The sequence below is a fragment of the Gammaproteobacteria bacterium genome (assembly GCA_029882975.1).
Taxonomy (GTDB): domain Bacteria; phylum Pseudomonadota; class Gammaproteobacteria; order SZUA-152; family SZUA-152; genus JAJDNG01.
The window spans coordinates 1-57671 of sequence record JAOUJW010000029.1; the positions used below are offsets into that span (position 1 = coordinate 1).

The following is a 57671-nucleotide window of genomic DNA, read 5'->3' on the forward strand; positions in this document are numbered from 1 at the left end:
CGGCATGGGCTGCGGCGGAAGGGGCGGCGGCGGAATGGGCGGCGGCGGCATGGGCGGCGGCGGCGGTGGCATGGGCGGCGGAATGTAAGCACCTTGCGTTACCGCTTCGGTGCTTCACCGGAGCCTATCAGCACACGCTGAACACATCGGGCACCTCAGGGTGCCCGATTTGCTTTTTGGCTTTACTAATCTTTTTATTCAACAAGGGGACCTTTTACGATACTTGTACTCCAGTAAGTCGTCCCTGGCCTGCGCGGCATTAATCCAATCGCGATATCTGTGCATCCACGCACTTCGTCCTTACCAAGAGCGTAACTGTATTTAACTACAAATCGGTCCTAAAATTATTCGTATAGTCACGCAATAGTGGGAGGACACCTTGCAGCACATCGTCTGGTTTGAGCAGCTTGGGATCAACGATGTTGATCAAGTCGGTGGTAAAAACGCGTCGCTGGGAGAAATGGTCTGCAATCTCAACAAAGCCGGTGTTCAAGTCCCGGGGGGGTTTGCCACCACCGCCAATGCCTACCGTGAGTTTCTGCAACAATCCGGTCTGACAGACAAAATCAACAGCCAACTTTCGCAACTCAACACCGATGATGTGGATGCATTGGCACGAGCTGGAAAAACCATACGCCAATGGGTATTGGAAGCCTCCTTCCCTACAGAATTAGAAAGCCAAATAAGAACTGCCTACCGGCAACTACAGAAACGGGGCACTGAATCGGTGGCCGTGCGCTCTTCGGCAACGGCCGAAGATTTGCCGGATGCGTCTTTTGCCGGTCAACAGGAAACCTTTTTAAACGTAAGCGGCATTGATGCGGTTTTGTCCGCCATCAAGGAAGTGTTCGCGTCTTTGTATAATGACCGTGCAATCTCTTACCGGGTACACCACGGTTTCGACCATGCACAAGTGGCCCTATCTGCGGGTGTACAGCAAATGGTCCGTAGTGATATTGGCTGTAGCGGTGTCATGTTCACGCTGGACACGGAATCCGGCTTTCCCGATGCGGTCTTTATCACCGCAGCCTACGGGCTGGGAGAAACGGTAGTCCAGGGGGCCGTTAACCCGGACGAATACTACGTGTACAAACCCACCCTGGCCCAAGGCAAACCGGCGCTGTTACGCCGCACGCTGGGCAGCAAGCTCATCAAAATGGTATACGCGCAGGGGCAGGAACACCAAACCGCCACCGAAACCGTACTTGTACCGGAACAGGATCAAAAACGTTTTTGTATCAGTGATGCTCACATCGAGGAACTGGCACGCCAAGCGGTCATTATTGAACAGCACTATGGCCGCCCTATGGACATAGAGTGGGCTTTGGATGGCAACAATCAGCAATTGTATATTGTTCAAGCACGCCCCGAGACCGTTAAAAGCCGGGATGGCGGTCATTGCATCGAACGGTTTCAGTTACGACAAGACACCCAAACAGCGGAGACACTCATCAGCGGCCGCGCCATCGGCCAACGCATCGGTGCCGGGCCGGCAAAAATCATAAATGATGTGAAGCAGATGTCCAGCGTACAAGCCGGCGATGTGTTGGTCACGGATATGACCGACCCGGATTGGGAGCCTATTATGAAACGGGCTGCAGCCATCGTCACCAATCGAGGCGGACGTACCTGTCACGCGGCCATTATTGCCCGTGAACTGGGTATCCCAGCAGTCGTCGGTTGCGGCAATGCCACCGATGTTTTGGCCACGGAAACAGAGCTGACGGTCTCCTGCGCCTCCGGTGATACCGGTCTGGTATATCGCGGCCAATTGGAATTTGAGGTGATTCGCACCCAAACCGGGGACATGCCGCCCTTACCCCTAAAAATCATGATGAATGTGGGCAACCCGGAGCGGGCCTTTCATTTTGCCGCAATTCCTAATGCGGGGGTAGGCTTGGCGCGGGTGGAGTTTATTATCAATAATATGATCGGCATACACCCCAAGGCCCTGCTGCAATTTGAATCGCAAAACGATGCGCTCAAAGCACAAATTCAAGACCGCATCAGCGGTTATCCAGGACCGGTGGAGTTCTATGTACAAAAACTGGCAGAGGGCGTGGCCACTCTGGGGGCTGCATTTTTTCCCGAACCGGTAATTATTCGCTTGTCCGACTTTAAGTCCAATGAGTACGCCAATTTATTGGGCGGTGAACACTTTGAGCCTCACGAAGAAAATCCCATGATCGGTTTCCGGGGAGCCTCACGCTATATCGCTGAATCCTTCCGGGATTGCTTTGAATTGGAATGTCGTGCCCTGAAATACGTGCGAGACGAAATGGGACTCAATAACATTCAAATCATGGTGCCCTTCACTCGTACTGTTGACGAAGCGCGACAGGTTGTGGAACTGTTGGCACAAAACGGCCTCAAACGGGATGAAAATGGCTTAAAACTCATCATGATGTGTGAAATCCCGTCCAATGCTCTACTGGCCGACGAGTTTTTGCAATATTTCGATGGATTTTCTATCGGTTCCAACGATTTGACCCAACTGACCTTGGGCCTGGACCGGGACTCCGGCCTGGTGGCGGGTCTGTTCGATGAGCGCAACGCCGCCGTCAAGAAAATGCTGCACATGGCTATAGATGCCTGTCGGCGCAACAACAAATATATCGGCATTTGCGGCCAAGGACCGTCAGATCACCCGGACCTGGCCCAATGGCTGCTGGATGAAGGTATAGGCAGTCTGTCCCTCAATCCGGACACCGTGGTTGAAACTTGGCTTTATTTGGCACAAGCTGCCAGTGCGTCCAAATAGAGGCGCCGGGAGTTGAATCATCGCAAAGTATATTTTATTTCAGACCGCACCGGGATTACGGCAGCCACCCTGGCCAATTGTCTGCTGACCCAATTTGACAATGTACAGTTTGATCGCATCAATGCCCCTTTCGTCGATACGGTAGAAAAAGCCGAACAGCTCCGGCAGCAAATCAATGGCACGACTCACTCGGACCGCCCGCTGATTTTCTGCACCGTGGTAGACCCGGATGTACGTGCTGTTTTTGACCGCTGTAATGGTTTTCTAGTGGATTTCTTTGACACTTTCGTCAATCCACTGGAAACCGAACTGGGAACACCTTCCACGCGTGTAGCGGGTAAAACCCATGGTTTGAGCGATTACGAACACTATAAGACCCGTATTGATGCTATCAATTACGCCTTAACTAACGATGACGGTGGCAGTACCCGACAGTATGAAAACGCAGACATTGTCATCATTGGGGTATCTCGTTGCGGCAAAACACCCACCAGTTTGTTCCTGGCAGTAAACCACGGCATATTCGCAGCCAATTACCCTCTCACAGATGAAGACCTGGATACGGACCGCTTACCGGCCGCGCTTTTAGCTTACAAACACAAGCTGTTCGGTCTAACCATAGAAGCCAGTCGCTTACAACAAATCCGTCACGAACGTAAACCCAACAGCCGCTACGCCAAACCGGCCCAATGCAATCATGAAGTCCAAAGTGCATTACGAATTTATAAGAAAAACGCCATTCCCTATGCGGACAGCAGCCACAAATCGATTGAAGAGATCGCCGCATTTATCCTACATCAAACGTCCATAACGCCCCGGCTATAATTTTGACTGGATAAGTGTTAAAAATAGTTGACGGATTTCCGATATAGAATACTGGGTGGTCAGCTCAGGTATTGTTGACAATCATTGCACACTGCGCTTTTTTAGTAGGAATATCTAAGCTGAAGGCCCTAATCCATTGAAAAACAAGACACTCCACTTCCCTCAACAACAGGACTATTACCATCGATTTGTGCATCTCAGCCAAGAATGGTATTGGGAATTGGACTCAATGGCACGTATCGTCCATAGCTCGCCCCAGGTCAAGGGGATTCTCGCCTACGAACCGGAGGAACTGGTGGGCCGCAAGTTTGTCTCCCTGATGTCCCATGCTGATGACTCGCCACAGGATGCAGCCGTTTTTGCCCAGCAGCGCATTCAGCAAAAGGAAACGATTGAAAACCTGGTTTGCAGCTTTTATGACCGTAAACAACGGATTCACTACCTGGAATTAAATGCCGAACCTTACTTCGACGATCAAGGCAACTACCTGGGCTATCACGGCGTTGCCCGCAACCTACCTGCACACGCCAACTTGGAATCCACACTGCACAATCTTGCCGATGGTTTTTCCGCCCAAACCGGACGCAAATTCTTTCGCTCTCTGGTAACCCATCTTGCCGATTTATTTCATGTGGACTATGCCTTAGTAGGCGAATTTACCGGTGAAAGACAGGACATGGTAAATATTATTGTGGTCCAATCCCGTGGCGAGATCTCAGAGAATTTTTGCTATCCCATCAAGGGTACGCCCTGCGAGGAAGTATATAACGGACAACTCAGTTGCTATGACCGCAATGTGCAAAATCGTTTCCCCAATGACCCCATGCTACCGGAAATGCATGCTACCTCCTATTTAGGTGCCCCCCTGTATGACAGCAACGGTAAAATCATCGGCTTAATGGCTGTAATTCACAGCAAACCATTTGCTCATATTACCTATATCCAATCCATATTTCGTCTCTATGTTGCCCGAGCCGCATCGGAACTGGAGCGTCAGCAAATGGTTCAAAACCTTGAACGTTTGGCTCATCAGGACGATTTGACCGGCTTATATAACCGCAATTTGTTTTTGAGTCTGCTGGAACAATCCATCGCCCGTGCCCGGAGAAACAAGGAACAAATCGGGTTGATATTCCTCGACTTGGACCACTTTAAGGATATTAACGATACCCTGGGTCACGAAGCGGGAGACCGCGTACTGACATTGATTGCCAAGAGACTAAAAGACACGGTGCGAGAGGAAGATGCGGTGGCTCGAATCGGTGGTGATGAATTCATGGTTTTGCTGGAGCAACTCAAAGATGAGGGTGATTGTCGACGTGTTGCTGAAAAAATTATTACTGCCATGAGCCAACCCATCAGAGTGGACCTGCACGATTTGCATGTTACGACGAGTCTCGGTATCAGCGTGCACCCCAATGACGGAAATGATGCCTCTACATTGATGAAAAACGCTGACATTGCCCTCTATCGCGCCAAATCCAATGGCCGCAATACGTATCAGCTCTACAGTGCGGATATGGGTAAATCACTGCAAAAAAAATTGAATTTGGAAAGCGAATTGAGACGGGCTGTTTCTGAAGGTGAGTTCGAGTTGTTCTATCAAACCAAATTCGATCTTAGCCGCAACCGGACTTACGGCGTCGAAGCTTTGCTGCGTTGGAACCACCCACACAAAGGCCGGATCAGCCCCGATAAATTCATCTATCTGTTAGAAGAAACCGGCGCCATTGTCAGCGTTGGAGATTGGGTGCTGCAGACTGCTCTGACACAAATTCAGTCCTATAATAGCAATGTTGCTCAGTCTCTTAACCTATCCGTCAACATTTCGGCCAAACAACTGCGCGAACCGGATTTTCTTACCAAATTGGATCTGGCCTTGAGTAATAGCGGCTTTGACCCAAACCGGCTGGAGCTGGAAATAACCGAAAGCGTCTTAATAGAAGAAGGCGACCATATTACCGAACTCCTGAACCAAATCAAAGAACGCGGCATACGCCTGGCATTGGATGATTTTGGTACCGGCTATTCCTCATTGCTTTATCTGCGTCGCTTTCCCATAGACTCCATCAAAATCGACAAGTCTTTCATCCGTTGCATCAAAGACAGTGATGACGACCAAGTGGTTGTAAAAACCCTCATTGAGCTGGCGCGTGCCCTGAGGCTGGGCGTGGTGGCGGAAGGGGTGGAAACCCAGGCGCAATTGGATACACTGAAACAAATCGGTTGTTTGCATATCCAGGGCTATTATTTCTCCAAACCTGTTCCCTTCCCGGAGCTACCTGTCTGAACTCTTTGCAGACACCTCTACCACTTTCCTGATAAAGACTACTGACACCATGCTGTCAGTAGGCCTGCTTTATACTGCTCCTCAGTCGGAAAACACACCGGCAAACCACTTTTCAGGACTTAGTTAAATGGAGAAAACAATGGGAAACCCTTTTTGTCATATCGAGTTAATGTCACAAGATCGTAGCGGTTCAGCTGAATTTTACGGACGCCTGTTCGACTGGGAACTGGTCAACATGCCTATGCAAAATACCGATCAACCCTATACCATGATCAATGTGGGCGAAGGTACCGGCGGCGGTATGATGCAACATCCCGAAGCCGACCAACCGTCTGCGTGGTATCCCTATGTGGGTGTAAGCGATGTAGCGGCCACAATCAAGCAAGCACTGGCACTGGGCGCCACCGTGATCAAGGACAAAAGTGAAGTCCCCGAGCACGGCTGGTATGGTGTCATTGCCGACCCCAACGGCGCAGTTATAGGACTGTGGGAAAATCGCGAATAACACCTGATTCAGTCGCAGTCCGGCGCCCCTTGGTTTCCACCAGCAACTGTGGTACAAACAAGGGGTGCCATACTGACTGAATAACATCTGACGAGTAGCAAAACCATGCGCCGAGCCGACCGGCTATTTCAAATCATTCAATTGTTGCGTGGTCGCCGCCTGAGCACTGCCAAGTGGTTGGCACAAGAGCTGGAGATCTCTGAGCGCACCGTCTATCGGGATATACAGGACTTGATGGCTTCCGGTGTGCCCATTGAAGGTGAAGCGGGCGTGGGCTATGTCATGCGCCGCGGCTTCGACCTGCCACCGCTGATGTTCACGCGGGAAGAGTTAACGGCCCTGACCCTGGGCGCACGTATTGTTCAAAGCTGGGCCGACCAACGCCTGGCCAAGTCTGCAGAACAGGTTCTGGAAAAAGTGGAAGCGGTGTTACCGGACAAACTCAAACAGGCCGAGGAAATCCCCTTATTCTCACCTATGACCCGTTTACCCCCTCCCGTGGCCGACACCTTTGCCCATTTACGCTTTGCCATTGAACATCGGGAAAAACTGCAAATCGGCTATATGCGCAAAGACGGCAAAACCTCGCAACGCATCGTCTGGCCCTTGGGTTTGTTTTTTTGGGGGCAGGTGTGGACGTTAACCGGTTGGTGTGAATTGCGTGACAACTATCGCAACTTCCGGGTAGACCGCATACAAGAAACCAATGCCACCGGCGAACAATATCCACAAAACCAGGAACGCAGCTTACAAGCTTATTTAGCGGAAATGAAAGCCTGTTATCCGGAAGTTATGGAGCGTTGGACTTAAGGAAAGGTGGGATTGAGTAGCGGCTTTATCGCGTATTCCACCATCTATGAGCACATTGTTTTTCGTAAGCAAGAAGGGTTGTAAGAAAGGAGCTTGGTGATCAAAGCTTTTATGGGACAACGTAAAGTCTGCCTGGTGGAATACGCAAAAAACGCTATTCGCGCACCAATAGTAGGGTGGAATAGCGGCTTTATCGCGTATTCCACCGAGCAGTGTTGCTATTAGCACATTGTTTTTCGTAGGCAAGAAGGGTTGCAAGAAAGGAGCTTGGTGATCAAAGCTTTTATGGGACAACGTAAAGTCTGCCTGGTGGAATACGCAAAAAACGCTATTCCACCCTACGGGTTAAGAGCAACGACTAACGCGCACAAATAGTTGGAATAGCGGCTTTATCGCGTATTCCACCGAGCAGTGTTGCTATTTGTGCTTTGCTTATTCCGTGCAAGAAGGGCGGTGACTACCCCACAAAATCTAATCTACAATTTCAATAGACGTCCAACTTATGTTGGTTCCCAAGGTACCGCGTATTTCCACAATATTGCCTAAACCCAATTCGGCGAAAAAATCCGTTTTTGACACGACAAGGCCCTGCTTTTTGAACTCCGTGACAGCACTGACATCGGCGGCCAGGCCCAATATTTCCACAATGGTTTCCGCAGTAAAACCGGTAACCGGACCTTGCAAGGACACTTGACTGCCCGCATTGCGAACCTCCACCCGGGTAATCACGACACTGTTCGCGGTTTCCAGAAGATTCCCACGCAGCCTTACTGTATCACCCACGCCTAATGTCGCCAAATCTCCATCGGTTAAGGCATCCGTATTAAACGTGTAAGTGGTGCCCATACCGTTAAAGCTCAAGGTCCCAATCTTACTAACGGCATCGATACTCACACCATCCAAAGGCGCTTCAATCCTCACCTTGTCTTCAAATTCCACCTCATCCGCTATGAGCACGCCATCCAGCATTCGGCCTTCGGCTTCCAACTTCATACCCACGTCAATTTCATCGGTGGTTCCACCGCTAAATACGGTGGCATTATCCACCGTGACAGGAACATTGTTAATGTAAAAACTGATGCCTCCACCTGAACCTATACCGGTAACATAGCCTTCCAATTCCAAACTATTGGAATCACCCGCCAACGGGGTTTCTTTACTGACTTTGGTAGCGCTCAGGGTATGGCTTGCCAAATCATAACTACCTTGTACTTCCAATACTGAAAATAGGCTCAACTGAGATTTAGACAACCCCGTAAATTCGGCAAGGGAATAATCCACTGATAAGGAACCAAAGGTAAAACGTTCCGTTGCCGGCGTCAGTGTATTCACCATGCCATGTACTTTGGAAGTAACAATAGCGCTCAAAACCTCGATCCGAGTCGCTGTAACTACACCACTGGATTTAATAAATCCACTCACTTCCACTAAAACTCCGGCGTTGATACCACTGAGATTAGCGACATTGTCGAAACGGGTCGTGGCCGGTACTTCCACGATTTGATCCAACACGGTCAAGCGGTTCACACTATCATTAGCCACCACCAAACCGCGAATGACTTCGTCCACCACTACGGTATCGGCCCGTCCGGTAACGCCATCGGTATTAATGCGACCGCTCACCACCACTTGCATTCCCAAACGCAAATCCGTTTCCGTCGCTGCCTGTCCGTCAATTTGAATATTGGCCGTCGCGGTATCGTATTCCACACCATTGACAAAAATACTGCCAAACTGGGTAATTCCACCCATGGCCTTATCCGGTGCCGCTCCGGTCCCGCCTTCGCCGCCGCTGCAGGATAAAATTACACCCAAAGGCAGTAACAGCAAACTCATAAACATGTGTGTTTTCAATTTCATAAACAACATATCGGCTTTCATGACTAATCCTTAACCGGGTCAATGGACCCCGGGTTTTCAAAATAAAAAATACCGATACCGCAGGCGGAGCGACCCTCACCTGCGGCTTCAGATCCACCCTGCAAGTCCGGATTGGCATCGCGGTCGTGCGCTGCCATATCGAGGTCTATTTTTTCCAGCAAGGCTTGAGCATCCTCTGCAATGAGTTGCTTGAGTTTGGGCACATAGGAACTTACTAGATTGTCGTAATAGACTTTTCGTTGGAAAAACGGTGCCTCAGCACCATTGCGGTAGATGTTGTGATCGATAGTGGCAATCAGGCCCGCCACATCCGTGCCTAGAATACTGAGCTTTTCCCCCTCCAATGATTCGGGAATATACACCCGCTTAATCAGTTGGATATCTCCATTAGTAAGCTTTTCGATGACTTGGGCTTCCATCAGTTCATCCAGAATGGTTTTGGCAGGAACGTCACCGCTGAAGGCCGCCACCAACTCCACAAAAGAAGGGCTTTGTTTGTTGTATGACAAGACCCGGGGTTGCTTCTGTTTGTCCAGAAAACGCTCATCACGCACCCAACCCGTGACCACGCGCGCAGCGCGGTTGTAACGCTCAAAAGCCCAAATATCATCCACCTCTCCCGCCTCTTTGACCCGCTGCACTTCTTTACGGGAAAGACCGGTGACGGTGGCAATATGGGAGTTCGTCTCTTTTTTGCCTTTGGCGCCTATTTCTTGCGCTGCCACTTCGATATAAATGGGTTTGATCAGATCGACGAAGGCTTTGTAAGGAATACCATTCTGCAGCAACAGTCGCACCAGCGGGCGCAACAGTTTTCTCAATGCGGCAAAAAGAACTCCTTGATGGCTCATAATTGTTCTCAACAATCGTGGGTATTTTTTCCCATTATAGATCCAATTCTCAAAAACCGATGCTCTGGAATATAAGAAATAATTATTTTTTCCCAATGTTTACCTATTATTGTGAACCGGTTCACATTTTGGAAACACTTTCCGGGCATCTCCTATACTGGGATTATTTTCCCACTATACTCAAATCATATCGAAATTGTATCCGGGCATAGCCTGTGCAACCCGATCCGAGTTAACAAACTTAAGAGGCTTATGAGATGAAAAAATTTGCAGCGAAAAAATTGATGGTATTAATACCCGCGAGCACCTTGTTTTTGACGGGTTGTTTGGAGGAAGTGACCTCGGAATTGTTTAGAATTGATGCCAATAATGCGCAGGACGTGATCAAAGCGGCTTTGGATGCGAAAGACGCTATAAGCCATGCATTTGATGCGGCTGAGGTGATGCTTAATGACACCACCACATATCCCTCGGGTACTTCGTACACCAATATCACATACAACGTCAGTTGTAACGACCCGGCATTGAACGCAACTACGATTCCAAGTAATGGTGATCTAACGATAGGGGGCAATTACTCACCAAGCGGTACATCCAATCTTACACTTTCCTTCAACAACTGTGTAATTCAAAATTCCACTCTGAATGGCTCACTGAGCATGAGTCATATTGAAAATGCCGGCGGAGTAGCTGACTACGACGAAAGTAGTCTGAGTGGCAGCCTAAGCGCGGATGTTACCTCGGACAGCGGTACACTTAGCTTGAATTTGAGTAATATCGTATATGACTATACACGAAATAAGGCCAATGCAAATGGCGCTATCTCCACCCCAGCCACCGAACCCTACACAGAATTTTTCCAACTGTCCTTATCTGTTCCATTGATGGGTTCGCTCAGCATTGATACACCGGTGATACTAGAGGGTGACAAAAAAGACACCGCTTCTAACAAACCCAGTATCGGCCAAATGACCGTAACGGCCGGCGGTAACACCGGTGCCCAACTGGATGCAAATAATGGTGTTGCCACTAGCTATGATGTTGCTGCCGATACCGATGGTGATGGTGTTTACGAAACCGCTGTCAATACAGTCAACTGGTAAGTTCTCCTAAATCCATCAAAAAAGGGAGCCTCGCGGCTCCCTTTCTTTTTGGACGTCACCTCAATACCACAATTAAGCCACTTCCTCCACCTTAGATTCAATCAGGCGGTCGTTGGATTCAATCTCGATAGTCCGCGGTTTCATGGCTTCGGGAATTTCCCGTACCAGGTCGATGTGCAATAAGCCGTCTTCCATTGCCGCAGACACCACTTTGACATGGTCTTCCAGCTGAAACTTGCGCTCAAAACTGCGGGCGGCAATGCCTTGGTGCAGGTATTTCTTTTTGTCATCGGCGCTTTGTTTACCGGTGACGGTCAGGTTGTTTTGCTCGGAAACGATGTTGACATCGGTTTTCTTAAAACCGGCAACGGCCATGGTAATGCGGTATTTGTCCTCACCGGTCATTTCAATGTTGTAGGGAGGATAAGTGTTCTTGTTACCGTCCAAACGGTTGGCGTTATCCAGTAAGGAAAACAAGTGGTCGAAACCGATGGAGGAACGATACAAAGGGCTTAAATCGAAAGTTGTCATAATATTCTCCTTAGAAGCAATATATTGGTTTACATCAGCCGGTACCAAGACCCGGCTTTTTGTCGGCTAACCTCATAGAGCGATAGCCTTAGTCAGTGTCGTCCGTGGCTTTCAAGGCCTTATGCCATCCATGGCACAAGCCTGCTTAATAGGTAGAGTCAGAAACTTTTTTTTCAAGAGGAATTTTTCTAAAAAACACATCCTATTGTTTTTATTGATCTTTTATTTGGCCGTAAAAAACCTTCCATTAAAGATTCCAAGACAGACAGCCGTTGAATAGGCAGGAGTTTAACTTTTCGGGACCTGCCTTTCATGAGCTTCAAATCCCTGCGCTTGATTCTTGTCATACTGTTGATTGGGCCGCCATCCGGCTTCGCTGTGGGCGAAACCGATGACATGCTCATCGATAAAAACCTGGTGGCAAAAGCCTTGATGATGTACCAACGAGATCCCCTGGACGAGGAAGGTCAATCAGCCGGAGCTATTATTTTCATGTATGCCTCCAAAGCTGACGATATAAAAATTGCACTGCGCGAGGAACTGGTCCCCTGGATTCGCACCGCCGACCCCGATGATCCGGTGTCGCAACAACTGCTCGTGGCTTATATTGCCGGTAACGTGCATTCACAGCTGACCCGTGGTGAGGCTGTGGATGACCCCAACAGTGGCGTGCGCATGGTGTTAAAGGTTTACGGCTTGTTAAAAAGCCGGCTCGAAGGGGTGGATATTCCGGAACTGGAACAGTTTGTTGCGCTGCAGAAACAAGGCAAACTGGAAGAACATTTGCTCAAGCTAAGCACCAACGCCTATCTGTCCGAAAAACAACGCGAACCCCTGGAAGGCCGAGTGGATTTCCCCAACCGCATTGGCGCTTTTCAATACGTCGGCACCCAAACCTACGGCAGCCCGGAACTGGGTATTTCTTTGCGCTATGGCCGCGGTGCCGGTCAACAGCATTACTTTGATCTTTATATCTACCCCATTCCCAATCAGGCTTTGAACTACAATGCCAATACCTTGATCAAAAGCCATTACCGCAATGCCAAAAGCGATATCTATTTCGCCCAACGCAAAGGTCTGATTCAAGACGTAAAGCTCAACGAAGAAAAATGGCTATCCGCCGACAAATACAAATTCCCCGCCGCACGCGGCATATTCGAACTGCAACGGGATCACATGTTGTTGTTCTCCACCGTTTACATCACCGTAAAAAACGACCACTACATCAAACTACGAGCCACTTACCCTAAAAATGACGCTACCGCCAAAGGCGAGCATATGATGCAGATCTTTCAGGACATGGTGGAACAGGTGTTGATTCGCTAAGACGAATCCATCCCGTAGACTGGATTAGCGCAGCGTAATCCGGTAAGCAGTGTTGATGACACCGCGGTGGTTGGTAAACTGACACGCTGTTCGGCGGAATAAGCAAGATAACGATAGAAAAACCATTGTCGCTTTGATGTAACGTTCGCAAACTATCTCTTTCACACAGCTGGTTAAATTCCAACCACAATCAAGGCTTCACCCTCGGGGCATTCATGGAGTATGATGACCCTAAGTCTTAACCTATTCGCAGATAAATGCTTAGTAGATAATGCTGGACTCTGAATTAACACCGGTAACGCAATTAACGGAATTCGACAAACACCGGTTCTATGATTTGCTGTGCCGATACTTCGCCCAAACCTCGTATGAGCAGTTCACTAAGGATTTGCAGGAAAAACACTGGGTGGTGATTATGCGGGATCAACAGCAAGTGATCCGTGGCTTCAGCACCTTAGTGATTATGGATTTTGAGCACAAGGGCAAAAAGAACCAAGCCATTTTCTCCGGTGACACCATCATTCATCACAAATTCTGGGGCACCCAGGCCTTACCCTTGATCTGGTGCCGCCTGGCCGGGCAAATCAAACGGAGCCACCCCAGCGTGCCACTGTATTGGTTCTTGATCGTCAAGGGCTATCGCACCTATCGTTATTTAAAAGTCTTTTCCAAGCAATACTACCCTCACTGGCAATATCCTACGCCGTCGTCAATCCAAGTCATTATGGATCAACTGGCCCGGAATAAATTTGCTGCGGCATATGACGCGGACAAAGGCATTGTGCGGTTTCCCCAATCGCAGGGACAATTGCACTCGAGCTGGGCGGACATTCCGGCACATGTACAACACAAACCGGAAATCGCGTTTTTTATGCAGGCCAACCCCCATTACGACAAGGGCGATGAATTGGTTTGCCTCACAGAGCTGTGCGCAAGCAACTTAAAATCTCATGCCCGGCGAGCCTTTTTGTTGGGCTTAAACGAAGAGCATCCATCTCGGTCAAACCATTCGCCCCCGGACAAGCGGCAAGCTATTTGTGAAATTGGATAAAATCACCTTTATTCGCCCCAATATGGGCGACTTTCGCGCCACTGACGCCATGGAACCCCTGGTGTTTGCCATACTGGCAGCACGCACCCCAAAGCATATTCAAATTGCCTTTTACGATGAACGTCTGGAACCTTTACCGCTGAATGAAGCCACGGATTTGGTGGCCATTACGGTTGAAACCTTTACCGCTCGCCGGGCCTATCAGATTGCGGATCATTACCGTTCCCAAGGCATAGCCGTGATTATGGGAGGCTACCACCCCACGCTGCTACCACAGGAATGCGCTCCCCACGCAGACGCACTGGTTTGTGGTGATGCCGAAGGGCTGTGGGAACAAATCATCAGTGATGTGCAAAACAACCGGCTCAAACCCATGTACCGTCACCATGGTGAGACTCCCATGGACGGTCCCTTACCGGATCGCACACTGTTTCAAAACAAAAAATATGCACCCATCGCCCTGGTACAATTCGGCAGAGGTTGTCGCTTTAACTGTGACTTTTGCTCCATCCACGCCTTTTACGGCAAACGTGTGTTTCAGCGGCCCCTGGATCTTTTAGTCGAAGAAATCCGCTCCTTGAATACCCGTCATGTTTTCTTTGTGGACGACAATCTGTTCTCCAATGTGGAAAAAGCCAGCGCATTTTGTCGCGCCATTATGCCTTTAAAGATTCGTTGGGTTTGTCAGGTGAGCATTGATGTCGCCCGTCACGAGCCGTTATTGGAGCTCATGCAACAAAGCGGTTGCTTTCTAGCCTTAATCGGATTTGAGTCGTTGCAGGAAAAAAACCTCAAACAAATGCACAAAAAATGGAATATCAAGCGCGACTACAGTGATGCCATCAATAAACTGCAACAACACAATATAATGGTCTACGGCACATTCATTTTTGGATATGACTATGATGCTCCGGACGCGTTTGACGCCACACTGGACTTTGCCTTAACGCATCGCCTATTCCTTGCCAATTTTAATCCACTCATGCCCACACCGGGCACAGAACTGTATGAACGCTTGCAACAGGAAGGCCGTTTGCGTTACCCGAACTGGTGGATCGACCCCAACTACCGCTACGGTAACGCAATGATTGAACCCAAAAATATGAGCTGCGACGAGTTGAGCCGGGGTTGTTTGCGTATACGTCGTCGTTTTTACGCGACTCATTCTATTCTCAAGCGCAGCACAAAAATGCCCAGAGCATTTTACAAGCCTTTTAGTTTAGGATTATATTTTCTATCCAACTTTGTCTCCCGCCGCGAAATCAATAACAAACAAAATAAAGCCTTGGGAGGGCAAGTTCAGGTCAAACTTCCGGCAGCCGTCAACGGACACCAAAGCCAATGAAACTAACACTGATTAAACCGAATATTGGTCGCATGATAGACGGTCCCTATGTAGACGAAGGCAGGATGGAGCCACTACAACTGGGTGTGCTGGCCGCATTAACACCTGCAGATGTGGAAGTGGTATTGCATGACGACCGTATGGAAAGGATCCCCTATGATGAACCCACCGATTTAGTCGCCATCACCGTGGAAACCTACACCGCCAAACGCGCGTATGAGATTTGTGCCGAATACCGCAAACGCGGCGTTCCTATTATCCTGGGAGGTTTTCAACCCACCTTAATCCCCGAGGAATGTGCACCACACGCGGATTCCCTGTTTATCGGCGATGCAGAACTGCTCTGGGAAACGGTTATCGAAGATGCCCGTAAAGGTCGACTGAAGCCTCGCTACGAATCCAAGCCCGGCCCGCCTCAACCGAGAGTCATTACCCGACGAGACATTTTCGAAGGCAAGGGTTACCTTCCCATGACTTTGTTACAATTCAGTCGCGGTTGCCGCTTCACTTGCGACTTCTGCGCCATCAGCGTGTTCTTTGACAAAACCCAGTACCTGCGTAATATCGATGAAGTGGTACAGGAAATACAAAGTCAAAACCGCAAATTGCTGTTCTTTGTTGACGATAATATTTGCTCCAACCATGAAGCCCTGAAACAGCTGTGCCGCGCCCTGATTCCTTTAAAAGTACGCTGGGTCAGTCAGGGCAGCATAGACATGACCAAGGACCGCGAGCTAATGCGATTAATGGTTCAAAGTGGCTGCCTGGGTAACGTCATCGGCTTCGAGTCCCTGGATCCGGACAACCTCAAAACCATGAAAAAGGCACCCAATATAAAACACTTTTCCCGCTACCGGGAGCAAATCCAAATCCTGCGCGATTACGGCTTACAGACCTGGGCCGCATTCACTCTGGGCCATGACGGCGACACCCTAAGCTCCATTGAGGATACCCTGGATTTTGCCTTAAGCAATAAATTCACCTTTGCGGCCTTTAACATTCTGGTACCCTACCCCAATACCCCACTGTACCGAAAACTGGAATCTGAGAATCGCTTGCTGTATAACGGCAAATGGTGGTTGCACCCGGATTATCGCTTTAATTATGCCACCTTTGAACCCAAGCATATGAGCCCCGATGAGCTTACCCACGCTTGTCATGACGCTCGCAGCCGATTCAACAGTGTCGGCTCTATTGTTACCAGAGCACTGGATTTTAAAACCAATTTGCGCTCCATCTACCGTTTCGGTACTTATTTACAGTTCAATCCTATTTTCCGAAAAGAGGTTTTTAAGAAACACGGTATGCTGTTTGGAGAGTGCTAGTTTGAAGTCCGTTCTTTTGAAAAGTGGATTGCATCGGCTTAGAGCATGAACCTGTGAAACTTTTGTCACTGCAAAGAATTCAAGAACTGGCGCAAACGCAGTCCTGTTGCACCCAGAAAATCTCACTGGGACTGGTGGACTTTTCCAAACCCTTTATTCACGAACACCTAACCCAATTGTATTTCACCCCTGCATACAAAACCTTGAGTTTTGAGTTAAAACTCCGCTATAACCAATTATACGCACTGCGTGTTAATGAACAGTTTATGATGTTTGAAAAGGATTTCATCAACCGCGTGATTGATAGACTGGGGCAATCCTCCTTCATTCTCAAACAAGAAGTATTGTGTCAAAACTTACGCACAATGATGCAAGAGGAAATGTTGCATCACGAAAGCTTTGCGCGTTTAAACCGTCATTGTCGTCCGAATTTATATCAGAACAGTGAGCGCTATTTTAATCGTTTCGGATTCTGGGAAGACCGCTTATTCAGAATCCTAACGCACTTCCCCGGCTTGCTGGTCTTTTTATTGTGGTATATTGTTGCGATGGAAGAATATTCCCTGGTGTTATCGCGCGCCATGTTTGAAAACACCAGCAGTTCTTTGGGTGAGATTGAACCCCATTTTGTCACGCTGCACAAAGAACACTTTAAGGACGAGGCCCGCCATATTCATCTGGACCTGCACTTACTGCATCAATGCCACCCAAAATCAAAAGCTTTGCGCACCATTAATGCCCGGTTATTCATGATGTTTGTCAAAGACATGATGACGCCTAAACGCTCCGGCCTGAACTTACTGCGCCACTTCATCCAAGAATGCCCTGAACTGTCACCCAAACAGGATGAATTGATTCAGCAATTACTGGCATTGAAGCATAATAGAGAATATCTTTGCAGTATGTTCAGCCGAGATAACATGCCCCATAGCTTTGCCTTTTTTGACACTATCCCGGAGCTCAAAAACCTGGCTAAGATTTTACCGGGTGCTGCAGCATGACGCCCGACATAGACCCAACATTAAAGCTGACCCGCTTTATGATACTGGCAGGATATTTCACCCCCGCGTATTTAGTTACCGCCGCGGTTCTGCTGTTTTATCCCGGTGTTCTTACTTCCTGGGCAGCCAAAATCAGCTTTATCCTGATTTGGATTTATGGTGTTCCTCCCCTATTATGCAGAGTCACATTAATACTTCGCCCCATACCCTTACCCTTGCGCGCCCTGCATACGGAACGACATTACAACACCTGGTGGTTGCTGACCCAATACCAAATGCTGTTTAATCGATTGGGGTTTCTCGAAGAATTACTGCGTTTACTACCGGGCATTTATGCCCTATGGCTCATTACCTGGGGTTCCAAAGTCAGCGCTTTTGCTTATTGGTCGCCGGGCATATATGTCACCGACCGTTATTTGCTCAACATCGCTCACGGTTGCGTGATTGGCTCACGCAGTATGATTTGCGCCCATTTACTCAGCAAAAGCGCCGAAGGCTACGAATTAACACTGGCGCCCATCACTTTGGAACAGCAATGCATCTGTGGTTTCAATACGGTATTGGGTCCGGGCTGCCGCATTGGCGCAGGAGAAGTCTTTCCCGCACAGCGGGTCTTACCTCCTTTTACCACTTGGGAACAAGGTAAACGCATACCCGAAACAAAGGCAACGGATCAACCGAATCAGGATGCTAACGCGGAAAAAACATGTCAATAACCTCAACACACGCATACCGATTTCCCATTCCTGCTGTTTTAAACCTGAGCATTGCTCTATCGACCTATGCTTTGGCGATAGCTTGTCTATGGCTGGTCAGCGCAGCAATCAATGTTTGGAGTGTCGTCCTGGGCATATTGTTGTTTTCCTACCTTGGCAACACAATTTTCTCCTTGTTACACGAATCGGTACACGGTGTATTCCACCCGAATCCTCGTATCAATTATGTGTTCGGCTGTATGTCAGCGGTATTTTTTCCCACCTCGTTTAGTTTTCATCGAGTTTGCCATCTCGGACATCATCGACGTAACCGCAGCGACGTCGAGCTATTTGATTACTACACCGACCCCGGTAAGAAATTTGTGGCATATTATCGCCTGTATTGCCTGCTGAGCGGTTTCTACTGGCTATCCATACCTGTGGGCTGCTTATTGCTTTTGCTGGCATCACCGTTTTTTCATTCGGCTTTTTTTCGAAACAAAGTGGTTCACGTCATGGGGCTGAAGCCTATGGTGGAAGATCTGGTGCAGGCTGATCCGGGTCTGTTACGACGGGAAATCGGCTTCACCTTGCTGTTCCAGTGTCTGCTGATTTGGTCTCTGGACTTGACGCTAACAGGCTGGTTGTTGTGCTATGTCGCTTTCGCTTTGAACTGGTGTGCGCTGCAATACGCTGACCATGCCTGGAGTGTTCGCGATGTGAAAGAAGGCTCCTGGAATTTGAAAATACATCCGGTGGTTCGTTGGATTTTTTTAAATTACCATTTCCATCTGGTGCACCACCGCCATCCCAAAGTACCTTGGTTGTATCTACCCCGCTTGGTAGACCCTAATGACCCCCAACCTTCGTTTTGGTCCATTTACTGGCGACTGTGGAAAGGCCCTCGCCTCACCAGCGAGCCCGCTCCGGTACAGCCGGATGCGGAGTTGATGGACCAGGTCAAATAAAACGCAGGCTTACGATTCTTGCGACTTGGAAAGATGGCAGGGTAGCTGACCGCTTATGGTTAGTATTGGGGATTAATCTCAAAGCTGCCGCTGTAAGAATTTTCCGCAAAGTCGGTAAAACTGAAGGTTCCTACATAGCGTCCCAAGTCCGCTTCGGTAACGTCTATAGTAGCGGTAGCGGGGTTAACGGATCCCATGTAATTACCAAAATAAAAACTCGTGATTTCGCTTCTTATGCTATTGGAATCGTATTGGTAGGTATTTACGCTCAAACCGTTGACAGTAGAGATAGCCCAGGAAACGTAGTCATCAATGTAAGGAATGGAGAGCGCCAAATTTTCAGCGTCAGATAAACTATCGTAGCGACGATCCAAACAGACATGATTGGTTTCATTTACCGACATTACGCCGTTAACAATAAGCTCACCATGATCCAAAACAATGTCCGAAGAAATACGAATTAACCTTTCTACACGAACCGTCTCCTGGGTATCGTTGTACTGATTGGCTTGGCGAGGGAACTGTCGTTGCAGCGAACCGTCACCCTGCAATTCATAACCATCTTCAACGACATTGTGATAGTAATGGGTATCGGTTTTTACGCCGATCGTGGGTAGTGATCCATAATAGATACAGCGATAAAAGTTAACTCGCCGGCCTTCATCATCGATGATCACCGAACTTTCAATGAACTCAGAATACAAATAGTCGCCAGTCGCTTTGTTGTAAAACTGTTCTTCATTTAACAATAACCAGGTTCCGCTCAGATCCTGCGCCAATAAACTCGCATCCTGCACAACGTCATCGTTGGAGCAACCATTGAGAAACAGAACCAAAACAAACGGCAATAGGAGACGATACAGCGCAGACATGGATTTACCCCGGAAGAATAAAACCGAATTATATTATGGAACCACACCCAAACCCAGCATATCGAGTAAGCAACCTTGTGCCAAATACGCTGATAAGATCACAGGCTTTAGCAAACTAAAACAGATTTTGCGCGGCAAATATTAAACGACACATAAAGACTCCAACATCATTTCCACTACATCGTCTTCTTCACCTTCGTGTTTTAACTCACAGGCGTAAGAGACATACAGCAATAACGGGCCTCGGCGTAAATACCATTCGCGCCAGTATTCACCTTTGGATTCATAATCAAGGAACAAACCATCAAATTGCCCCAGATCCACGTCCTCCGCATCGGCACCTGATTGAATATGATCACCCGCCATATCCTGCAAGGTCTGATCATCAACATCCTGATCCATGTGCACCGCACTAATATGCAACTCGCCCGGGCCATCCTGCTGATACAATATCTCGCAATCGGGGTCGGACTCCACTTGCCAGTCATCAGGGATTTTGATTTGCCAGTATCGAGTTTTATGGGTTTTCATGCAGGTCACTACTGAATTACGCAGCTGCGGCAATGAGTGGCACAGCTGCTATTTGGTTGTATTTATTAATTTATTCCGTACGATTGGTAATTTCGATTAAATGATAACCAAACTGGGTTTTGACGGGCCCCTGTACTGTATTCACATCGGCGGAAAACACCACTTCATCAAACTCACGCACCATTTGTCCGGGAGAAAATTCACCCAGATCGCCACCTTGAGTTTCGGAGGGACAGCTGGAAAATTCTTTTGCCATTTGAGCAAAATCCGCACCACCACTAATTTTATCTTTAATTTCGCGACACTGGTCCTCTGTTTCCACCAATATGTGTCTTGCCGAAGCTTTAGCCATCATTAATCTCCTGTGTAGGAAATCCGCAAAAAGCCCGACTTTGGTGGCTGGTTCCTTAGCGCCACTCCAAACCCAGACTCTCCCCAAATTTCACGTTAAAGCAGTTAAGTATAGCATGGAGTGATTAATAAACGTTAAACTAACAATAATTTGCCGTGTTTTTTAGATAGATTCTAATTATCAGACGGAACTGTACAAAAGTACGGTTTCGAGATAACAAGGACGGATGTAACATTTTATGTAGATAAAAGGGAATAAAAACCATGAACATTTGTACTATAAATAAAAACGTCAAACTCAAATAAAGCGATTTGACAAAGGAAGCTTAGATCCAGTCTAGCTTACCGGTACATATAATAAGAGGGACCCCATTTTGAATACAGCCAATAACGCTCAACAGGTACTGGACGCAGCACCTATGCTGATACGGTACGCCCATGCCCTGTGCACTGAGGAAAATAAGATTCAACAGACACTTAGCGAAGCCTTACAGCACGCTCTGGCGAAATTACACCGCCGCGATCCGGAAATAAAACTTCGTACCTGGCTTTTTGCAATCGCACATAAATTACTGAGCAGTGATTCTATTGAGCCGAAACGCCCGAAAGGCGTGTATCATATTTGCGGCTCTCCCGCCAGGAAGCCCCTGAGCGAAGTTGATATCTTTTATGATTCGTTTTCAATGGAACAGCGTGCAGTTATCTATCTGACTCAAGTGGAAGAATTCAATTTGGAGGAAACAGCATACATTCTGCACTTGCCCACTTATATGGTGAATACCCTGTTGGATGAAGCCAGAGACGCGCTAGGAGAAAACTTGGCTACGATTACTGAGGAACTTGTGCATACCCCACCAAAAAACCGCAACATACTTCAGTTCTGAATCAAACCGGCAGTCGTAAGCTTCCGACGACAAACCGCATCAGAGATTTACGCTGCAGTTTTTTTTAACAACTCGCCAATCCGTTGCACTAAACCGCCTCCATCCACCGGTTTTTGCATATAGCAAATATCCTGGTTTTCGGCTTCTTGAGGATTCACCTTATCACTATAGCCGCTGCACAAGATAGCAGGCAACGACGGTGTGATTTCCCGCATCTGCTGAATCAATTGCAAACCCGTCAATTTCGGCATGGTTTGATCAGTTACCACTATGGGAAACCGGGATGGGTTTTCTTTGTACGTCGCCAACGCTCTTTCGCTATCGGTGACCACATGCGGAACGTAACCGTGGTGGCTGATTAACTCTCCCACAAACCCGGCCAGACTCTCTTCATCATCCACTATCAATACTTCCTCTCCCGCGCCACTAATGTGACGGGTTTTAAGATTATTAGAATCCATCGGCTTAGCAGGCACATCCAAAGGTGGAAACAACATACGAAATGTACTGCCTTTACCTTCCGCTGAATCTACCAATATGTGGCCATTGCAACCTTTCATGATTCCGTATATCACCGCCAAACCCATGCCGGTACCCTTTCCCACCATTTTGCTGGTATAAAACGGAGTGAATATATCATCGAAGGTACTCGCATCGATGCCGCAACCCGTATCTGTCACTGCCAACTCCACCCAATCTCCGGAAATAGGCTGATGTGACACAGAGGACTCTGTGTGTAAATCTCGCACCCATCCCAGACGCACGGTCATCAGCCCCGCCCCATCCATAGCATCCCTGGCATTAACCGCCAAATTCATCAGAATCTGATTCAGCTGTGTGGCATTCATTAAGACGCCGGGTAAGTCCTCATCAATCTGAGTTTCTATTTGCATACTGGCCGGCAATGTGGCTCTGAGCATTTTAATGTCTTCTTTCACCAAGAGACTCAAGTCTACAGGCTCCAGGTCCGCCGGATCATTTCGACTGAATGCCAACATTTGTGCGACCAGACTGGTGGCTCGCTCACTGGCCGTGTGAATATGCTCCAGGTAAGTAAGGAGTTTAGTCTCGTTTTTGTTCTTACAATATTCATGACCCAAACTGGTATAGCCGGTAATGATACCCAGCAGATTATTGAAATCATGGGCAATACCCCCCGTCAGATTACCAATGGACTCCATTTTATGAACCTGCTGCAACTCTCGCTGTAACCGCTGGCGTTCTGCATCGGCTTTTTTATGCTCAGTAATATCGTCGGAAACACCCAACAAATATTTGGGTTCTCCATCCTTACCGTAGATTGCCACTTTGCGGGTATGCAAGCTGCGAGTACCCTGAGGAGTATCGATCGGCTCGTCTGGAATGTCCTCCAACTCACCAGAGGCCAAAACCACGCGATCACGCCCGGTAAAAAAGTCGGCCTGTTCTTTGGGGAAAAAATCATAGTCATTTTTGCCAATGATTTGTTCCCGAGATATGCCTGTCAATCTTTCGCCGGCTCGATTAAACCGCGCATAACGCAATTCCTTTGCTTCTTTGAGAAAAATCATACTTGGCAGGTGGTCAATAATGTCCACCAGTTCTTTTTCCTGCTCAGAAAGCGCATCTTCGATTTTCTTACGCCCGGTAATATCGTATAGGATAACCAGATGTTCACCTTTATAGGTGTCACACAGGGGCGCCGCACTGGCCAGCACCGTGCGTATCGAGCCGTCCTTGCAGCAAATTTGTAATTCCAAGGGCTCAAACGGGGCCCCCGTACGTGCCGCGGTGTCCAAGTGTTCTCGCCAGCTGTCAATAACCCATTGACGATAGCTCTCATCGGGGTAAGCCTTGGGCCACCAATGCTCCAGGGTAGGTATATCCTCCAGGGTGTAGCCAAAAACCGCAATAAATGCCGGGTTCAAATAGGTAATGTCACCATCATCATCGTTTAGTGCGTATGGTACCGGGGAAGCGTCAATGACGTTATGAAATTTGGCTTGCTCCAGGTCCAGGAGCCTCTTTTCCAATCCGGCAATTTTTGTGTTGGCCTGTTCCAATGCCAGACGCAATGCTTCCTTTGTTTGTTCCTTCTCAGTCATTCGACTACCTTGGTGTTTACATTGCCTCAACAGATAAATTCTAGCAGCTCTATGAAAAAGCTCCTGCCAATAATTTCTAAAGCCGTCATTTTCCACTAAGCCGTCTTAGTAAAATCGGCTTGACACTTTTGGATCTGAACATTACAACTCCCCAAGTTTACAATGTTGCCAACATCGCAAAGCTACAACATAATGTTTTCATAAGGATCTGCCTTAAACCAGTCAGCTAAAAATCGCATCAGTGCACGTATACGACTGTTGTATTGCACATCACTGTGGCAAACAATCCAAAACTCCAAAACGGGCAATGGAACCCATTGCATCACCGGTACCAGTTCAGGCCAGAGTTTGGCCAAAGCCACATGCCCCCCCACAATCCCAGCTCCGGCCCTGGCCAAGTTAATTTGGGCCAGCAGATGGTCTGTACGTAAAGCAAAATTCTGACGCACCAGCGGAAAACCCAATTTTGCAGCCTCTTCGATGTACTCCGTACTTTCATCATATCCAATCATTGTGTGGCTCTGTAATTCTGCAATGGATTTTGGTTCTCCCAAGCGTTTGACATAGTCACGATGCGCGTAAAAGCCCAAAGGCATATCCGCTAAGCGCTGTGCCACCAAATCTGGCTGTGTGGGTCGAAACATACGCAAGGCAATATCCGCCTCTCGCTTACTCAAACTACTGACTTGATTGGAAATCACAATCTCTATTTGCACCCCCGGATGTTGCTCACGAAATTTCGCCAACGCTTTCGGTAACAAATAGATTCCCACGATTTCATTGGCACTAATTCGCACACTACCTTCCAGCACGGAAGACAATCCAGATGCCAGGCGGTTAAAATCATTAGCCGCGGTAGCCATACGGCTTGCTGCATCCACTAAGGATTGCCCCGATTCTGTGAGCTGCAAACCCCTTGTGGTACGTCTGAATAAATTTAAACCGCTACCTGACTCCAAGGCCTGGATATCCCGAGTTAAGGTGGGCTGAGAAACGCCCAACTGCCGGGCAGCGGCTGACAAACTGCCCTGCTCCGCAACCATAAGGAAGGAACGAATAAGGCTCCACTCTACGTTATTCATATTTGAATATCCTGTATAAGTTTTTATCTATTCTCTATTCATTATTCTATATCCATACTACACACAGTTTCAACGAACGAATCTTTGAAAAAGGAGATAACATATGAAAACGGCTTTGATATTAGGCATTTCCGGAAATTTTGGTTCCCATATGGCCCAGACCCTGGCTCGTCGGGGTTACGCTATCCGTACCCTGTTGAGACAGCCCACCCGCTTACCTGAACGTTTCCAGGGCGCTCAAGTCTTTCAAGGTGAGGTAGCCAACCTGGAACAACTACGTTGTGCTGCGGAAGGCGCACAAATTATTGTTTATGGCGTTAACCCTGCCAATTATCGTTGGGATGGGGTGGCCTTACCCTTGCTGGAGAATGCCGCTACCGTTGCCGAAGAAAACCAACTCACCCTGCTGTTTCCGGGTAATGTGTATGTTTTCGACCCCAAGGACGGTCCGGAATTTTCCGAAACCGCGGTCATGAAACCAAAGACCTCAAAAGGCCAAATTCGTCTCGCCATGGAGCGGCGATTGCAACAGGCCGGCGACAATGGAGCCCAGGTCATCGTCATGCGCATGGGAGATTTCATCAGTAACGATACCCGCAGTTCCTGGTTGGGGCATTTGCTTAAACCCACAAAAACGGGCTATCAAGTAATCGCCGCGGGCAGAACCGATCTGACCCACACCTGGGCCTATTTGCCGGACGCCGCAGCTGCCTGTGCCGACATATTGGAAATGCGTCAGCACCTACCGACACACAATGTATTCCACTTTCGAGGCCACCGCTTCAGCTTCGATGACTTGGCACAAACCGTAGAACAGCTCAGCGGTGTCAGGGTAAAACGCAATTCATTCCCCTGGTTGGTGCTGCGTCTGTTGGCACCGTTCAACACAGCCTTTAAAGGATTGGTGGAAATGCGTTACCTATGGCAACAGGAAGTCAATCTTGCTGAAGATGCACTGCAACGGGCTTTGGGCGGGCAAGTACCCCATACCCCACTGGCAGAGGCATTGGTGCAAACCGGTTTAACATGCCCTGTGGAATCCCCAGGCTACCGTGCAATGGCTCAATGAAATCTGTAAACAGGCGGAAGTATCATATACTTAATACAGTACTTCCGCTATTTGCTTCAGGAGAAAGTGTCTATGAGCATTCTCAACAATCGGGTCCAAATAGGCGCTAACTATGTAAAACAAGCTCCCTGGAAACACGTCATCGGAGTGCCTTTGATCTACTTGCCAATTCTAACCACCCTGCCCTTTGTACTCATAGGAGTAATATTGGTGAAGATCCACTTACACTATGTGGGTGGTATGAACATACGCTCTTATTGGGACTTTGTCCCTGCCTGGATTTCACATCGCTACCGTTACCACAACCAAATCGTTTACTCCACCGGTGCCCGCTGGTTCAATCTACGTGCCCTAAAGTGGTATTGGATCTTCAACTGCAAACTGTATTGCCCATTAAGCGTGGCGTTGTTTCGCTACTCGGCATATTTGGTAACTATCGTCGAAAACTGGTGGTGTCCCTTCGCCCATGACAAAAAAACCGAATACGCCCAGGGTGCCATCGACAAATCATACTGGCATTTATATGAAGCGGAACGGGAAAAATTACACCCGGATGATTTGAACAATCCAATTTGGAATGAAGCAGCAACATCTGCGGATACAAGTAGCGATGAAAACGGATTCTAATATCAGCCCAAACTCTGTCGCGCACCGAAAAACTTCTATTGCTAATAGTTAATAAAACCAAGCATAAAGTCTGCATGGTGAAATACGCAAGCTATTCCAGCCTAGCCGTCTACACGAATTGGGCAGAACGTTGAAGGTGCAAATCAATATTGATTGCGTAGGCACGAAACCATGCCCACGCAAGGACAGTACATCACTACCAAGTAAATTGCCAAATATCTCGCCCCGTACTCCCAATACGATCGGAACTAAAATACAAGGTACGATTGTCGTTGGAAATACTGGCACCGGTTTCTATCGCAAAAGTATTAATCGGAGAGACCAACACTTCCGGCGTCCCCCAAGCATCAGCGGTTGTAGCGCGTTTAGAAACCCAAATATCGTGCCCTCCCACACCTTGTAACCGTGGAGAATGAAAATAGAGAGCCAAACCGTCAGCCGAAACATCCGGTGCCACATCGAATTCGGCTGAGTTAACAACGGATACAGGTGTTGGTGCACCCCAAGGATCTGATGTGCCGGCGCGAGTTGACACATAAATATCAGCAGCCCCTAAACCGCCTGGCCTGTCCGAATGAAAATACAAAGCTAGACCATCAGTGGACAAACTGGGGCCACTCTCATCGTTTGCCGTATTAATACTAGCTCCAATCCCCACAGGACTTCCCCAAGGATCACTGACAGACGCCCTGGTTGAAACATATAGATCATTATTGCCGTTGCGATTTGAAGCGAAGATCAATGTCAGATTATCTTGTGACACGGTTGGTGCTCTATCATCAGCAGCACTGTTGATCGCCGCCCCCAAATTGACAGCACCACTCCAACCAGTTCCTGTAGTAGCGCGACTGGATACCCAAATATCAATACCTCCCTGACCACCCGCTCGGTTACTATGAAAATAGAGCGACAAATCATCCGAACTGATTTCAGGCCCCATGTCATCTGCGTTCGAATTAATCGATAGGCTTATTATCGCCCTGCGAACCGGCCAAACATAATACTGTACAGACTTTCCAGCCGCAGGCATCGCCCCGGCATACGGCAAAACTAGAGCACTGGAACCCACATGCACTGACCAGGCAGTACCGGGGAATATCCGGTATGTGGTGGAACTCCAATACTGATCACCAATATTACTAAAACCATTGCTGTACAACCATCCACTTAGCTGTGGATACGCAGTCATTTGGTTCTCAATATTAATAAGTGATTGCAGCTCGTTAACATTAGGCAAACTCCAGTCTCTATATCCCAAATAGGCTTCTGCATTCAACTTCGCCACGTAATCCAATGCCGTTTGCCATGAAACTTTACCGTCACCGCTGTTACCTTCGGTATCGAACGTGGGATCTCGAGTTGCCATCACATTGGCGTCAGGAGCCCAGATCAAACCCGTTAAGCTATCTGTAACCGTAGTACCGGCGCCGGTACTAAAACGAGGCTCGGGCCAATGTATACCCTGTTGATATTCGCCGTCTTGGCCGGTTCCGTCGCAGGAAATCATCGTGCCATCGAAGCTATAGCACTGTGTCTGAGCCGTTAACGGTACTTTGGCATACCCCATATTTCCTCCACGCACGGGCACAACTCCCATAAACGCGACAACTAACTCAGATTTATCCATGGGAAAAATATAACCGGAAACCATATTGACGACCCACGCAGCCGCGGAAACCGCATCTGCGCTAAAATAACTTGATGAAGACCAATAGGACGAAGCGTAGTTACTGAATCCATTGCTGTGTAACTCAACTGCGTTATCCGCTACGCCATAATTGATCAGGCTGCGCAGTTCGTTTCTATTAGGCAAGCGCCAATCGTTATAGCCAAGATAGGATTCTTCATTCAATTTGGCAACATACGCCAACGCCGCCTGCCAGGTCACAATACCGTCATCGGCAACACCTTCCCTATCATACCCCGGATCGCGAGAGGACATGATGTTCCCATCTGCCGGCCACACAATACCGGTGAGTGAGTCCACGACAGTACCATCGCCGTTGTTCATAAAGCGTGGCGTAAGAAACCCTGATCCCGAGCGATGTTCACCGTCTTGACCTGTACCGGCACATGCAATTGGATCACCATTACCATCAAAACATTCATTTTGCCCCGTTATCGGCAGATTAACTTGCTTGCCCCCATCATCATTTTCAATAATACCAAAAGCGACTGATCGACCTAATACGGCGCCACTCACGTTGGAAATGACAAACGGAACTATTTCATTTTGTTCCACATCAGTATCACCGCTGACACTTACGGCTACCGTAGTTTGGGTATTGCCTGCGTTAATGGTTGCCCTACCGGACACACCGGTATAATCGATCCCGTTGTCAGCCGAACCTATGCCGGTGGCAAAATCGAAACTAACGTCTCCGGCCAGAGGTTGATCCAGCGAAATAGTAAACACTAAATCTACCGGACCGGAATCACCCTCCAAGGCCCGGGTATTAGCCACGCTGACATCAGCGTCATCATTCAAGATTGTGGCAGTGATACTATTTGCGCTAAAACTTACCCCGGTTGCACCACTGAGCTGCAGCGTGAAGGTTTCGTCCTGCTCCACTACAATGTCGCCGTTAATATCTACACTAACAGCAGTCCAAAGCAGTTCTCCGGGATTAAAGCTAACGCTGCCGCTGACTGCTGTATAATCTTCGCCTGCCATTGCAGACCCGTTGACAGTAGTATAATCAAAGGAAACGGATTGCTGAGCTATGGCATACTCGGAATTGAGGTAGAAAACGACTTTCTTAGTACCGCCATCCCCCTCTTTCACTTGCACATCGGAAACACTGATTAAATGTGCATCATCATTAACAATCGTACCTGTTGCCGTACCGGCCAGCAATGTTGCGTTGGTTGATGGATTACTCAATGTAATTGTAAAAGTCTCATCCGCTTCAACAAAGCCATCACCCACAATACTCACTACTATCTGGCCTGTCGTCTGGCCCGCAGGGATAGTCAATGTACCGGAAGTGGATAGGAAATCCAAAGTCGCAAAAGCTGTGCCATTGTTCGTCCCGTAGTCTACACTGACATCCGCAGCTGACGGACTGCTGAGCGAAACCGTAAATATCATTTCACTTGAGCTACCGGTGCCCTCACTGACCGATACACTAGCAATGCTTAACCCGACTGATACCACACCATCATCATTCAGTATAGTTCCCGTCGCCTCCGCATCACTGATTGTTGCGCCGGAAGGGTTACTCAATACCACGATAAAGGTCTCATCCCCTTCTACTTCCGCATCGCCATTGACACTGACGGTAATCGTTGTGGACGTCTCACCGGCAGCAATGGTTGCGATATCAGAAACAGTAACAAAATCACTGGCGCTCAAGGCCACTCCATCCACAGTGACATATTCCAGGCTTACTGGAAGGGAGGAAACTGAACCGAGACTTACCGTAAAAATCAGATTGGTAGTACCACTGTTGCCCTCTGCCACACTGGCGTCGCTTATGGACACACTGGGCAAGGGATCATCATTTAGAATTGTACCGGTTACCACAGTGTTGGCTAAAGTGGCACCTGAAACATTGCTGAAATTCAAGGTAAGGGTTTCATCGCCCTCATACATTGAATCCCCTACTACCGCAACATTAATCTCACCACCGGTCATGCCTGCATCGATCGTTAAGGTACCCGCAACTCCAGCATAATCCTCTCCGGCGGTCGCCGTTCCGTCTGACGTGGCGTAATCTACGGTAACAGCAGAATCCGACATCTTACTCAGACTGACGGAAAAAGTAAGCTGCGTACCTGTTTCTCCTTCACTGACCGAAACATCTGTTATCGACAATACAGGGATACTATCGCTGGATTGCCCTGCGGAATCACCACCCCCACCGCAAGCAGACAACGCGAAAAAAGATAATAACACTAGAAACTTATAGATTTTTTTCATACCCACCGATTCCCATTATTGTTATCCCGCGATTATAAACGGGTACATTGACGAAAACCAGCGTCAAAAAATGAACCAGCGAACCAGATTAAATTGAAGTTGTTGTTACACAGCCCCCATCGACGCTGAATATTATTACATCCGCAGCTGAATCCATTGGATATCACACTACTCTTCCCTATGTGCGGATTTCAATACTCGAGCATAAAATTAGCGATAGAGATTCAAAAGCTGGGATTTACCAGCGAAAGGTAAACGAATAGACTAGACAAAAACCAATTCGAAAAGGATTCCTCATGACAGAACTGTCGTTGAATGACGTGGAACTGGAAGAATGGAATATTCGTTCCTGCAAGTCGATCAATCCTAAATTTGACACCCTGTCATTGAATAATGAGGGAAAAAAGGAAATTGACACCCACCAGTTAAAGCATCACCTCGCCGGTATAAAAGGTATCAATAATATTAAGTCGCTGGTTCTAGAATACAGTTCTTTGCTTAAAGACCTTTCCTTTTTGGAGGCACTACCCAAGCTGGAAACACTGGATCTTTATGGTTGGAAGTTGCTCAACTTGGACGGCCTGGAATTTTTCCAAAACGGTCGATATATCGCCATCGACACGGGTAAAAACACACGCCGAAAAATAGATAAGATCGCCGCCACCAACATTGGAAAACTCAACTTGCGCTATGCCCACCCGGGTGACTCGGAAGCCATCCGCCATTGTCACACTCTCAACAGCCTATCCCTGTCAAGCTGTCCGGCGTTATCACTCAAATTATGGAAAAACGTACCGCTCGAATACATGAGTTTATCCGGTGGAAATATAGACATTCTGAGCAGTACGGCTCACATACCCACACTATCATTCCTACAGATCCATGGCTGTACAAAACTGCAACACCTGAAAGGGAACAACAGCAACATCACCAGACTGATTATCCAATCCTGCAGTCGACTGGACTTAAGAGACATTAAGAGCTTTAGTAATGTGGAAGCAGTGGATATTGTCAGCGTCAAAAAACCTATTCCCCTATCAATTTTTTCCAAACTAAGAAAATTAACACATCTGGACCTGCATAATTGCAAAGTCGATCTTGATGTCATGAGCCTCAAAAAGAAAAACCTGAAAGAAATAGCTATTTACACTTTAAAAAAACCGGAAGGAATCAAACTCAGTCAAGCCAACCCCGACGTGGTTGTTACCAACGCCTGTTGGTCGTATAAAAATGGCCTTGCTTATGTGGAACAAGGCTGAAACAACACTTAGTTACATAATGAGCTACAAATCCATGTAATAGGCAATCATACGTTTTCGTGTTTTGGCATCCGGCAAGCCGCCAAATCCGGCTTGCATATTGTCCTGCATGTGATGCACTTTTGTGGTGGCTGGAATAGTACAGCTCACGGCCGGGTGGGAGATGATAAATTTCAGAAAAAATTGTCCCCAGGATTGACAATCAAACTCTTCGACCCATGGCGGAACACGCTCGCCACGAACTCTGGAAAACAGACTGCCGCGTTGGTAAGGACGATTTACGATAACTGCTACACCGCGATCGGCGGCAAGGGGCAACAACCGTTGTTCAACTTCTCTGTCTACTATGTTGTAACTCAACTGCACGAAGTCAAACGATTCTTTTTGTAAAATAGTTTCCAACTGCGGATGATACCGACCGTGAGAAGTGGTAATTCCAATATAACGGATCTTACCCTCTTCCTTCATACGCTTTATGGTTTTAAGATGCACGTTCCAATCGCGCAGGTTATGAATTTGCATCAAATCAAATCGTTTCACACCCCAGAGAAAGCGAGACTGTTCCATTTGCTCTTTGCCTTGTTGTTCCCCGTCGATCCAAACTTTGGTGGCGGAAAAAAACTCCTGCTCCTTCGGTATGAGTTTAAGCAAGGTACCGACCACTTTTTCCGAGGAACCGTACATAGGTGAGGAGTCAATCAGCGTACCTCCACCTTCAAAAAAGGCCTGCATGACTTTGAGTAAATTATCGTAACCACTGCGGTCATACCCCATATCATGACCCAAATCAAAGGTACGGGACGTACCCAATCCAATAACGGGTAGTTTCTCACCGCTGGAAGGAATAATCTTGCGGATAACTGCTGGAGCGGCTTTAGAGTGATTATTGGATTTTCGTCTGGAGGCGGCCCGGGATTGCCCACCTGCCAAAGGCAACATCGACGCTGTTGTCGCAGCCAGTAACCGTTTTAAAAATAAACGTCGTTGCAATTCAGAGTTTTTGATTTTTCTATTCATGGCAAGCCCCTTTACCCAAAGTCTGCTGTGCAATCTCACCTTGGCGCCGCCCCAGTCGATATGCCACTACAGCCCAAACCAAAGCCAGGGGTACTGCCAAAAATGCGATATTCGATAAAGATAAACCGGCACTTTTCAATCCGGTATAAACCCAGGAACTCACCGCATCACCGCCTCGATAGACGGCAGTATCGATAAAATTTTTTGCCTTGTATTTGGACTCTCGGTCGAGCACTACATAGAGCATTTCCCTGGCCGGTCGCATTATAGCATAGTTACCTGCCCGCCTGACGACCTGCACCACTATCAACAAACCCAACTGCGGCATCAAGCCCAATAGAAACAAACCTGCAGCCAACAGCAAAGGCACTAAAGCCAAGGTCCGGCTTAAACCGAATCGATTAACCAAACGACCGGTGAAAAAAACCTGAAATGCTAATGTGAGTCCATTGACCGCCAGATCTATAGCGGCGAACACGGCGGTTCGCTGATCCGAATCACTAAAAGCATCTTTGACTATTTGTGCTTGCTGAAAATACAAAAAAGTGGACAGTGTGGTATACAACAATATGAGCAAACAAATGCCCAGCAAATAGGGCGACGATAATACCAAACGAATGCCTGCCAGCAGTCCGCCATGCATAGGTTCTTCGCATTCAAAGCCCGGAGACTGACCTCGGGGCTGAGTTTGCGGCTGATCTTCATACCACCGTATCAGCTTTTTCATACAAAATACGGAAGCCAATAGCAGAACTGCGGATATCAATAATAAATGGGTTTTCCCTAAATGCATCACCAACACACTGGTAATCAAGGGACCACATACCGCACCCAGGGAACCGCCGGCGGCAATCAACCCAAACAGTCTTTTGCTTTGGGTGTCGCTGTATAAGTCCACCATCAGACTCCAGAACACAGACACCACAAACAAGTTAAACACACTAACCCAAACAAAAAAGGCTCGCGCCGTCCATACGGGCTCGATACCCAAAAACAACAAGAAGAAGAAAAGTAGAATGTTTAGACAGAAAAAATAGTAGGCAACGGGTAGAAGTCGTTTACGTGGAAAACGGGAGCATAGCCAACCAAATAGGGGCACCACTGCCAACATGACCACAAAGGTGGCACTGAACAACCACTGCAATTGGTCTACGCCACCTTGCACACCCATTTCGTCGCGAATTGGCCGAATAATGTAATAACTGCAAAGCAGGCAAAAAAAGTACAAAAATGACCAAGCCACAGCACGCCGCTCTTGAGGGTGGATACGCGTCAGTTTATCCCATAATTCCAACGCCGTGGTCATGTCATGCCCGTATATAGAAACGCCATTCCTGCGGCTGCTGTTTACGTCGAACCATAAACTGCAATACCGCAGTCTTTCTACCATGTACCCAAGCATCGCCGGCGTAAGTCACCGCACAGCGGCGAGAGCTGTTTTCGAAACGAACCCGGTTATACTCGCTACGGTTGTATGGATAACCTTTGGTTTTTAAGTGCTCACAAAACCGTTTGGCGTCTTCCTGGTGCCTTCGGTGAGTATGGGGCCAGTAGCATTCGGCGTACTGATCGAAGAGCGCATAAGCATCCGCCCCAAGCCCTTCTATGGTAAGCGGAATCCATTTAGCCACTTCTCGCAAACGTTTTCGAATCAGTATAGCGGCTTGAATGTTGAGCTGATCTGCCCGTAGCTGCAACAACATTTTTTGCTCGGATTCCGGCAAGGACCATAACGGCAACACAGACAGCGGGTTTTCTACAAATCTTTGACGTAAATCGCGGTCTGACAGTAACACCGCCAAGGCGCCAACTGCACTGTCAGGAGCATCAAGCGGCATCGTTCTGTGTCCATCCCAAGCATTGCTGCAGCTGTAGAATTTCTGTTTGTATTTGATCCGCTGCAGGTATGTTGTTGTCGCGCTCGATTATGATACTTTGCACCTGGCAGTACTCCACTACCGTTTGGGTAAATTCATACAATTCCCACTGAATATCTTGGGAGTGGGAATCGTAAAACACACCTTGCTCATTGGCATATCCCACAATATGCAATTGTTGAATCACATCCGGGTTGATCTGATGCAACCATTGCCGGACATCAAAATTGTGATTGCGGCTGTTAACATAAGCATTGGTGACATCCAGAAGTAAACCGCAGCCGGCCTTTTCGCACAAGCGATTGATAAACTCCGGTTCAGTCAGGGTTCCTGGAATATGCAAATGACTGGTGATATTTTCTAATATCACCGGCTTATCACATGCCTGGGCCAATTCTTGGGTATGATCCACCATCAACGCCAGTGTGGCTTCGGTGTAGGGAATGGGATTCAGATGCCCCAAGTCAACGTGTCCACTGCGAGTAAAAGCAATATGCTCACTTACCCATAAAGGGTCCGCTTGTCGGCAGACGTGTACGAATTGTTGCAGATAGGTTTGATCAAGTGGACCGGGCGTTCCCAACGATAGGCCCAAGCCGTGTAGCATCAGCGGATAGCGCCCTTTTAATAGTTGCAAGGTGTCGGGATCATCAAAAAAGTGTTCCGCGGTGATTTCCAGGCATTGTATCTCCGCCGGCCGACTCAATATCCATTGCGCTAAGGGACGTCGATATCCCACGCCAATGCATTGGGAAATCTTAACCGCGTTTGACTCGTTCACTGTTGTCAATCCGTTACCGCCTCAATAGCTACTATTACCTTTTCACCCACAGCCACCGCATCCGCCTCCACCACCGCAACCGCTGCAGCTACTGCAGCTACTGCAATTACCGCCAAACCAACTGCCGTCTCCGGATTTGGAGGCACGAAAAAACATGAAGATGCCGCCGACACCCATCATAAAAAACATAAAATCAAACCTGGACATACCCACCGCACTGGCATCCACATATCGGAGCACACCTATAGCCTCGAAAGCGATAAAACCTAACCACGTAATGTGGGGATTGCCATCCAACTTTCTACGTACCATAAGTACGGTAACAAACAAAATTATGAACACAAAAAAGTACGACAACAAAAACTCCGGACCACGCATATGCCGGACAGCATCACGCACAAACAACACGAACAGGAAACAAACAAACAACCCCACCAACCAAACCACAGAGGGATTGCCACGATTGTCCTCTTCTATGGTAAAGTGAGTATTGACCAAAGCCGGTTTCGCGGCCGCATCTGTCTTGTGGTCAGTACCCGGCCCTCCTTCCTTGAGGGCCTTGCCAAATTTAAAATTTCGATCACAATTACCACAGTTGATGGTTTTATCCGCCGGGGTAGTGCTCGGAAAAACTTGTGAAGTCAGGCAAACCGGACAACGAACTATTGCGGTGTCGGCCATTGCGCCTCCACCCATGTAATCACGTGATGCAACAAATTGAATAAGTTGCCGTGAATCGCCGGAATTTGATCCTTTGACAAGCGCTCTCCATTGGATTTTAGTTCCAATAACCGCTGCAGGATGGAAGCGTCTACGGCAAAGTGCTTTTCAATAATAGCAATACGTTGGGAAAAGTCAGTTGCAAACTCCACTTTTTCCAAGCGTAAGACTTCGCTGATATCGATAAAAACCGCCGCGTAAGTTTTGCGCAAATAATAAGCATATTGCTGTGGCTTATGACGCAAAAAAATGTAGTTGTGGACACAGCGCAGGCGCAAATTGCGCAAAGATTGTTCACAAATAAAGCGCAAACGCTCATCCGATATGCTCAATTCTTGAAAAGGATCTGTTCCATATAACAACCGATAATTCCGGGCAATACTGCGAAACTTAATCGCAAAAGCTTGAAAACTGCGTTCCATTCCGCGTCGACCAATGATAAACAAGTCCACTTTGACCTTGCCATCCAGACAATCCGCAATGGCGCTGTGAGCTTCCGGCGTGGATTCGTTAAGAATTATGAGAAAATTGATATCAGAATGGCCTCGTACCACATTGCCACGTACGGCGCTGCCGTACACAATGCAGGAATAGAGATTTCCCCCCAACAAACGCGGTAATTTGTCCGCCAGACGATCCAAAGCCTGTTTATAATCCACCGGTAGAGTGGGCATTGACTCTCCCTTGAGCTTTTCGCTGTTTGATATTGTAGGTTTGAAATTGCAATAAATAGATAAAGTTATATACCGAAGCCTTTTGAATGTCCAATTCACACCGAAAATGGGCTACAATTCGCCTTTCTTTGTTCTATATCGAGGAACGTATGAGAGTCACCATGTTTGCAGCCATGGGCCTACTATTCTCCGCAATCTCCACTCAGGTTTTGGCGGATGAGTTTGAAACCCTGTTCAAGAAAAAATATAAAGAAGAAAACTTACCCGAACTGCGTCTGTCTATGACTGACCGTTTGAAAGCCAAAGGCTTAAACCAGAAACAAATCGAAAAAGAGATGGCCACCGCTGCTGAAAAAGGCGCGAATTGCCGCTTTAAGGTGTTTCAAGCTTATGGCAAGAAATACCGCCAAGTCGCCCACAAAGCGATGTTGGATGGAGCATCTACAGAAGACGCCACCTTTGAAGTCACTGACGCTTTGTCTCAAGCCGTCGCGGATGGAAAACTACCTCAGCGGGAATACAGTCGCCGTATGATCAAAGCCATGGAACTCTACAACGCCTGCGTATTAAAAAACAAATTGATCCACCGTTAACACCGGAACCGCCTATTCTTGCTTGAGAGTCTGCCAGGTTTCATCGGCGGACTCCATCAAGGGCTTCACCTTGCCTTGCCACTGTTCTCGACCGTATTGAGAAAAGTACAAGTACAATTTCCCATCGATGATGCTCCAGTTATTGGGATCGGCGCCAATTTTATGGCCATCGGCCAAACCATTGGAACAATAGCCACCATACTGAGGTGCATATTGTTCCGGGTTACTTTTAAACATTCTCAGTGCATCCGCATCGACAAAAAGCCAGATGGCACCACCCCATTGAAACTGAAATTTCTCAGAACCTTTAAGCGGTTTTTGCTGGGTGAAATAGGCCGTCACATCATACCCGTCAATGGCTATACCGCCTCTGGATTTATGTATGTCCCGAACTCCATCAGCAGCAATCGCTGCTACGCCATGAAATATGCAGATACTCAATAAACAACGTAGAATCGATTTCATAATAGCTCCAGACTTGGATTTCAGAAAATCACAAAAAACCGTTCAAAATTTTACCCTTTGCCCTTGTTTCAGTTCTTGCATGGAGTAATGCGTACCGCGCCAGTCCACACCACCGTTGCGGATACATTGAAAAGCAGACCACAGCAACATAGCACTCAACAATACCAAACCCAAAGGTAAAGCCAACAAGTACGCAGACTCCCAGCGGCTGAGCCGAACAAAACTCAAAGCAAACCAAACGTGCACACAGAGCGCCAGGCCTGCCAGCCCCTGCAACACCGGTTCCGGGGAAAACAGAGCCAACCATGGCGCCGCAATAAGCAACCAGGTTAAAAACACCTGCACTAACACTCGCGAAACCTGATAGCGAGCCCCCGCGCCAAAGATGTTTTTCTCCAACCCCTTAAACATAGCCCGCAAACTGGGGTACCAATCCAGCGACAATTCCTCTTCCGCCATTGCAAAATGGGTCTGACCCCCGGCATTTTGCAACATTAACCCCAACCCCACGTCATCTACCACTTCCAAACGCAGCCATTCAAATCCCGGGGTCCGATCAAAGGTCGCTTTTTTCACCAGATTAAATGCCCCAATTCCGACCGGCGGTCGAAACTTATGCCGGTGATTTATCACGCCACCGCGACTACCCACAAAAAACATGACCCCAAACGTGGTCACCGCCAATTGCAACCAAAAGTTGTTCATCTGCATTCGGGGCACCATGGCCAAGTGATCAATGCCTCTATCCACAGAATAGGCGATGGCCTTGCGCAAAACATCTCCATGAAAATGGATGTCGGCATCGGTAAATAAAATCCAGTCGCCCTCGGCATGTTGCATGCCACAATGCATCGCATGAACTTTGCCCAACCAACCGGGTGGTAGTTCCTCAATATGAATCGCTCTGACCCGATCGTCCGTCGCTGCCAAGCCATCTATAATCGCTCCCGTATTGTCGCTGGAACGATCATTCACTAAAACAAGTTGGAGCTGCGGATAATCCTGCGCCAACAAACTACGGACCGCCTGCTCAATATGCGCCCCTTCATTACAGGCCGGAACAATAATACTCAGGCGCGGCCAGGATTGTGGCTCAGAAACCTGTTGGCGATGAAAAGTGGTGAGATGTTTTCCTACCCACATGAGATACAGAAACAGGAGTATCCAAAGTACGCATAGGCAAGCTATTACAAGCATGAAAAAAACCTTCTCACTTTGTCTTGAATGTCTCGTATAGAGAAACTGCGCTTGTCAAACACGCTTTGTTCCGCAACTTTGCCGCGCCACTTGTGAATGGCACAGTATAAGCATTATTATATCGGCACGTTGCAAAGATTCGAGAATATTATGGTTCGCAAGATTGTTGTTTATGCTTTATTTACTTTTGTGTCACTCAGCAGTTCCGCCATTGAGACGACCCAAACAATAGCGTTACAAAACCTGGGGTTGGGAACCTATTATGTCAATGTAGGATTACCGGGTGTACCAAAAACGCCATTTATGCTGGACACAGGATCCGGCTATGCCACGATCAATGAGTCCACCCTAGCCATCCTAAAACAAAACAAACAAGCGCAGTTTGTGAAAGAAATACATGGCATCTTGGCCAATGGCAAAAAAACCGTGGTTCCCATTTGGTCGGTTTCGCGGTTGATATTGAATGATATTTGCGTGCTGAAAAATATAGAAGTAGCTGTTTTTCCAGGAAAAACTCGACAGATTTTGGGTTTGAGCGCATTAAAGGCCGTGGCGCCTTTGCAGATTTCCTTTGACCCGCCGGTCCTGACCCTACACCAATGTATTCAAACTTAATTCGAAAACAAAACCGGGCTGAACCCCGGTTTTGTTTTGTGGACAACATCAACGACTAATTTCGGCACCTATATTGACCTGGTCGTCATCTTCGTCAGTTACATAGGCTGGAGCGATTTCAAAGGCACTGAATTCTGATATTTCCAATAGACCGTCGGCATTCTTATCGACCTCAGCCCACCGTCGCAGTAATTCCAATTGACCTTCCGCTTCCGTGACACTCACTAAACCATCGCGATCGGTATCCATTGCATCAAATTCCGTTTGAATATCTCCTGCCATGGCAACTGATGGAAACACCAAAGCCAGACCCGCCAACAGCGAAAGTGCTTTCATGACTCACCTCCGAGGACAGTGTTAAGCCATTCTCCTTATTCTAACCTCCCTCGTTTTATGCCCCATGGAATGCAGTCTTATACTATTAAATTAGGCCTGCTCAAGCCCTGAGTCAAGTCAAACGAGAAAGATCTTTTCTACTTATAATACAGCTCAGTACATAACTATTTCCATTTTCTCAGCGAGTTTTGCCAATCCGCTACCGGCGTTTTCCCCAGCGCAATATATCGACCCACCTCATTTTCGTACCAACCGGTATCATGGCGCAGGGGTTCCACACTGTACCCCCACCAGGCACCGGACTGGTCCTGAGCGATCCAGTTTACCCAGTCGGGAACAATACTGTCATGCCATTGTGAAGTCATGATCGAGTTTCCAAATTGAGAAGTCTGTAACAATTTCACACTAGTATGTGCACTATAATTCATGCAGGGACCGTAGTGAAAGTAGTAACGCTTGGCATGGATTATGCGGGATGCCTGAACCTGTCTTTAATACATCACTGCAGGTTCAAATAATCCATGCAGGAGGACAAACCTATGTCACTGGTAAATAAATTGTTGGAAGGTAAAGAACTCTGGAACGTCTCCCCAAATGATACTGTCTTTGAGGCCATTCGCTTGATGGATGAAAAAGGTACCGGCGCACTTATGGTCGTAGATGCAGGTAAATTGGTGGGCATAATCTCAGAACGGGACTATGCACGTAAAGTGATCTTGAAAGACAAATCGTCAAAAAATACCTTGGTAAAAGAGATTATGACCAGCCGAGTCGTGGTCGCTAATCCCGACCAAGCAGCCAATGAAATTCTGGCTGTAATGCACCACAATCACATTCGACATTTGCCGGTTAAAGACAAAGACAAGCTCTTGGGAATGGTTTCCATGGAAGATGTGGTCAGCGATATCATTCATGACCAGAAAGACAAAATCAAGGAATTGGAGCACTATGTGACCTGGGAAGAAGCATACTAGCTCATCCACGGGTTTTGCTCCAGTCGCTACTTCCAGAGTAAATCCGCGACCGATGCTACTCAGCGTTTTTCGATAAGCGCCGAATCAATCATTTGTCGCAGTCTTTCTCTACAATCTGTGATAACGCAGGAATCGGCATGCTTACATGTCAGCTGTATATCACGGACGACATCGTCGTCCACATCCAGCAAACAAACCAGAGCAATTTCCTCTTTCTCCTTGTCCGTCCGAGCCTGGCTGAGCAAACTGACGGTATCGCATCCTTCAACAAATCGTTTTTTTGCGTAATAACTGATGTGTTCAAAATCATAATTTCCCATACAACCGGGAACAGGACAATTCATTTCTCCCCCTCTGCTTCGACCGCCGGCCGAATACCACCTTACAAAGGAATACTAAAGAACCAGAAACATCTGACTAATTTACTAAGGTTTTCATAAATCAAATCGTTAATCAGAGATACTTAATAAGTATATTGCTTCTAACAAAAAAATCCATACCCTTTTGGGATATTTAAGAATAAGTGCTACTCCACTGTCAGCGTTTTGCGCATAAGCATCAACTCGTTCTCCAAACCTTCCGGTATGCGCTGCCCCTGATTAGTATAGGTAATACGCATATAATTTTCATATTCGGCCAAACAGCGTTTAGCGTATGGATGTTCGGGGTATTGCAGCACGCAATGCTTTAAATATAAATCGGAAAGTGAAAAATAATATTGATACGCAACCGAACGGTCCGCCACAGCCAACCAGTACAACAAAACCGGCACCTCATGGGCTCCGGGATTACTATTTAAATACTGGTACATTCGTCCGCGCAACCATAAGCGCATCACATCCAATTGAGCGCTGCCGGCTGCAGGTTCGTCGCTATTTTCCAGAGGCCCCAACAAGCGCCCCACCTCAGCCATCATCGCAGGGAAACCCAATACGGTCTTAGCACCGTCAGCACCATTGCGTTGAACCAGTCGCTGCAAACCACGTATCCAACCTTCCAGTTCCGACAGAGTTTCCGGTGTATGTTGTTTCAGGGTCCGATAGGGTTTAAGCAAATCCAATAGCGCTTGAGCTTCACTATTGACTTGAATATATATGGTCACCATGCGCTGTAGTGGCTGAATCAATTCCCACTCGGTTTTACGACTTTTGCTTTTCAAATATTTATCATAATACTTTGTCGCAGTGGCATACTCGCGAGTCATATAGCTAAACTCAGCATAGTCCATATCGGAAACAAAGTGATGGCGTGATACACCGTAAAACAAAGTACGTAATGTATTGTCCTGGGTATGGCAAGAACTGCAAATCTCCCCTAAAGCGTACAATTGTCTACGGGTAAACTCCATGTCATCCTTGTTAAAGTGATAGCGTAAATTACCCAGATACATGGAAATAAATTCGTAGGAAACCTGGTAGCCGTCGGGCAAGTCTTGCACGTAGGGTCTGGCTTGAAGGAACAGTTGCGACATTTCGGACAGATCGCCATCTATTCTTTGTATTTCCGGCCCCTGTAATTCTCTACGCGCTACGATCAGCGGATACAGATCCAACATGATTTTGCCCACGCGTTTCATGATGTGATTTAAGCTGGGTTGCTTCAAACTGGCTGTACCAGTGTCTTGGGCTGCCGAGAAAGTCGGGGTACACCCGAAGAAACATACACACAAAAATAAATGAAAGTTTGTTTTAATGAAAGCTTGCAACATCCTGTAAACCTGTTGGGAACGATGAATTAGTGATTATAGCTGATTCGGAGAATCGACATCTTGCAATATACCGGGACTATCGACATTGATACAGCGTATTCGTTTTTTATGAGCTCGTAAAATTTCCCGCCCTCCAACATCCCCTTGCAATTGTAACAACGCTTGTTGATAAATCCTGGAAAAACCCACCGGATGCCCCCCTTGGCCATGATATTGCGGTTGCGCGATAGCAGCGCCATCACGCAACGCCTCAGCTACCTGACCATAAACCCCCGCAGGAATATAGGGCATATCACCCAAAGCCAAGACCCAACCTGATGCATCCACAAAATACTCGATGCCACAACGTATGGCGGCACTCATGCCCTCCGACGCCATTGGATTGGATACCCATGGATATCGATTTTTTTGTAACACAGCCTGCACTGCAGTATCGTCATCGCGGACCACGACCACCGCATCAGGAACGGCAGCAAACAAATGTTTGGCGCACCGTTCCACCATGGTCTGCGTTTCGCCATTTTCATCCTTGAAGGGGTACATTAGTTTACAAGCGCCAAAACGCCGACTAAAACCCGAGGCAAGCAGTACCGCGGCAACGGCTGTGGTGTGGCTCATAAAACAACGCTGTTACGCAGGGCGGTAATCTGTGCCATGATCGCTACCGCAATTTCCGGTGGGGTATGACTGCCGATGGGCAATCCGACGGGAGCATGCAGGCGCTGCAATTGCTCTGGCGTCACCCCCAATTGCAGCAAGCGCTCGCGGCGTTGTTCACTACTACGGTGAGAACCCAAGGCACCCACGTAGAACAAATCCAGGCTCAATGCATTCATTAAAGCCATGTCATCCAATTTAGGGTCATGGGTCAATGCCAGAAGTAAACTGCGACCATGAACTGACAACTGGTTGACCGCATCATCCGGCATCAGTTTTATTAGCGAGACCCCGGCCATGTCCCATTCATCGGCTTCATCTCGAGGGTCACAAACACACACTTCATACCCCAACATGATGGCAATGGCCGCAGTATACTGAGATAACTGCCCTGCGCCGATCAGCAACAACTGCCAGCCCGGGCCAAAGACCTTGACCACTTCATTGTCCGAATAATGGAACTCCGCTGCCGTGGGACGATGCAAGCTGATTTCACCCGTATGTAAACACAGTCGTCGGGCCACCTGCTCCCCAGCCTCTACTTTATCCAACAGAATTCGCAATTGCGCCGCGCTTTGTAGAATCTCCACGACCAGTTCCAACCTTCCACCGCAAGGCAAACCAAATCGCACTGCATCTTCACGATTAACACCATAATTGATTAGTGTAGGAAACGGACCCGACAACTCACCACGGCCATAGCGTTGAACTAAATCGGTTTCGACACAACCGCCCGACACCGATCCCTGAAAGTGACCGTCTTTACGCATTATGAGCAAAGAACCCTTGGGTCGAGGTGAAGAACCCCAGGTTTTTACGACCGTGACCAAGGCCACCTCCAAGCCCAGGTCTAAGCACCGGATGGCTTCCTGCAAAACTTCCCGGTCAGTATCGCTTAACGACATATGCAAGAAATCAGGACAAACTGGACCTGTCTCTGACCCGGAACAATTCATCCACATCCAGTACAGCCACAATTCCGTCGCCCTGGGATTCCGTACCGGCATGGTTCAATATGGGATTGATAACGTCGTTGACTTCATGTTCGCTGACAAATATTTCCAATTTCACATTTTCCTCCAGGGTATCCCGGGTAAAGGTATTAACGTATTCGCCATACCCCCGAATCCGGGTCACGGTTACGCCGGGAATGCTGGCGTCGCGCAAAGCTTCGATCACCTGATTCAATTGGCTTTCCCGAATAATAGCCACTACGCATTTGGTTTTCATACTCCCCCCAATGTTTCATTAATTTCTGTCAAGCGACTGTCTTTAAAGCGGTTTTTCTCCCACGGTGTGAATCAATTCAACATTGAACCAAATCCCCTCGTCGGTTACCAATTGTCCCACCTCCGCCAAATGTTCCGCCTTAAACTGTTCCAGCTTTTGTTCCGGCACCTGCTGCACAAAACCTCGGTACCCTGCCCACCATACCACGTCCCACCAGGCATTTGCATCGGGGAAAAAATATCCCACCTGGCTGCGCTTATGGCGAATATTGACCAAATCAGCGCTGCTGTACAATTCTCCATTTAAAGATTCGTTTTGCACTCGGGTCCAGGACAAGGTGGGTACCTCGACATCGTACAGCGCCAATCGATCCCGGATCATCTCCGTCATTGGCGACATGCTACCTGCCGCAAAATGAGTCGTCAGCAAACGCCCTCCCGGTTTAAGACGGCTCGCCAGCAGACGCATAAGGTATTGCATGTCCTCGACGAAAAACACACCAAAGGAGGAGTTTATGACATCGAAATGGTTTTCCGGAAAATCCAGTCGCGACATATCCATTTGCTGAAACTCAATATTTTCCAGCTTTAGGGAATGGGCTCTTTCTCTGGCCTTTTGCAACATGCCTTCCGATAAGTCGATCCCCCTCACACCGCCCTTGGGGACTCTCGCCGCAAACTGTACCGTCGCCAAGCCGGTTCCGGCTGCCGCATCCAGTACTTGCTCATCGCCTTTCAAATCCAGCAAGCCAGGCAACCGTTCCGCAGCAGTCTGAAAAAAACGCAATGCGCCTTGACCATAATTTGAGCAAACTGTATCGAACGTTTGTCGAATGAATTGAATGCGTTTTTCGTCTTCCATTCGTACCCCTTCACTCCTTTTCAAGACGTCAGTTTAGCAATACCCGGAGGTGCTGCAAACAGTGTGTTACACACTGAAACTTTGACTCTCGGAAATATATGGCTTCTTTCTTGGGTTCTCGAGCGTTTTGTAGAGGTCGCGACGATGCAGCAAGGACACCAAAACAAAACTAATAACCATAAGCAAATACCAGGAACCCAGCTTTTGCAGTGACACGGGTGCCCAACCCAGACGTTGATTGGGGTACTGCCAAATCATGGCAAAAGTGGAAATATTTTCCGCCAGCCAGATAAACAAGGCGACCAGAAAAAAACCCAACAGCAACGGCATCCAACGTTCTTTGTGTAACACGGTAAAATGAATTCGGGTCTTCGAATACATAAGAACAATGGCAACAAACAATAGATAGCGGATATCCACTATAAAATGTTGTGTGAAAAAGTTCGTATAAATCAAAATTGAGACCAGTAAGGTCTGCCAAAGTGGTGGGTAGTGACTGAAGCGAAACCGGAAAGCCTTCCATACTCGCGCCATATAACTACCTACAGCGCTATACATAAACCCGGCAAACAAAGGAACATTATACAGATAGAAATAACCACTACCGGGATAAACCCAGGAGCCAATGGCTTCCGAAGTTTTGAATAACTCCATACCCGTGGCGATCCCATGAAACAGTAATATCATTGCTGCTTCCTGGGGTGACTCCAGACGGTAAACCAACAGCAAACCCTGGATACTTAATGCGGCAAGAAACAAAAAATCGTATCGTGCCAACGTATCCAATGGGTACCAAACCTTGGTCCCTAAAATCAAGGCCAGCAGCAACGCTGCAAATAAACAGGCCCACGCCTGCTTAAGACCGAACACTAGAAATTCAAAGGAATAGGCGGCCCAGTGCCTATCACCCAGGATAGCCGGCCCGGTTTCATACAGCCACTGTCGTATCAACATCTTCTTTGCCTCTTTGGTTTACCCTAATGAGGTAATCCTAAAAGGCAAATATGACGATTTTGTGCAATTAATCCGGAAATCCTAAGCAAATGCCTAGATTTTTCGCAATCCCCGATTAAATCCGCCGAAACGACCATCCAAATCTGCAATGGTTCTTTCTTTGCGCGCGTCCCAATCCTGAAATTCCTGAGCGTTAATCACTTCACCCAAGTGGGCTTCCAGAATTTTGGACAAATCGATTTTCAGATTTTTTGCTTTAAGAGCCAGATCCTTGTTGATACGTATATGGACCCATTTTTTGTGTTTAGGTTTATTATTATCGTTACTCTGTGTACTCACACTACCCTCCCCAAGATATGCACCACTGAATCGTTTTCCTTTCGCTTCGCATCTATCTTGCCCGCGTTCCAAACATAACACGAAAAAAGTACCACTTACCAGAACTAGCATTACATAATTCACAACAGCATAGACATTTGTAAAACTCATCGACACAATGATGGGAAAACAAAACAGGCTTAATCATTCTGTTCAGCTTTGATTCAGAAAAGTACTTAGGGGTAAGAACATCCTAGGGAGCATACATTGAGCGAAATAAAATCGAAAACCAATAAACGACTAAACTGGTATGATGTAATCCTTTTACAGAATTGCCTGAAACCAGTGACTCAATTATCGCAGAGAACTCATCAACCAGTTTCCTATTCCACTCATGTCCATTAAAACCATTCTAAACTACCTCCCCATTTCCCCTCTCCTTGACACAGCGGGGCAACCCAACACCAAACAACTTCACGCCTTAGGAGCGGAGGGATATCGCTGCGTCATCAATCTGGCCATGCACAACAGTGATAACGCGGTAGCGGAGGAAGCGCAAATTCTACAATCGAACGGTATTTCGTATCACCACATTCCCGTGCCCTTCGATGCGCCTCAGCTGGATCAGTTCCACCAATTTTGTGACATTATGCGAACCAATGCCAACTGCAAAACCCTGGTGCATTGCGCGCTTAATATGCGTGTCAGTGTTTTTGTGGCTCTGTATCGCATTCACGAACAGCAGTATCCTTTACAACAAGCTTGGGAGGATATACGCCAAATTTGGGAACCCGATGCAGTGTGGAGCCAATTTATGGAAACTGTGCTGGAACTTCACCCTCATGTCTAAAACATCAATGCCTGCAATCCAACGATACACTGCCTTGCTATTACTATGCTTGGCGGTACCCGGTAACGGTGCGGATAAAATTCGAATTGCAGTTGCCAGTAACTTCGTCGCATGCATGAAAAACCTGGACACCGTATATGTCAAACAATCACAGCAACAAACCTTGCTGTCTTTTGCCTCCACTGGAAAACACTATGCACAAATCATCAACGGCGCCCCCTTTGATGTTTTTCTGGCGGCCGATGTACAACGCCCACAAATACTGGAACAAAAAGGCTATGCCGTTCGAGGCTCACGTTTCACCTATGCCTTGGGCCAATTGGTCTTATGGAGTCCGATGAAGTCTGTGGACGACAATACTCTGCAGCACGGGCACTACAGGCGTTTGGCCATCGCCAATCCCCGCTTGGCGCCCTATGGACAAGCCGCCATGGAGGCTTTGAAAAACTTAAAACTGGAATTAAAACCTTCGCAATTGGTACGAGGAGAAAACATCAACCAGGCTTATCAATATGTTCTAAGTGGCAATGCTGATCTGGGTTTACTGGCATACTCTCAAATCAAACCCCAAATCAAACCCCAAATCAAATCCCAACTCAAACCACTTATCGCAAAAACCGACTATTGGCTGTTGCCGGATGATTTATACCAGTCTATCGAACAACAGGCCATACAACTCCAGGAGGGAGAAGCCGCTAGTGCGTTCATGAAGTTTCTTCGTTCCGCGACCGCCAGGGATATTATTCAGGACTGCGGTTACCGAGCGCCTTAGAGCCCCTTCAAGTCAGCAGCCCTCCCGGTGTACACGTGCTGCCTTGAGGCAGCTGGGCTGCCAGTACTACATACCGTTGGCTCCCCCCTGTTTGCAGTGCATTGAAGGGATAGCAGGTAATGAGCATTAGCTCTTCACCGGAAGACTCAGAGGAAACCCACAAAGCGTTACGTACATCGATTACCCGACGTTTCTCCACCGAGTAGAGCACATCAGGTCTGGCGGGCCGCTGCAGACACAACACATCACCGTCACGTAAATCCTGTACAAATCGAAAATGAGTATCCCTGTGGGCACTGATCACAGTAAATCCCGGCATTTGCTCCGATTGCACCAGGCCGGGGGCAAAAGCCAGGCTGTTCCCCTGATTTCCGGCCAAAACAATAAGATCCTGATCCAGTCGCTGTACACGCAGGCGCGCCACCGGTCGAGTATCGGCCCATGGCCAGGGTTTATGTCGGTTATCACCGGCCGCCAGGTTTTTTTCCCAGGCTTGTTGCAGCAACACCTGCGCCAGTTGCGCCTTCAGTGGAATATACACCGCCTTGGCAGTAAGCCCCAGCCCTGCAATCAGCAGAGCCAGCACGGCAAATTTGTACGGTTTAGAATTAAGCATGACAACCTCTCTTCTCTATCCTCTGCTTGCGTACAGACAATCCAAGCATTCCCAGAGCGCAGATCAGCAACAACAGTCCCAGCCCTAACTGCAGTTCATATTCAGCGGCAGTACGGGGCATGGCACCAAAAATCTTTTCGTATTGTTGACCCTGGGGTAGATTGCCGGCCACATCTGTTCGCTTCAATGACTCGTCCGCAGGCCGAACCGGCGTAACATCAACAGCCACCAGACTGGTGTAGCGACTGACCAAGTGATGCTTCAGCGCCACGTCCACAACTTGCTGACGAATACTATCCTTGTCTTCGCCGTCACTGAGGCTATCCATTAAGCTTGCAATTTTCCGGCGAGCCCAGTGTACCGCCACGCCGCTGTCGTCTGCGCCTTGACGGTTATCCAGGTTCACTTTCCAGTGCTGTTGTCCTTGTTTGCCTTTTATCACCAGACTTTGTTCCTGAGCGGTAGAGCGCAACACCAGCATGATGGGCTCACCGGCGTAGAGATCGGGTATACGCTGGGGAAACTGCTCCACTGCCGCCGTTGCATTCGCCCCGTCAAACTCCACCCGAATATCCGCCATCACCGGTGTTTCCAATTTACTGAACAAATTGGACATTTTTTCTTGCACCTCATTTAAATCGCCAATATAGGTAAACGTACCACGCCCAAACTGCGCTGCTTTCGTCATGAAAAAGCTGTTGGGCGCAGAACCAATACCCACGGTAAACAAGCGACTGCTGCCCAAGTGCTGTTTTATCAGAGTAAACAAGGCCCGTTCATTGCCCACACTGCCATCGGTAAGAAAAATGACCTGACGTACTCTGGAAGAATGTTCTACGTTTTGTTGCAAAGCCGCACGTAAGGCAGACGCCATTTCGGTACCACCCCCGGCTTGCAATGAACGCACATAATTTTTAGCCGTTTCAAGATTGGCATAGTCGGCGGGCACCGCCGCGGGAAACAAGCTGTCCGTGGTGGAATTGAACTGAATTACGTTAAACCAGTCCTGAGAACGCAGGCGGGACAGAGCCAGCAACAAAGACTGCCGCGCCTGTTCTATGGACGTACCCCCCATGGAACCGGACGTATCAATAATGTAGATGACTTCTTTACCCAATACCGTGGTTTGAACCTGCAAGTTCGGAGGCATAACCATCAACATCTGATAGGTCTCACCCTCTTTTTGTTGAGTAAACAAAGCGGCACGGGGCTCTTTGCCCGGTTTCGGCGTCCATGTCAATTCAAAGTCTCGATCGGAAGGTACGGTTCCAGCCGCCAAAGACACTTGGTAGTGTCCCACCCCCAGCCGTTGCGCCGTTACCGGGTGATAACGGCTCTTTACCTCTTGCAGAGGAAAACCGCTGTTCAATTCAATCGCCAGGCTGACCGGGTTCACCTGACCCTCGACAGGACGAACCACCGGGGGGGTAATGGCTGAGGCATCCCCAACCTGGTCCGTGTTCAAGGCCCAACCGTTTCCCTGGGTTTGCAGTTGCTCTTCAGTGTAGGTGGGCCGGCCGGGAATATACCGGGGCGTAATAGCCATTGGGAATCGCAGCGCAAAACGGCCTTGGTCATAACGCAAGGTTTGCTGGTATTCGATAGTCACCGTCAATGACTCACCCGGTGCTATATTCGCCACCGAATTGGTGAACATATTGGGTCGTTGTTGCTCGACCAGCGCAGCCTTCTGACCCCGGGATTTTGCTTGTTCATAAACGCGACGCGCCTGCTCTCGTTCTTTGATAAGGCCCTGGATAATCCGTTCTCCCACAATCATGTTCATATGATCGACGGCCGCATCTTCAGGCAAGGGGAAGACATACACCCCTTCCACCCATTGGTCAGTGCTATTGGTAAATTTCTGCTCCACCACACAACGAGCTATGAGCCCGGTAACGGACATACTCACTTTGGTCTCCAATGTAGGCGCCATGAAGTAACGGTCACCGTCACCGCGAAACAAAAACTGTCCTTGTTTCACTTCATTCATGCTGGTTTCCGGCAAATCAAATAGCGTCGCGGCAACGCTTTGCCAACTCAACAGCAACAACGCCCATGCCATACACCAGCTATAGGGGGAAAGGAATAGGAACTTGTTTTTCATAACTACCTCTACTCAACTGTCTGGACCCGGCGCACGCCGGATTAATTGCTCCTTGGAATACGTATTTCAGTGTAAAAGTCATATGTGACGATTCCGTGCAGGAGATTGGGAAATTACTCGCAAATCCCCGGCCCGGTTAACATATGGCACCAACCGCTGCACTGGAGCTATTAATAAGTAAACAACTCATCTGTGACATCATCCGGTGTGAATTCTGATGTTTAAGGGTTCAATTGTGACCAAATGTGGCAAAGCTATGTTGAACTGTCCCACCCCGTCCCTTTGTGCTAATTTATTGATATCATGAAAAAATCAAAAATCGGATCAATCCATGTTTAGCCCGGCAGACGTGACAGCCTTAGTGCTGACCCTGCAACTGGCCGGTGTCAGCACTCTGATTCTATTGCTACTGGGTACTCCCCTGGCCTGGTGGTTAAGTCAAACCCAATGGCGCTTCAAGTTCCTATTGGAAGCGATGATCGCCCTGCCACTGGTTCTGCCACCTACCGTGCTGGGGTTTTATCTATTGCTGGCACTGGGTCCCCATGGGCCTTTGGGAGGACTCATGGTGGCGCTGGGTGCCCAACCCTTGGCATTCAGTTTTACCGGCTTAGTCATTGGCTCCGTGTTTTATTCCCTGCCCTTTGTGGTGCAGCCCTTGCAGGATGCTTTTGCAAGACTGGGCTCCAGACCATTGGAAGTGGCTGCGACTTTGCGCGCCTCCCCTCTGGATCGTTTTTTCACGGTCGCAGTCCCCCTGGCCAGACCCGGTTTTATCACGGCGATGGTATTGGGCTTCGCCCATACAGTGGGTGAATTCGGTGTAGTCTTGATGATTGGCGGCAATATACCGGGCGAAACCCAAGTGGTGTCCATTGCCATATATGATCATGTGGAAAGCATGGACTACTCCCACGCCCACAACCTATCAGCGCTGCTATTGCTTATGTCTTTCGCAATGTTGGTGACTGTGTACACCTTGAACCGGCGCTTTCGAATGGCTCAGGTATAATCCGATATGGAAATCCAAATTCACCTGCAACTGCGTCGTGATCACTTCCGCCGTGATATTGATATCCAACTTCCAGGTAATGGTATCAGCGCAGTTTTTGGACCTTCCGGCTGCGGTAAAACCACACTGTTACGTGCCATTGCCGGTTTGGACCGTCACCGTGGAAATTTATCCGTGGGAGGACAGGTCTGGCAGGATGATTCCACCTTTTTGCCCACCCATCAGCGTCCTTTGGCCTATGTATTTCAGGAAGCCAGTTTGTTTCAACACCTAAATGTACAACAAAACCTGGAATACGGCTTAAAACGAATAGCGCCGGGACAACGCAAAATCTCTCTGGAACAATGCATAACTCTATTAGGCATAGAACCGCTACGCTCCCGCCGGCCGCAACAATTATCCGGCGGAGAAACCCAGCGCGTTGCCATCGCCAGAGCTTTGGCGGTGAGCCCACAACTGTTGTTAATGGATGAGCCGCTCACGGCCCTGGACTCTCAACGTAAACAGGAGATACTGCCGTACATAGAGTCATTGCAACAGGAACTCGACATTCCCGTGATTTACGTAAGCCACTCTGCGGACGAAGTTGCACGGCTGGCGGATACTCTGGTTTTGTTGGATCAACAAACACAAATCTACGGTCCTATTCAGGATATGCTAACCCGTTTGGACCTGCCCTTGGCACATCAGCCCGACGCCGAAGCATTAATCCAAGCCACTGTTGCGGAGCACGATCAACAATTCCAACTCACTTATCTGGACTGTCCTGCAGGCCGCTTCAGTGTGGCACACAAACACCTCGCCCCGGGCACCCAGGTACGCCTGCGCATCGCTGCCCGCGATGTGAGTATCACCCTGGAACAACAAAGCAACACCAGCATACTCAATATTTTCCCGGCCACTATCGAAGCCATGCAGGACGAAGGACCTGCACAGGTCATGCTACGTTTAAATCTAAACGGTGTTTTGCTGCTGGCGCGTATCACTCGAAAATCTGCAACAACGTTGCAGTTGAGCCAAGGTAAAAAGGTATATGCACAGGCCAAGAGCGTGGCTTTACTGGCTTAAATAGGCCTTATGATATTGTCGCAATCAAACGCTCATAGGCATGCGCTTGTTTGATCAAACCATTAAACTGAAATATCTCCACCAGTTTGTGATACGCCTCGGGTGAAATCTCCGTATTGTAGCTCCAGCATCCCATGGCTTTATAAGTATCTATGGTATGGCGCAGTACTTCGGTATCGGTGTCACGAAAGAACCCGCCTTGTTTGAGCTGCTGAGCCAATATCAAAGCCTCGGTGTCCACCACATAAGTGCGCCCTTGTTGATACGCCCGCATGAAGGCTTTAGCCATATCGGTCCGTAACCATTCCCGGGTACAACACAAACTGCTGAATGCGACCGGACCAATGGCTGCACCGATGCTGGCAACAATATGCCCCACACCATCCTGCTCCAGTTGTTGCGGTGCCGGTCCCTGCTGATGCACATAATCTCCGCGACCTTCCCGAAAGGCTTTATCCATCGCCGCTACATCACCGGCATCGATAACCTTTAACGTATTAAAATCCACGTTGTGCTGGTGGAGTAGATACTTGAGCATGGCCAGGGGCTGGAACAAATGATCCACCAACACCTCCTTACCCGCCAGATCGCCCCATTGGAACTGCGGTTGCGGCTGTCGGCCTGCCAGGAAAAAACCATCACGCTCGTTGATCTGGGCAAAATGCACAATGGGGCTTTCCTCGCCGCGTTCCAATACTTCAAAACCCGTGGCCACCGCCGATTGCGCCAGGTGAAACTCACCGGACAGTAATCGCTCCGGTACACTTTGTCCCGGCTGAACAGGGTCGTAGACATAATCCAGGCCTTGCCGATTTAAAAACCCACCCACCATAGTGATGAGCAAAGGGCTGTAAAATGCCGAATGGCGCAAAGCGGTGATGCGGATTTGGGTCATGGCGCTACCGTTCCTTTTGATGGATAATTTCCCAATTGATGAGTACAGAGTTTAGCATTTAATACCTACTAAAAAACCCACCATCCCGTAGACTGGATTAGCGCAGCGTAATCCGGTAGCAGTCTTTACTATAACCACATACTCTATCAAGCAACAGGTCGTGGTGAATGCGCACCTCGCGCCCGCGTGGGCACAAAGAGCGTGCCCACCCTTCAAAAACTACTGCAAAAGGATTAATACAAGCTGCTGATTGCAGCCACTGTGGTAATTTTCTATGGTACATATTCTATGGTAGACAAAAGCCATTGCATAATTCATAACCACCATAAAAACAAAACCTCAATATGACATTGCGCTGATTTATGCATACACTTGTGGCAATCATTCAAAACCGGATAAACATGCCATGGCCGAACACAGCCAATTTCGACTGATAATGCAACGACGTTTCGGTCCGTTTTTTCTTACCCAATTGCTGGGTGCCTTTAACGATAATGTGTATAAAAACGCCTTGATGGTGTTGCTGGCTTTTCAGGGTGCCGCCATGATCGAGATGGACAGCAACACCTTACTTAATTTATGTGCCGGTTTGTTCATACTGCCATTTTTTCTGTTTTCCGCCAGTGCCGGCCAACTGGCGGACAAGTACGAAAAATCCAAACTCATCCGTCTGATCAAACTACTGGAAATTTTTATCATGACCGGCGCAGCTTTGGCCTTTTATTTTAAAAGCGTCTTTTGGCTTATCGGTCTGCTGTTTTTGATGGGTTTGCAATCCACTCTATTCGGCCCGGTAAAATACAGCATACTGCCACAACACTTGCGTGATACGGAACTGGTGGGCGGCAATGCCTTGGTGGAAAGCGGTACCTTTGTAGCCATATTACTGGGCACCATTGCCGGAGGTATTTTGGTGGGTTACGGTGACGTTGGCCTGTACCTGGTATCGGCCGTGGTGATTGCGGTGGCTGTTTTCGGCTACATCAGCAGTTATTACATCCCCAGCTCAGCCCCTGCCGATGCCGGTTTGAAAATCAACTGGAACCCTATCACTGAAACCTGGAGCACCTACAAATTTGCTCGACAAAACCGCTCAGTATTTCTATCGATTCTGGGTGTATCCTGGTTCTGGTTTTTCGGAGCTATCTACCTCACCCAAATCCCCAACTACAGCAAGCTCATTCTGGGCGGTAACGAGCAAGTGGTCACGCTGTTGCTGGCCACTTTCTCAATCGGTATAGGCCTGGGATCTTTATTGTGTGAACGCCTTTCCGGTCACAAAGTGGAATTGGGTCTGGTGCCCTTTGGCTCTATCGGCCTGACACTGTTCTCCGTGGATTTGTATTTCGCCGCGCCACAGGCAATGGGATTGGGAAAGGAGTTGGTGAATGCCACCACGTTCCTGGCTATGGACGGCAGTTGGCGCATCTTATTTGACATAGCGGCCATGGGTATATTTGGCGGCTTCTACGTAGTACCCTTGTATGCCATCATTCAGCAACGCTGCGCCGCCAGTCATCGCTCCCGCATTATTGCCGGCAATAATATTCTTAACGCTTTTTTCCTGGTAGGTTCCTCCCTGTTGGCCACCGTATTTCTCAGCCACTGGAATTTTTCCATACCGGAGTTGTTCCTAGCAGTGGCGGCATTGAACGCCATCGTGGCTATCTATATCTACAGTTTATTACCCGAATTTCTCATGCGTTTTATCGTCTGGGTTCTGATTCACACCGTCTACCGTGTCGACGAGAAAGGTTTGGAAAACATCCCCGACGAAGGCGCGGCTGTGCTGGTATGCAACCATGTAAGTCTGGTTGATGCCCTGGTGATCGCCGGTTGCATCCGTCGCCCGGTACGGTTTGTCATGTACTACAAGATTTTTCAAATTTCTCTATTGAGTTTTGTGTTTAAAACCGCCAAAGCCATCCCTATCGCCGGCATTAAAGAAAATCCACAACTGATGGAGAAAGCCTTTGACGAAATCAGTGCTGCACTGCGCCAGGGGGAACTGGTGTGCATCTTCCCGGAAGGCAAACTCAGCAGCGACGGCAGCATCAACACCTTTCGCCCCGGCGTGGAACGCATTCTGGAAAGAGATTCGGTACCGGTGTACCCCATGGCCTTGCGCGGCCTGTGGGGCAGTTTTTTCAGCCGCAAAGACGGCAGCGCCATGGGGACCATTCCCAAACGCTTCTGGTCCAAAATTGCCTTTGTCGTTGGCAATCCGGTGGCCGCCTCTGCGGCTACGGCTCCCGCCTTGGAGCTGGAAGTGAAACACCTTCGCGGGGACTGGCAGTAACCTTGTCGGTTTGTGCGATGGTGCACGCTCGCAAATAAAGAAACCTCTCAAGTCGTCGATAAGCTTATAAAGCAACAACTTCCTTGACGACGATTCCAAAACGAGAGGTTTTGAACTATGGCTCCACGCGCAACCTGGACGGGTCACTTAAAAATTTCCTTAATTAACATCCCGGTAAAACTCTACACGGCGGTAAGCACCAGCAGCAGCCGAGTCAAACTCAATATGTTGCATGGCGATTGCCTGCAACGAGTGAAACAGTTTTACCAGTGCCCGGAACACGGTCCGGTGGAACGCAGCGATATTGTCAAAGGCTACGAATTCGAAAAAGGTAAATATCTGGAAATCGACGATAGCACTTTAAAAAACATTCGCCTGGAGACCACCAAAATCATTGAAATCGTCTCCTTTGTGAACAAATCCCAGATCGATCCCATTTATTTCAACTCCCACTACTATATGGCTCCCGATGCCGTGGGCGAAGAAGCCTATCGGGTATTCAAGGAAACCCTTGATCGCAATGAAAAAATTGCCATCGGCCGAGTGGTCATGAGCGGTCGGGAACACACCGTACGCATCGCCCCCAAAGACAAAGGACTCAGCCTCACCACCCTGCACTTTGCCAAGGAAGTGCGCAAAACCGACGCCTATTTTGAAGACATCAAAACCTCCGAAGTACCCAAAGAACAGGTGGATATGTTCTCGCAACTGATCAACGGCATGGCGGCGGAGGTGGACCCCACCAATCTGGTGGACCGTTACGAAGAAGCGCTGGTGGAAGTCATTAAAGCCAAAATCGAAGGTCGCGAACCCGAGGTGCAAGTGGAAACCGAGGCAGCCAAAACCGTGGACTTTATGGAAGCTCTGCGCGCCAGTGTGGCCGCAGAAAACATTCCCAAAAAGCCCGCTGCGGAAGCCGAAGCCGACAAAGACAGCAAGACCGGATAAGCGGCGTTCGCCATGCTCGACCCTATTGAGCCCATGCTGGCCCAGGCCCGAGCCGAGGCCTTTGACGACGATCGCTATTTGTTTGAAATCAAATGGGATGGCACCCGAGCCCTGTGCTACACCGGCAACGGCGACAAAACCTGGCGCATACGCAATCGCCGCGGTATCTGGATAGAAA

57 protein-coding genes and 1 pseudogene (1 of these 58 running past the window's edge) are annotated in these 57671 nt (G+C 48.3%); 28 read left to right on the plus strand and 30 right to left on the minus strand.

The window, feature by feature from the left end; all coding sequences use genetic code 11:
• Nucleotides 1-4 precede the first annotated feature (4 nt).
• From OEY58_17700 to OEY58_17725, 6 genes and pseudogenes are all read left to right on the plus strand, one after another.
• Nucleotides 5-82, plus strand: a pseudogene (locus tag OEY58_17700) (methanol dehydrogenase).
• 297 nt (nucleotides 83-379) lie between these two features.
• Nucleotides 380-2761 carry a phosphoenolpyruvate synthase gene (gene ppsA, locus OEY58_17705; GenBank protein ID MDH5327291.1) on the plus strand — a complete coding sequence of 794 codons (2382 nt, stop codon included), beginning with the start codon at nucleotides 380-382 and terminating at the stop codon, nucleotides 2759-2761.
• Nucleotides 2762-2773: 12 nt separating this feature from the next.
• Nucleotides 2774-3586, plus strand: a complete 813-nt coding sequence (locus tag OEY58_17710) for a kinase/pyrophosphorylase (protein ID MDH5327292.1) — start codon at nucleotides 2774-2776, stop codon at nucleotides 3584-3586.
• Nucleotides 3587-3722: 136 nt separating this feature from the next.
• The gene (locus OEY58_17715; protein ID MDH5327293.1) at nucleotides 3723-5876 is read left to right on the plus strand and encodes an EAL domain-containing protein; all 2154 of its coding nucleotides are present in this window, start codon (nucleotides 3723-3725) and stop codon (nucleotides 5874-5876) included.
• A gap of 139 nt (nucleotides 5877-6015) precedes the next feature.
• Entirely contained in the window at nucleotides 6016-6381 is a 366-nt protein-coding gene (locus OEY58_17720) for a VOC family protein (protein MDH5327294.1), read from the plus strand.
• Nucleotides 6382-6486: 105 nt separating this feature from the next.
• Entirely contained in the window at nucleotides 6487-7191 is a 705-nt protein-coding gene (locus tag OEY58_17725) for a YafY family transcriptional regulator (protein ID MDH5327295.1), read from the plus strand.
• 471 nt (nucleotides 7192-7662) lie between these two features.
• Here the strand turns inward: OEY58_17725 and OEY58_17730 are convergent, their stop codons facing one another.
• Complete coding sequence (locus tag OEY58_17730) at nucleotides 7663-9072, minus strand: DUF5666 domain-containing protein (GenBank protein ID MDH5327296.1); 1410 nt, start codon at nucleotides 9070-9072, stop codon at nucleotides 7663-7665.
• A 2-nt stretch (nucleotides 9073-9074) separates the two neighbouring features.
• Nucleotides 9075-9923 (minus strand): DUF6502 family protein, encoded by an 849-nt coding sequence (locus OEY58_17735; protein ID MDH5327297.1) that lies wholly within the window; start codon nucleotides 9921-9923, stop codon nucleotides 9075-9077.
• A 257-nt stretch (nucleotides 9924-10180) separates the two neighbouring features.
• Here OEY58_17735 and OEY58_17740 point away from each other — a divergent pair, with 257 nt between their 5' ends.
• The gene (locus tag OEY58_17740) at nucleotides 10181-11026 is read left to right on the plus strand and encodes a hypothetical protein (GenBank protein ID MDH5327298.1); all 846 of its coding nucleotides are present in this window, start codon (nucleotides 10181-10183) and stop codon (nucleotides 11024-11026) included.
• A gap of 72 nt (nucleotides 11027-11098) precedes the next feature.
• On the opposite strand, the gene OEY58_17745 is transcribed toward OEY58_17740, so the two are convergent.
• On the minus strand, nucleotides 11099-11557 hold the full coding sequence (locus tag OEY58_17745) for an Hsp20 family protein (GenBank protein MDH5327299.1): 459 nt from the start codon (nucleotides 11555-11557) through the stop codon (nucleotides 11099-11101).
• A 312-nt stretch (nucleotides 11558-11869) separates the two neighbouring features.
• Here OEY58_17745 and OEY58_17750 point away from each other — a divergent pair, with 312 nt between their 5' ends.
• The 7 genes from OEY58_17750 (at nucleotide 11870) to OEY58_17780 (ending at nucleotide 19268) form a co-directional block, all read left to right on the plus strand.
• A complete protein-coding gene (locus OEY58_17750; protein MDH5327300.1) occupies nucleotides 11870-12883 on the plus strand; it encodes a hypothetical protein in 1014 nt (337 codons plus the stop codon).
• A 271-nt stretch (nucleotides 12884-13154) separates the two neighbouring features.
• Nucleotides 13155-13934 carry a hypothetical protein gene (locus OEY58_17755; protein MDH5327301.1) on the plus strand — a complete coding sequence of 260 codons (780 nt, stop codon included), beginning with the start codon at nucleotides 13155-13157 and terminating at the stop codon, nucleotides 13932-13934.
• Entirely contained in the window at nucleotides 13921-15279 is a 1359-nt protein-coding gene (locus tag OEY58_17760) for a B12-binding domain-containing radical SAM protein (protein MDH5327302.1), read from the plus strand. Before OEY58_17755 ends, OEY58_17760 begins: the two co-directional genes overlap by 14 nt.
• Nucleotides 15276-16604 carry a B12-binding domain-containing radical SAM protein gene (locus tag OEY58_17765; GenBank protein MDH5327303.1) on the plus strand — a complete coding sequence of 443 codons (1329 nt, stop codon included), beginning with the start codon at nucleotides 15276-15278 and terminating at the stop codon, nucleotides 16602-16604. The genes OEY58_17760 and OEY58_17765 overlap by 4 nt, the downstream gene beginning before the upstream one ends.
• Nucleotides 16605-16657: 53 nt before the next feature.
• On the plus strand, nucleotides 16658-17605 hold the full coding sequence (locus OEY58_17770) for a hypothetical protein (protein ID MDH5327304.1): 948 nt from the start codon (nucleotides 16658-16660) through the stop codon (nucleotides 17603-17605).
• Entirely contained in the window at nucleotides 17602-18321 is a 720-nt protein-coding gene (locus OEY58_17775) for a hypothetical protein (protein ID MDH5327305.1), read from the plus strand. The genes OEY58_17770 and OEY58_17775 overlap by 4 nt, the downstream gene beginning before the upstream one ends.
• Complete coding sequence (locus OEY58_17780) at nucleotides 18312-19268, plus strand: fatty acid desaturase (GenBank protein ID MDH5327306.1); 957 nt, start codon at nucleotides 18312-18314, stop codon at nucleotides 19266-19268. Before OEY58_17775 ends, OEY58_17780 begins: the two co-directional genes overlap by 10 nt.
• Nucleotides 19269-19327: 59 nt before the next feature.
• Here the strand turns inward: OEY58_17780 and OEY58_17785 are convergent, their stop codons facing one another.
• The 3 genes from OEY58_17785 to OEY58_17795 all read right to left on the minus strand — a co-directional run bounded on the left by OEY58_17785 (nucleotide 19328) and on the right by OEY58_17795 (nucleotide 21023).
• The gene (locus OEY58_17785) at nucleotides 19328-20140 is read right to left on the minus strand and encodes a hypothetical protein (protein ID MDH5327307.1); all 813 of its coding nucleotides are present in this window, start codon (nucleotides 20138-20140) and stop codon (nucleotides 19328-19330) included.
• Between the two features lie 141 nt (nucleotides 20141-20281).
• Nucleotides 20282-20671 (minus strand): hypothetical protein, encoded by a 390-nt coding sequence (locus OEY58_17790; protein ID MDH5327308.1) that lies wholly within the window; start codon nucleotides 20669-20671, stop codon nucleotides 20282-20284.
• 70 nt (nucleotides 20672-20741) lie between these two features.
• Nucleotides 20742-21023, minus strand: a complete 282-nt coding sequence (locus tag OEY58_17795) for a peptidylprolyl isomerase (GenBank protein MDH5327309.1) — start codon at nucleotides 21021-21023, stop codon at nucleotides 20742-20744.
• A 373-nt stretch (nucleotides 21024-21396) separates the two neighbouring features.
• On the opposite strand from OEY58_17795, the gene OEY58_17800 reads away from it, so the two are divergent.
• Nucleotides 21397-21906, plus strand: coding sequence for a hypothetical protein (locus OEY58_17800; protein ID MDH5327310.1), 510 nt, complete (start codon nucleotides 21397-21399; stop codon nucleotides 21904-21906).
• A 47-nt stretch (nucleotides 21907-21953) separates the two neighbouring features.
• Here OEY58_17800 and OEY58_17805 read toward each other — a convergent pair whose 3' ends face one another.
• Complete coding sequence (locus OEY58_17805) at nucleotides 21954-23990, minus strand: PAS domain-containing protein (protein ID MDH5327311.1); 2037 nt, start codon at nucleotides 23988-23990, stop codon at nucleotides 21954-21956.
• Between the two features lie 182 nt (nucleotides 23991-24172).
• Nucleotides 24173-25072: a LysR family transcriptional regulator gene (locus OEY58_17810; GenBank protein ID MDH5327312.1), complete on the minus strand. Its 900-nt coding sequence runs from the start codon at nucleotides 25070-25072 to the stop codon at nucleotides 24173-24175.
• Nucleotides 25073-25175: 103 nt separating this feature from the next.
• Between OEY58_17810 and OEY58_17815 the strand changes: the two genes are divergently transcribed.
• Together OEY58_17815 and OEY58_17820 are read left to right on the plus strand one after the other, a co-directional pair.
• Nucleotides 25176-26141, plus strand: a complete 966-nt coding sequence (locus OEY58_17815) for a sugar nucleotide-binding protein (protein ID MDH5327313.1) — start codon at nucleotides 25176-25178, stop codon at nucleotides 26139-26141.
• A gap of 72 nt (nucleotides 26142-26213) precedes the next feature.
• Nucleotides 26214-26768, plus strand: coding sequence for a hypothetical protein (locus OEY58_17820; GenBank protein MDH5327314.1), 555 nt, complete (start codon nucleotides 26214-26216; stop codon nucleotides 26766-26768).
• A gap of 196 nt (nucleotides 26769-26964) precedes the next feature.
• Here OEY58_17820 and OEY58_17825 read toward each other — a convergent pair whose 3' ends face one another.
• Complete coding sequence (locus tag OEY58_17825) at nucleotides 26965-30690, minus strand: DUF1566 domain-containing protein (protein MDH5327315.1); 3726 nt, start codon at nucleotides 30688-30690, stop codon at nucleotides 26965-26967.
• A 296-nt stretch (nucleotides 30691-30986) separates the two neighbouring features.
• On the opposite strand from OEY58_17825, the gene OEY58_17830 reads away from it, so the two are divergent.
• Nucleotides 30987-31949, plus strand: coding sequence for a hypothetical protein (locus tag OEY58_17830; protein MDH5327316.1), 963 nt, complete (start codon nucleotides 30987-30989; stop codon nucleotides 31947-31949).
• Between the two features lie 24 nt (nucleotides 31950-31973).
• On the opposite strand, the gene OEY58_17835 is transcribed toward OEY58_17830, so the two are convergent.
• Genes OEY58_17835 through OEY58_17860 form a run of 6 tightly spaced genes read right to left on the minus strand, consistent with a single transcriptional unit; the run spans nucleotide 31974 to nucleotide 37018 of the window.
• Nucleotides 31974-32966, minus strand: a complete 993-nt coding sequence (locus OEY58_17835) for an aldo/keto reductase (protein MDH5327317.1) — start codon at nucleotides 32964-32966, stop codon at nucleotides 31974-31976.
• Entirely contained in the window at nucleotides 32959-34272 is a 1314-nt protein-coding gene (locus OEY58_17840; GenBank protein MDH5327318.1) for an MFS transporter, read from the minus strand. The genes OEY58_17835 and OEY58_17840 overlap by 8 nt, the downstream gene beginning before the upstream one ends.
• A 1-nt stretch (nucleotide 34273) precedes the next feature.
• Nucleotides 34274-34804 carry a hypothetical protein gene (locus OEY58_17845; GenBank protein ID MDH5327319.1) on the minus strand — a complete coding sequence of 177 codons (531 nt, stop codon included), beginning with the start codon at nucleotides 34802-34804 and terminating at the stop codon, nucleotides 34274-34276.
• Nucleotides 34794-35624 (minus strand): DUF692 domain-containing protein, encoded by an 831-nt coding sequence (locus OEY58_17850; protein ID MDH5327320.1) that lies wholly within the window; start codon nucleotides 35622-35624, stop codon nucleotides 34794-34796. Before OEY58_17850 ends, OEY58_17845 begins: the two co-directional genes overlap by 11 nt.
• Before the next feature lie 42 nt (nucleotides 35625-35666).
• Nucleotides 35667-36305, minus strand: coding sequence for a hypothetical protein (locus OEY58_17855; GenBank protein MDH5327321.1), 639 nt, complete (start codon nucleotides 36303-36305; stop codon nucleotides 35667-35669).
• Nucleotides 36287-37018 carry a nucleotidyltransferase domain-containing protein gene (locus OEY58_17860; protein MDH5327322.1) on the minus strand — a complete coding sequence of 244 codons (732 nt, stop codon included), beginning with the start codon at nucleotides 37016-37018 and terminating at the stop codon, nucleotides 36287-36289. Before OEY58_17860 ends, OEY58_17855 begins: the two co-directional genes overlap by 19 nt.
• 86 nt (nucleotides 37019-37104) lie before the next feature.
• On the opposite strand from OEY58_17860, the gene OEY58_17865 reads away from it, so the two are divergent.
• The gene (locus tag OEY58_17865; protein ID MDH5327323.1) at nucleotides 37105-37611 is read left to right on the plus strand and encodes a hypothetical protein; all 507 of its coding nucleotides are present in this window, start codon (nucleotides 37105-37107) and stop codon (nucleotides 37609-37611) included.
• Between the two features lie 12 nt (nucleotides 37612-37623).
• Here the strand turns inward: OEY58_17865 and OEY58_17870 are convergent, their stop codons facing one another.
• Both OEY58_17870 and OEY58_17875 read right to left on the minus strand, forming a co-directional pair.
• Nucleotides 37624-38076 carry a YHS domain protein gene (locus OEY58_17870; protein ID MDH5327324.1) on the minus strand — a complete coding sequence of 151 codons (453 nt, stop codon included), beginning with the start codon at nucleotides 38074-38076 and terminating at the stop codon, nucleotides 37624-37626.
• Nucleotides 38077-38118: 42 nt separating this feature from the next.
• The gene (locus OEY58_17875) at nucleotides 38119-39273 is read right to left on the minus strand and encodes a glycosyltransferase (protein MDH5327325.1); all 1155 of its coding nucleotides are present in this window, start codon (nucleotides 39271-39273) and stop codon (nucleotides 38119-38121) included.
• 150 nt (nucleotides 39274-39423) lie between these two features.
• On the opposite strand from OEY58_17875, the gene OEY58_17880 reads away from it, so the two are divergent.
• Nucleotides 39424-39888 carry an aspartyl protease family protein gene (locus tag OEY58_17880; protein ID MDH5327326.1) on the plus strand — a complete coding sequence of 155 codons (465 nt, stop codon included), beginning with the start codon at nucleotides 39424-39426 and terminating at the stop codon, nucleotides 39886-39888.
• 48 nt (nucleotides 39889-39936) lie between these two features.
• On the opposite strand, the gene OEY58_17885 is transcribed toward OEY58_17880, so the two are convergent.
• Both OEY58_17885 and OEY58_17890 read right to left on the minus strand, forming a co-directional pair.
• Complete coding sequence (locus OEY58_17885; GenBank protein ID MDH5327327.1) at nucleotides 39937-40224, minus strand: EF-hand domain-containing protein; 288 nt, start codon at nucleotides 40222-40224, stop codon at nucleotides 39937-39939.
• Between the two features lie 164 nt (nucleotides 40225-40388).
• Entirely contained in the window at nucleotides 40389-40589 is a 201-nt protein-coding gene (locus tag OEY58_17890; protein MDH5327328.1) for a hypothetical protein, read from the minus strand.
• A 174-nt stretch (nucleotides 40590-40763) separates the two neighbouring features.
• Here OEY58_17890 and OEY58_17895 point away from each other — a divergent pair, with 174 nt between their 5' ends.
• Nucleotides 40764-41198 (plus strand): CBS domain-containing protein, encoded by a 435-nt coding sequence (locus OEY58_17895; protein MDH5327329.1) that lies wholly within the window; start codon nucleotides 40764-40766, stop codon nucleotides 41196-41198.
• A 59-nt stretch (nucleotides 41199-41257) separates the two neighbouring features.
• Here OEY58_17895 and OEY58_17900 read toward each other — a convergent pair whose 3' ends face one another.
• The 8 genes from OEY58_17900 to OEY58_17935 all read right to left on the minus strand — a co-directional run bounded on the left by OEY58_17900 (nucleotide 41258) and on the right by OEY58_17935 (nucleotide 46947).
• Nucleotides 41258-41542 carry a hypothetical protein gene (locus OEY58_17900; protein ID MDH5327330.1) on the minus strand — a complete coding sequence of 95 codons (285 nt, stop codon included), beginning with the start codon at nucleotides 41540-41542 and terminating at the stop codon, nucleotides 41258-41260.
• A 182-nt stretch (nucleotides 41543-41724) separates the two neighbouring features.
• A complete protein-coding gene (locus OEY58_17905) occupies nucleotides 41725-42801 on the minus strand; it encodes a hypothetical protein (protein MDH5327331.1) in 1077 nt (358 codons plus the stop codon).
• Between the two features lie 138 nt (nucleotides 42802-42939).
• A complete protein-coding gene (locus tag OEY58_17910) occupies nucleotides 42940-43524 on the minus strand; it encodes a nucleotidyltransferase family protein (GenBank protein ID MDH5327332.1) in 585 nt (194 codons plus the stop codon).
• Nucleotides 43521-44468: an XdhC family protein gene (locus tag OEY58_17915; GenBank protein ID MDH5327333.1), complete on the minus strand. Its 948-nt coding sequence runs from the start codon at nucleotides 44466-44468 to the stop codon at nucleotides 43521-43523. Before OEY58_17915 ends, OEY58_17910 begins: the two co-directional genes overlap by 4 nt.
• A gap of 10 nt (nucleotides 44469-44478) precedes the next feature.
• A complete protein-coding gene (locus OEY58_17920) occupies nucleotides 44479-44793 on the minus strand; it encodes a P-II family nitrogen regulator (GenBank protein MDH5327334.1) in 315 nt (104 codons plus the stop codon).
• A gap of 42 nt (nucleotides 44794-44835) precedes the next feature.
• The gene (locus OEY58_17925; GenBank protein MDH5327335.1) at nucleotides 44836-45654 is read right to left on the minus strand and encodes a methyltransferase domain-containing protein; all 819 of its coding nucleotides are present in this window, start codon (nucleotides 45652-45654) and stop codon (nucleotides 44836-44838) included.
• 66 nt (nucleotides 45655-45720) lie between these two features.
• A complete protein-coding gene (locus tag OEY58_17930; protein MDH5327336.1) occupies nucleotides 45721-46608 on the minus strand; it encodes a DUF817 domain-containing protein in 888 nt (295 codons plus the stop codon).
• A 93-nt stretch (nucleotides 46609-46701) separates the two neighbouring features.
• Entirely contained in the window at nucleotides 46702-46947 is a 246-nt protein-coding gene (locus OEY58_17935) for a type II toxin-antitoxin system CcdA family antitoxin (protein MDH5327337.1), read from the minus strand.
• Nucleotides 46948-47320: 373 nt separating this feature from the next.
• Here OEY58_17935 and OEY58_17940 point away from each other — a divergent pair, with 373 nt between their 5' ends.
• A complete protein-coding gene (locus OEY58_17940) occupies nucleotides 47321-47776 on the plus strand; it encodes a protein tyrosine phosphatase family protein (protein ID MDH5327338.1) in 456 nt (151 codons plus the stop codon).
• The gene (gene modA / locus OEY58_17945) at nucleotides 47769-48548 is read left to right on the plus strand and encodes a molybdate ABC transporter substrate-binding protein (protein MDH5327339.1); all 780 of its coding nucleotides are present in this window, start codon (nucleotides 47769-47771) and stop codon (nucleotides 48546-48548) included. The genes OEY58_17940 and modA overlap by 8 nt, the downstream gene beginning before the upstream one ends.
• A gap of 7 nt (nucleotides 48549-48555) precedes the next feature.
• Here modA and OEY58_17950 read toward each other — a convergent pair whose 3' ends face one another.
• Nucleotides 48556-49164, minus strand: a complete 609-nt coding sequence (locus tag OEY58_17950) for a class GN sortase (protein ID MDH5327340.1) — start codon at nucleotides 49162-49164, stop codon at nucleotides 48556-48558.
• Nucleotides 49157-51271 (minus strand): marine proteobacterial sortase target protein, encoded by a 2115-nt coding sequence (locus tag OEY58_17955; protein MDH5327341.1) that lies wholly within the window; start codon nucleotides 51269-51271, stop codon nucleotides 49157-49159. The genes OEY58_17950 and OEY58_17955 overlap by 8 nt, the downstream gene beginning before the upstream one ends.
• 331 nt (nucleotides 51272-51602) lie before the next feature.
• Between OEY58_17955 and modB the strand changes: the two genes are divergently transcribed.
• Nucleotides 51603-52283: a molybdate ABC transporter permease subunit gene (gene modB / locus OEY58_17960; protein MDH5327342.1), complete on the plus strand. Its 681-nt coding sequence runs from the start codon at nucleotides 51603-51605 to the stop codon at nucleotides 52281-52283.
• Nucleotides 52284-52289: 6 nt separating this feature from the next.
• Complete coding sequence (gene modC / locus OEY58_17965; protein ID MDH5327343.1) at nucleotides 52290-53351, plus strand: molybdenum ABC transporter ATP-binding protein; 1062 nt, start codon at nucleotides 52290-52292, stop codon at nucleotides 53349-53351.
• A 7-nt stretch (nucleotides 53352-53358) separates the two neighbouring features.
• Here the strand turns inward: modC and OEY58_17970 are convergent, their stop codons facing one another.
• Nucleotides 53359-54246, minus strand: coding sequence for an ABC transporter substrate-binding protein (locus OEY58_17970; protein MDH5327344.1), 888 nt, complete (start codon nucleotides 54244-54246; stop codon nucleotides 53359-53361).
• A 406-nt stretch (nucleotides 54247-54652) separates the two neighbouring features.
• On the opposite strand from OEY58_17970, the gene OEY58_17975 reads away from it, so the two are divergent.
• The 3 genes from OEY58_17975 to ligD form a co-directional block, all read left to right on the plus strand.
• On the plus strand, nucleotides 54653-56545 hold the full coding sequence (locus OEY58_17975; GenBank protein ID MDH5327345.1) for an MFS transporter: 1893 nt from the start codon (nucleotides 54653-54655) through the stop codon (nucleotides 56543-56545).
• 117 nt (nucleotides 56546-56662) lie between these two features.
• Nucleotides 56663-57493, plus strand: a complete 831-nt coding sequence (locus tag OEY58_17980; protein MDH5327346.1) for a Ku protein — start codon at nucleotides 56663-56665, stop codon at nucleotides 57491-57493.
• A gap of 12 nt (nucleotides 57494-57505) precedes the next feature.
• Nucleotides 57506-57671, plus strand: partial view of a non-homologous end-joining DNA ligase gene (gene ligD / locus OEY58_17985; protein MDH5327347.1) — the beginning only. The gene runs 749 nt beyond the window's last position; 166 of the gene's 915 nt are visible here — the first part of the coding sequence; it begins with the start codon at nucleotides 57506-57508; the stop codon falls past the right edge of the window.

Coding starts and splice junctions, on each gene's coding strand:
- OEY58_17845 (MDH5327319.1), bottom strand. CDS start 34,804: ATGCCGCTTGATGCTCCTGACAGTGCAGTTGGCGCCTTGGCGGTGTTA.
- OEY58_17775 (MDH5327305.1), top strand. CDS start 17,602: ATGACGCCCGACATAGACCCAACATTAAAGCTGACCCGCTTTATGATA.
- OEY58_17755 (MDH5327301.1), top strand. CDS start 13,155: ATGCTGGACTCTGAATTAACACCGGTAACGCAATTAACGGAATTCGAC.
- OEY58_17840 (MDH5327318.1), bottom strand. CDS start 34,272: ATGACCACGGCGTTGGAATTATGGGATAAACTGACGCGTATCCACCCT.
- OEY58_17895 (MDH5327329.1), top strand. CDS start 40,764: ATGTCACTGGTAAATAAATTGTTGGAAGGTAAAGAACTCTGGAACGTC.
- OEY58_17975 (MDH5327345.1), top strand. CDS start 54,653: ATGGCCGAACACAGCCAATTTCGACTGATAATGCAACGACGTTTCGGT.
- OEY58_17890 (MDH5327328.1), bottom strand. CDS start 40,589: ATGACTTCACAATGGCATGACAGTATTGTTCCCGACTGGGTAAACTGG.
- OEY58_17735 (MDH5327297.1), bottom strand. CDS start 9,923: ATGAGCCATCAAGGAGTTCTTTTTGCCGCATTGAGAAAACTGTTGCGC.
- OEY58_17810 (MDH5327312.1), bottom strand. CDS start 25,072: ATGAATAACGTAGAGTGGAGCCTTATTCGTTCCTTCCTTATGGTTGCG.
- OEY58_17825 (MDH5327315.1), bottom strand. CDS start 30,690: ATGAAAAAAATCTATAAGTTTCTAGTGTTATTATCTTTTTTCGCGTTG.
- modC (MDH5327343.1), top strand. CDS start 52,290: ATGGAAATCCAAATTCACCTGCAACTGCGTCGTGATCACTTCCGCCGT.
- OEY58_17790 (MDH5327308.1), bottom strand. CDS start 20,671: ATGAAAACCCATAAAACTCGATACTGGCAAATCAAAATCCCTGATGAC.
- OEY58_17795 (MDH5327309.1), bottom strand. CDS start 21,023: ATGGCTAAAGCTTCGGCAAGACACATATTGGTGGAAACAGAGGACCAG.
- OEY58_17860 (MDH5327322.1), bottom strand. CDS start 37,018: ATGCCCACTCTACCGGTGGATTATAAACAGGCTTTGGATCGTCTGGCG.
- OEY58_17865 (MDH5327323.1), top strand. CDS start 37,105: ATGTCCAATTCACACCGAAAATGGGCTACAATTCGCCTTTCTTTGTTC.
- OEY58_17875 (MDH5327325.1), bottom strand. CDS start 39,273: ATGCTTGTAATAGCTTGCCTATGCGTACTTTGGATACTCCTGTTTCTG.
- modA (MDH5327339.1), top strand. CDS start 47,769: ATGTCTAAAACATCAATGCCTGCAATCCAACGATACACTGCCTTGCTA.
- OEY58_17880 (MDH5327326.1), top strand. CDS start 39,424: ATGGTTCGCAAGATTGTTGTTTATGCTTTATTTACTTTTGTGTCACTC.
- OEY58_17745 (MDH5327299.1), bottom strand. CDS start 11,557: ATGACAACTTTCGATTTAAGCCCTTTGTATCGTTCCTCCATCGGTTTC.
- OEY58_17750 (MDH5327300.1), top strand. CDS start 11,870: ATGAGCTTCAAATCCCTGCGCTTGATTCTTGTCATACTGTTGATTGGG.
- OEY58_17950 (MDH5327340.1), bottom strand. CDS start 49,164: ATGCTTAATTCTAAACCGTACAAATTTGCCGTGCTGGCTCTGCTGATT.
- OEY58_17970 (MDH5327344.1), bottom strand. CDS start 54,246: ATGACCCAAATCCGCATCACCGCTTTGCGCCATTCGGCATTTTACAGC.
- OEY58_17855 (MDH5327321.1), bottom strand. CDS start 36,305: ATGGCCGACACCGCAATAGTTCGTTGTCCGGTTTGCCTGACTTCACAA.
- OEY58_17885 (MDH5327327.1), bottom strand. CDS start 40,224: ATGAAAGCACTTTCGCTGTTGGCGGGTCTGGCTTTGGTGTTTCCATCA.
- OEY58_17980 (MDH5327346.1), top strand. CDS start 56,663: ATGGCTCCACGCGCAACCTGGACGGGTCACTTAAAAATTTCCTTAATT.
- OEY58_17780 (MDH5327306.1), top strand. CDS start 18,312: ATGTCAATAACCTCAACACACGCATACCGATTTCCCATTCCTGCTGTT.
- OEY58_17835 (MDH5327317.1), bottom strand. CDS start 32,966: ATGAATAGAAAAATCAAAAACTCTGAATTGCAACGACGTTTATTTTTA.
- OEY58_17805 (MDH5327311.1), bottom strand. CDS start 23,990: ATGACTGAGAAGGAACAAACAAAGGAAGCATTGCGTCTGGCATTGGAA.
- OEY58_17740 (MDH5327298.1), top strand. CDS start 10,181: ATGAAAAAATTTGCAGCGAAAAAATTGATGGTATTAATACCCGCGAGC.
- OEY58_17925 (MDH5327335.1), bottom strand. CDS start 45,654: ATGGAAGACGAAAAACGCATTCAATTCATTCGACAAACGTTCGATACA.
- OEY58_17820 (MDH5327314.1), top strand. CDS start 26,214: ATGAGCATTCTCAACAATCGGGTCCAAATAGGCGCTAACTATGTAAAA.
- OEY58_17720 (MDH5327294.1), top strand. CDS start 6,016: ATGGGAAACCCTTTTTGTCATATCGAGTTAATGTCACAAGATCGTAGC.
- OEY58_17730 (MDH5327296.1), bottom strand. CDS start 9,072: ATGAAAGCCGATATGTTGTTTATGAAATTGAAAACACACATGTTTATG.
- OEY58_17830 (MDH5327316.1), top strand. CDS start 30,987: ATGACAGAACTGTCGTTGAATGACGTGGAACTGGAAGAATGGAATATT.
- OEY58_17900 (MDH5327330.1), bottom strand. CDS start 41,542: ATGAATTGTCCTGTTCCCGGTTGTATGGGAAATTATGATTTTGAACAC.
- OEY58_17725 (MDH5327295.1), top strand. CDS start 6,487: ATGCGCCGAGCCGACCGGCTATTTCAAATCATTCAATTGTTGCGTGGT.
- OEY58_17915 (MDH5327333.1), bottom strand. CDS start 44,468: ATGTCGTTAAGCGATACTGACCGGGAAGTTTTGCAGGAAGCCATCCGG.
- OEY58_17765 (MDH5327303.1), top strand. CDS start 15,276: ATGAAACTAACACTGATTAAACCGAATATTGGTCGCATGATAGACGGT.
- OEY58_17940 (MDH5327338.1), top strand. CDS start 47,321: ATGTCCATTAAAACCATTCTAAACTACCTCCCCATTTCCCCTCTCCTT.
- OEY58_17910 (MDH5327332.1), bottom strand. CDS start 43,524: ATGAGCCACACCACAGCCGTTGCCGCGGTACTGCTTGCCTCGGGTTTT.
- OEY58_17785 (MDH5327307.1), bottom strand. CDS start 20,140: ATGTCTGCGCTGTATCGTCTCCTATTGCCGTTTGTTTTGGTTCTGTTT.
- OEY58_17870 (MDH5327324.1), bottom strand. CDS start 38,076: ATGAAATCGATTCTACGTTGTTTATTGAGTATCTGCATATTTCATGGC.
- OEY58_17815 (MDH5327313.1), top strand. CDS start 25,176: ATGAAAACGGCTTTGATATTAGGCATTTCCGGAAATTTTGGTTCCCAT.
- OEY58_17955 (MDH5327341.1), bottom strand. CDS start 51,271: ATGAAAAACAAGTTCCTATTCCTTTCCCCCTATAGCTGGTGTATGGCA.
- OEY58_17920 (MDH5327334.1), bottom strand. CDS start 44,793: ATGAAAACCAAATGCGTAGTGGCTATTATTCGGGAAAGCCAATTGAAT.
- OEY58_17930 (MDH5327336.1), bottom strand. CDS start 46,608: ATGTTGATACGACAGTGGCTGTATGAAACCGGGCCGGCTATCCTGGGT.
- modB (MDH5327342.1), top strand. CDS start 51,603: ATGTTTAGCCCGGCAGACGTGACAGCCTTAGTGCTGACCCTGCAACTG.